Origin of the sequence: Roseovarius atlanticus, assembly GCF_001441615.1 — a bacterium.
In the GTDB taxonomy this organism is placed as follows: domain Bacteria; phylum Pseudomonadota; class Alphaproteobacteria; order Rhodobacterales; family Rhodobacteraceae; genus Roseovarius; species Roseovarius atlanticus.
Map to the genome: position 1 here is coordinate 445708 of NZ_LAXJ01000002.1, position 55359 is coordinate 501066.

The 55359-nt window shown below is 66.0% G+C and carries 57 protein-coding genes (2 of these 57 cut by a window edge); 17 read left to right on the forward strand and 40 right to left on the reverse strand.

The annotated features are described in order from the left end of the window. The 6 genes from XM53_RS02480 to XM53_RS02505 all read right to left on the reverse strand — a co-directional run. On the reverse strand, positions 1–2 hold a 2-nt sliver of the coding sequence (locus XM53_RS02480; RefSeq protein WP_057789903.1) for a crotonase/enoyl-CoA hydratase family protein. 787 nt of this gene lie to the left of the window's left edge; only 2 of the gene's 789 nt are visible here; the start codon is cut by the window's left edge — 2 of its three bases fall inside, at positions 1–2; the stop codon falls past the left edge of the window. 62 nt (positions 3–64) lie between these two features. After that, a complete protein-coding gene (locus XM53_RS02485) occupies positions 65–919 on the reverse strand; it encodes a hydroxymethylglutaryl-CoA lyase (RefSeq protein WP_057789905.1) in 855 nt (284 codons plus the stop codon). After that, positions 912–1595 (reverse strand): glutathione S-transferase family protein, encoded by a 684-nt coding sequence (locus XM53_RS02490; protein ID WP_057789907.1) that lies wholly within the window; start codon positions 1593–1595, stop codon positions 912–914. The genes XM53_RS02485 and XM53_RS02490 overlap by 8 nt, the downstream gene beginning before the upstream one ends. After that, positions 1592–2245 (reverse strand): glutathione S-transferase family protein, encoded by a 654-nt coding sequence (locus XM53_RS02495; RefSeq protein ID WP_057789909.1) that lies wholly within the window; start codon positions 2243–2245, stop codon positions 1592–1594. The genes XM53_RS02490 and XM53_RS02495 overlap by 4 nt, the downstream gene beginning before the upstream one ends. Further along, positions 2242–4191, reverse strand: a complete 1950-nt coding sequence (locus XM53_RS02500; protein WP_057789911.1) for an acetyl/propionyl/methylcrotonyl-CoA carboxylase subunit alpha — start codon at positions 4189–4191, stop codon at positions 2242–2244. The genes XM53_RS02495 and XM53_RS02500 overlap by 4 nt, the downstream gene beginning before the upstream one ends. Positions 4192–4296: 105 nt before the next feature. Beyond that, entirely contained in the window at positions 4297–5901 is a 1605-nt protein-coding gene (locus XM53_RS02505; RefSeq protein WP_057789912.1) for a carboxyl transferase domain-containing protein, read from the reverse strand. A 158-nt stretch (positions 5902–6059) separates the two neighbouring features. On the opposite strand from XM53_RS02505, the gene XM53_RS02510 reads away from it, so the two are divergent. Next, positions 6060–6671, forward strand: coding sequence for an OmpW/AlkL family protein (locus tag XM53_RS02510; protein WP_057789914.1), 612 nt, complete (start codon positions 6060–6062; stop codon positions 6669–6671). Between the two features lie 80 nt (positions 6672–6751). Here the strand turns inward: XM53_RS02510 and XM53_RS02515 are convergent, their stop codons facing one another. Genes XM53_RS02515 through XM53_RS02535 form a run of 5 tightly spaced genes read right to left on the reverse strand, consistent with a single transcriptional unit; the run spans position 6752 to position 10893 of the window. After that, positions 6752–7357, reverse strand: a complete 606-nt coding sequence (locus XM53_RS02515; RefSeq protein ID WP_057789916.1) for a hypothetical protein — start codon at positions 7355–7357, stop codon at positions 6752–6754. Positions 7358–7359: 2 nt separating this feature from the next. Continuing rightward, entirely contained in the window at positions 7360–7848 is a 489-nt protein-coding gene (locus tag XM53_RS02520) for a lysozyme inhibitor LprI family protein (protein WP_057789918.1), read from the reverse strand. Further along, positions 7845–9413 (reverse strand): AMP-binding protein, encoded by a 1569-nt coding sequence (locus XM53_RS02525; RefSeq protein ID WP_057789920.1) that lies wholly within the window; start codon positions 9411–9413, stop codon positions 7845–7847. Before XM53_RS02525 ends, XM53_RS02520 begins: the two co-directional genes overlap by 4 nt. Position 9414: 1 nt before the next feature. Beyond that, positions 9415–9726, reverse strand: a complete 312-nt coding sequence (locus tag XM53_RS02530) for a hypothetical protein (protein WP_057789922.1) — start codon at positions 9724–9726, stop codon at positions 9415–9417. Between the two features lie 3 nt (positions 9727–9729). After that, the gene (locus XM53_RS02535; RefSeq protein WP_057790323.1) at positions 9730–10893 is read right to left on the reverse strand and encodes an isovaleryl-CoA dehydrogenase; all 1164 of its coding nucleotides are present in this window, start codon (positions 10891–10893) and stop codon (positions 9730–9732) included. A gap of 145 nt (positions 10894–11038) precedes the next feature. Between XM53_RS02535 and XM53_RS02540 the strand changes: the two genes are divergently transcribed. Continuing rightward, the gene (locus XM53_RS02540; RefSeq protein WP_057789923.1) at positions 11039–11509 is read left to right on the forward strand and encodes a pyridoxamine 5'-phosphate oxidase family protein; all 471 of its coding nucleotides are present in this window, start codon (positions 11039–11041) and stop codon (positions 11507–11509) included. After that, positions 11509–11988 (forward strand): CreA family protein, encoded by a 480-nt coding sequence (locus XM53_RS02545; RefSeq protein ID WP_057789925.1) that lies wholly within the window; start codon positions 11509–11511, stop codon positions 11986–11988. The genes XM53_RS02540 and XM53_RS02545 overlap by 1 nt, the downstream gene beginning before the upstream one ends. Positions 11989–12215: 227 nt before the next feature. On the opposite strand, the gene XM53_RS02550 is transcribed toward XM53_RS02545, so the two are convergent. Beyond that, positions 12216–13415, reverse strand: coding sequence for a DegT/DnrJ/EryC1/StrS family aminotransferase (locus XM53_RS02550; RefSeq protein WP_057789927.1), 1200 nt, complete (start codon positions 13413–13415; stop codon positions 12216–12218). A gap of 85 nt (positions 13416–13500) precedes the next feature. Next, complete coding sequence (locus XM53_RS02555; protein WP_057790324.1) at positions 13501–14166, reverse strand: HAD-IA family hydrolase; 666 nt, start codon at positions 14164–14166, stop codon at positions 13501–13503. A gap of 158 nt (positions 14167–14324) precedes the next feature. On the opposite strand from XM53_RS02555, the gene glmU reads away from it, so the two are divergent. From glmU to XM53_RS02570, 3 genes are read left to right on the forward strand one after another with little or no spacing between them, the layout of a single operon-like run. Further along, on the forward strand, positions 14325–15680 hold the full coding sequence (glmU, locus tag XM53_RS02560) for a bifunctional UDP-N-acetylglucosamine diphosphorylase/glucosamine-1-phosphate N-acetyltransferase GlmU (RefSeq protein WP_057789929.1): 1356 nt from the start codon (positions 14325–14327) through the stop codon (positions 15678–15680). Continuing rightward, positions 15680–17503, forward strand: a complete 1824-nt coding sequence (gene glmS, locus XM53_RS02565) for a glutamine--fructose-6-phosphate transaminase (isomerizing) (RefSeq protein ID WP_057789930.1) — start codon at positions 15680–15682, stop codon at positions 17501–17503. The genes glmU and glmS overlap by 1 nt, the downstream gene beginning before the upstream one ends. Then, positions 17500–18174, forward strand: a complete 675-nt coding sequence (locus XM53_RS02570; protein WP_057789932.1) for a DNA alkylation repair protein — start codon at positions 17500–17502, stop codon at positions 18172–18174. The genes glmS and XM53_RS02570 overlap by 4 nt, the downstream gene beginning before the upstream one ends. A 2-nt stretch (positions 18175–18176) precedes the next feature. Here XM53_RS02570 and XM53_RS02575 read toward each other — a convergent pair whose 3' ends face one another. Then, positions 18177–18674 (reverse strand): hypothetical protein, encoded by a 498-nt coding sequence (locus tag XM53_RS02575; RefSeq protein WP_082630684.1) that lies wholly within the window; start codon positions 18672–18674, stop codon positions 18177–18179. Between the two features lie 86 nt (positions 18675–18760). Between XM53_RS02575 and moaA the strand changes: the two genes are divergently transcribed. From moaA to XM53_RS02600, 5 genes are all read left to right on the forward strand, one after another. Beyond that, on the forward strand, positions 18761–19768 hold the full coding sequence (gene moaA, locus XM53_RS02580; RefSeq protein ID WP_057790329.1) for a GTP 3',8-cyclase MoaA: 1008 nt from the start codon (positions 18761–18763) through the stop codon (positions 19766–19768). Then, entirely contained in the window at positions 19768–21054 is a 1287-nt protein-coding gene (locus XM53_RS02585; RefSeq protein WP_057789934.1) for a 3-deoxy-D-manno-octulosonic acid transferase, read from the forward strand. Before moaA ends, XM53_RS02585 begins: the two co-directional genes overlap by 1 nt. A gap of 35 nt (positions 21055–21089) precedes the next feature. After that, positions 21090–22130: a glycosyltransferase family 4 protein gene (locus XM53_RS02590; RefSeq protein ID WP_057789936.1), complete on the forward strand. Its 1041-nt coding sequence runs from the start codon at positions 21090–21092 to the stop codon at positions 22128–22130. Between the two features lie 79 nt (positions 22131–22209). Further along, positions 22210–22623 (forward strand): DUF4177 domain-containing protein, encoded by a 414-nt coding sequence (locus XM53_RS23525; protein ID WP_201455366.1) that lies wholly within the window; start codon positions 22210–22212, stop codon positions 22621–22623. A 106-nt stretch (positions 22624–22729) separates the two neighbouring features. After that, the gene (locus tag XM53_RS02600; RefSeq protein WP_057789938.1) at positions 22730–23353 is read left to right on the forward strand and encodes a J domain-containing protein; all 624 of its coding nucleotides are present in this window, start codon (positions 22730–22732) and stop codon (positions 23351–23353) included. 79 nt (positions 23354–23432) lie between these two features. On the opposite strand, the gene msrB is transcribed toward XM53_RS02600, so the two are convergent. From msrB to XM53_RS02620, 4 genes are all read right to left on the reverse strand, one after another. Continuing rightward, the gene (gene msrB / locus XM53_RS02605) at positions 23433–23903 is read right to left on the reverse strand and encodes a peptide-methionine (R)-S-oxide reductase MsrB (protein WP_057789940.1); all 471 of its coding nucleotides are present in this window, start codon (positions 23901–23903) and stop codon (positions 23433–23435) included. A gap of 75 nt (positions 23904–23978) precedes the next feature. Next, positions 23979–24533 carry a fasciclin domain-containing protein gene (locus XM53_RS02610; protein WP_057789941.1) on the reverse strand — a complete coding sequence of 185 codons (555 nt, stop codon included), beginning with the start codon at positions 24531–24533 and terminating at the stop codon, positions 23979–23981. 106 nt (positions 24534–24639) lie between these two features. Beyond that, on the reverse strand, positions 24640–25335 hold the full coding sequence (locus XM53_RS02615) for an anti-sigma factor (protein WP_057789943.1): 696 nt from the start codon (positions 25333–25335) through the stop codon (positions 24640–24642). After that, entirely contained in the window at positions 25332–25880 is a 549-nt protein-coding gene (locus XM53_RS02620) for a sigma-70 family RNA polymerase sigma factor (protein WP_057789945.1), read from the reverse strand. The genes XM53_RS02615 and XM53_RS02620 overlap by 4 nt, the downstream gene beginning before the upstream one ends. Positions 25881–26021: 141 nt before the next feature. On the opposite strand from XM53_RS02620, the gene cobS reads away from it, so the two are divergent. From cobS to XM53_RS02640, 4 genes are read left to right on the forward strand one after another with little or no spacing between them, the layout of a single operon-like run. Then, positions 26022–27008, forward strand: a complete 987-nt coding sequence (gene cobS, locus XM53_RS02625; RefSeq protein ID WP_057789947.1) for a cobaltochelatase subunit CobS — start codon at positions 26022–26024, stop codon at positions 27006–27008. 3 nt (positions 27009–27011) lie between these two features. Beyond that, the gene (locus XM53_RS02630; protein ID WP_144435425.1) at positions 27012–27440 is read left to right on the forward strand and encodes a hypothetical protein; all 429 of its coding nucleotides are present in this window, start codon (positions 27012–27014) and stop codon (positions 27438–27440) included. A 12-nt stretch (positions 27441–27452) separates the two neighbouring features. After that, the gene (locus tag XM53_RS02635; protein ID WP_057789951.1) at positions 27453–27716 is read left to right on the forward strand and encodes a hypothetical protein; all 264 of its coding nucleotides are present in this window, start codon (positions 27453–27455) and stop codon (positions 27714–27716) included. Positions 27717–27720: 4 nt separating this feature from the next. Beyond that, positions 27721–28956, forward strand: a complete 1236-nt coding sequence (locus XM53_RS02640; RefSeq protein ID WP_057789953.1) for a lytic murein transglycosylase — start codon at positions 27721–27723, stop codon at positions 28954–28956. Between the two features lie 73 nt (positions 28957–29029). Here XM53_RS02640 and XM53_RS02645 read toward each other — a convergent pair whose 3' ends face one another. Further along, positions 29030–30451 (reverse strand): hypothetical protein, encoded by a 1422-nt coding sequence (locus XM53_RS02645; RefSeq protein WP_057789955.1) that lies wholly within the window; start codon positions 30449–30451, stop codon positions 29030–29032. A gap of 166 nt (positions 30452–30617) precedes the next feature. Beyond that, entirely contained in the window at positions 30618–32327 is a 1710-nt protein-coding gene (locus XM53_RS02650) for a chloride channel protein (RefSeq protein ID WP_082630686.1), read from the reverse strand. Positions 32328–32417: 90 nt separating this feature from the next. On the opposite strand from XM53_RS02650, the gene XM53_RS02655 reads away from it, so the two are divergent. Then, entirely contained in the window at positions 32418–33794 is a 1377-nt protein-coding gene (locus XM53_RS02655) for an FAD-binding oxidoreductase (RefSeq protein WP_057789959.1), read from the forward strand. Positions 33795–33900: 106 nt separating this feature from the next. Here XM53_RS02655 and recN read toward each other — a convergent pair whose 3' ends face one another. From recN to XM53_RS02725, 14 genes are all read right to left on the reverse strand, one after another. Then, positions 33901–35547, reverse strand: a complete 1647-nt coding sequence (recN, locus tag XM53_RS02660) for a DNA repair protein RecN (protein WP_057789961.1) — start codon at positions 35545–35547, stop codon at positions 33901–33903. Positions 35548–35563: 16 nt separating this feature from the next. After that, positions 35564–36415: an outer membrane protein assembly factor BamD gene (locus XM53_RS02665; protein ID WP_057789964.1), complete on the reverse strand. Its 852-nt coding sequence runs from the start codon at positions 36413–36415 to the stop codon at positions 35564–35566. A gap of 163 nt (positions 36416–36578) precedes the next feature. Further along, a complete protein-coding gene (gene lpxC, locus XM53_RS02670; RefSeq protein WP_057790331.1) occupies positions 36579–37502 on the reverse strand; it encodes a UDP-3-O-acyl-N-acetylglucosamine deacetylase in 924 nt (307 codons plus the stop codon). A gap of 223 nt (positions 37503–37725) precedes the next feature. Continuing rightward, positions 37726–39366: a cell division protein FtsZ gene (gene ftsZ / locus XM53_RS02675; RefSeq protein WP_057789966.1), complete on the reverse strand. Its 1641-nt coding sequence runs from the start codon at positions 39364–39366 to the stop codon at positions 37726–37728. 179 nt (positions 39367–39545) lie between these two features. Continuing rightward, positions 39546–40880: a cell division protein FtsA gene (gene ftsA, locus XM53_RS02680; protein WP_057789968.1), complete on the reverse strand. Its 1335-nt coding sequence runs from the start codon at positions 40878–40880 to the stop codon at positions 39546–39548. A gap of 1 nt (position 40881) precedes the next feature. After that, positions 40882–41763, reverse strand: a complete 882-nt coding sequence (locus XM53_RS02685; RefSeq protein WP_057789969.1) for a cell division protein FtsQ/DivIB — start codon at positions 41761–41763, stop codon at positions 40882–40884. After that, the gene (locus XM53_RS02690; RefSeq protein WP_057789971.1) at positions 41751–42629 is read right to left on the reverse strand and encodes a D-alanine--D-alanine ligase; all 879 of its coding nucleotides are present in this window, start codon (positions 42627–42629) and stop codon (positions 41751–41753) included. Before XM53_RS02690 ends, XM53_RS02685 begins: the two co-directional genes overlap by 13 nt. Before the next feature lie 96 nt (positions 42630–42725). Then, on the reverse strand, positions 42726–43658 hold the full coding sequence (gene murB, locus XM53_RS02695) for a UDP-N-acetylmuramate dehydrogenase (protein ID WP_057789973.1): 933 nt from the start codon (positions 43656–43658) through the stop codon (positions 42726–42728). Between the two features lie 67 nt (positions 43659–43725). Then, positions 43726–43995, reverse strand: a complete 270-nt coding sequence (locus tag XM53_RS02700) for a DUF2484 family protein (RefSeq protein ID WP_057789975.1) — start codon at positions 43993–43995, stop codon at positions 43726–43728. Continuing rightward, positions 43992–44243 carry a DUF2484 family protein gene (locus tag XM53_RS02705; protein ID WP_057789977.1) on the reverse strand — a complete coding sequence of 84 codons (252 nt, stop codon included), beginning with the start codon at positions 44241–44243 and terminating at the stop codon, positions 43992–43994. The genes XM53_RS02700 and XM53_RS02705 overlap by 4 nt, the downstream gene beginning before the upstream one ends. Positions 44244–44340: 97 nt before the next feature. After that, positions 44341–45738: a UDP-N-acetylmuramate--L-alanine ligase gene (murC, locus tag XM53_RS02710; RefSeq protein WP_057789979.1), complete on the reverse strand. Its 1398-nt coding sequence runs from the start codon at positions 45736–45738 to the stop codon at positions 44341–44343. 29 nt (positions 45739–45767) lie between these two features. Then, positions 45768–46871, reverse strand: coding sequence for a UDP-N-acetylglucosamine--N-acetylmuramyl-(pentapeptide) pyrophosphoryl-undecaprenol N-acetylglucosamine transferase (locus tag XM53_RS02715; RefSeq protein WP_057789981.1), 1104 nt, complete (start codon positions 46869–46871; stop codon positions 45768–45770). Continuing rightward, positions 46868–48034, reverse strand: a complete 1167-nt coding sequence (gene ftsW / locus XM53_RS02720; RefSeq protein WP_057789983.1) for a putative lipid II flippase FtsW — start codon at positions 48032–48034, stop codon at positions 46868–46870. The genes XM53_RS02715 and ftsW overlap by 4 nt, the downstream gene beginning before the upstream one ends. A 109-nt stretch (positions 48035–48143) precedes the next feature. Further along, positions 48144–49088: a phytanoyl-CoA dioxygenase family protein gene (locus tag XM53_RS02725; protein WP_057789985.1), complete on the reverse strand. Its 945-nt coding sequence runs from the start codon at positions 49086–49088 to the stop codon at positions 48144–48146. A 127-nt stretch (positions 49089–49215) separates the two neighbouring features. Between XM53_RS02725 and XM53_RS02730 the strand changes: the two genes are divergently transcribed. Then, positions 49216–50397 (forward strand): BaiN/RdsA family NAD(P)/FAD-dependent oxidoreductase, encoded by a 1182-nt coding sequence (locus tag XM53_RS02730; protein ID WP_057789986.1) that lies wholly within the window; start codon positions 49216–49218, stop codon positions 50395–50397. A gap of 83 nt (positions 50398–50480) precedes the next feature. Here the strand turns inward: XM53_RS02730 and XM53_RS22370 are convergent, their stop codons facing one another. The 6 genes from XM53_RS22370 to mraY all read right to left on the reverse strand — a co-directional run. Next, positions 50481–50849, reverse strand: a complete 369-nt coding sequence (locus XM53_RS22370; RefSeq protein WP_082630688.1) for a glycine zipper domain-containing protein — start codon at positions 50847–50849, stop codon at positions 50481–50483. A 111-nt stretch (positions 50850–50960) separates the two neighbouring features. After that, a complete protein-coding gene (locus XM53_RS02735; RefSeq protein WP_057789988.1) occupies positions 50961–51755 on the reverse strand; it encodes a phytanoyl-CoA dioxygenase family protein in 795 nt (264 codons plus the stop codon). Between the two features lie 64 nt (positions 51756–51819). After that, positions 51820–53217, reverse strand: coding sequence for a UDP-N-acetylmuramoyl-L-alanine--D-glutamate ligase (gene murD / locus XM53_RS02740; RefSeq protein WP_057789990.1), 1398 nt, complete (start codon positions 53215–53217; stop codon positions 51820–51822). A 69-nt stretch (positions 53218–53286) separates the two neighbouring features. Beyond that, positions 53287–53949 carry an SDR family NAD(P)-dependent oxidoreductase gene (locus XM53_RS02745; RefSeq protein ID WP_057789992.1) on the reverse strand — a complete coding sequence of 221 codons (663 nt, stop codon included), beginning with the start codon at positions 53947–53949 and terminating at the stop codon, positions 53287–53289. Next, positions 53946–54353, reverse strand: coding sequence for an ACT domain-containing protein (locus XM53_RS02750; protein WP_057789994.1), 408 nt, complete (start codon positions 54351–54353; stop codon positions 53946–53948). Before XM53_RS02750 ends, XM53_RS02745 begins: the two co-directional genes overlap by 4 nt. Then, positions 54353–55359: the 3' portion of a phospho-N-acetylmuramoyl-pentapeptide-transferase gene (gene mraY / locus XM53_RS02755; RefSeq protein ID WP_057789996.1), read on the reverse strand. Its footprint extends 76 nt past the window's final position; only the last 1007 of its 1083 coding nucleotides appear in the window; its start codon lies off the right edge, out of view; the stop codon is at positions 54353–54355. Before mraY ends, XM53_RS02750 begins: the two co-directional genes overlap by 1 nt.

Consider the following 55359-nt stretch of genomic DNA (forward strand, 5'->3'; position numbering starts at 1 on the left):
ATCCGCTCTCTCCCCGCGCCAAAATTCTTCCAAGAATTTTGACAAGAATTTTCGAAAATTCTTGTCACCCGGCCCGCATCGCGCGCGCCATCTCCGCCGCCCGCGACAGAACCTCCCGGTCCAACCCCGTGGCATAGCCCAGCGCCACCAGCCGGTCATGCACCTTCTCGGTGGCCACGTTCCCCTTGGCGCCCGGCGCATAAGGACAGCCCCCCAAACCTCCGACGGCGGCGTCGAACACCCGCACCCCGTGCTGCAAAGACAACTCGATATTGTCCAGCGCCCGCCCGCCCGTGTCATGGTAGTGCCCGGCTAGCTTCTCCGCCGGAACACTCTGCATCACCGCCTTCAGCATGGCGTCGATGGTCTCGGGCGTGCCCTGCCCGACCGTGTCGCCCAAGCTGATCTCGTAGCATCCCATGTCGTAAAGCCGCCCCGCCACCTCGGCCACCCGCTCTGGCGCCACCGGCCCGTCATAAGGACAGTCCGTCACGCAGGACACATAGCCGCGCAAGGGCACGCCCACCTCCCGCGCCGCCTCCGCCACGGGAGCGAAGCGTTGCAAGCTCTCCTCGATGCTGGCGTTGATATTGGCCTTGGAAAACCCTTCCGAGGCCGACCCGAAAATCGCCACCTCGTGCGCTGCCGCCGCCATCGCGTCCTGAAACCCGCGCATATTGGGCGTCAGCGCCGCATAGCGCACCCCCGGCGCGCGAGTGATGCCCGCCAGCACCTCGGCCGAGCCGGCCATCTGCGGCACCCACTTTGGACTGACGAAGCTCGCCACCTCGATCCGGGAAAACCCCGCGCCGCTCAGGCAGTCGATCAGCGCCACCTTCTCGGCCACCGGAATCTCGCGCTTTTCGTTCTGCAACCCGTCGCGCGGGCCCACCTCGAATATCTCGACCCGTTCAGCCACGCGCGTCCTCCTCCGGCGCCGCATAGAACGCCTGTTCATAGATCCGCGCGCCATTCTCCTCCGGCAGCGCCGCCTGGTACGCCGCGCGCTCGCTCAGCCGCCCATACCACTTCGCCGTCTCTGGGAACCCCTCCAGCGTGGCGAAATGCTGCGCCATGTAAACCGCCTGCCCCACGGCGATATCGCAAGCCGAATAGCCGCCGGTCAGCAGGTAATCGCGGTTCTCCACCGGTGTGCTCAGCCGCGCCTCGATCGCGCCATAGCACTTGCGCAGCCGCGCCGCCTCCAGCCGCATCACCGTCGGGCTGCGCATGTGATCCTCGCGCAGCACGATATGCTGCTGGGTCAGGATCGCCACGTGCTGGCTGACGGTTTCCGCGAAATGCAACCACACCAGATACGCCATCCGGTCCATGTCGCCGGGCATCCGGCCCATCCCCCGCTCGGGGAAGGTCTCGCACAGGTATTCCATCATCGCGCCCGATTCGAACATCCGCTCGCCTTCGATCTCCAACGCGGGCACACGCCCCGCCGGCGACAGGCTCAGGAACTCGGGCTGCCGCAGGCTCTTGTCGAACGCGTGGGTCACCACGCGGAATTCCACGCCTTCCAGCTCGTTCAGCAGCCACAACACCCGCATCGAGCGGCTTTGCGGCACATGGTGCAGGACAATCACGCCATCGCCTCCTTGGTCAGCACCGGACGCGTCGCGTGCGCCGCGGGGCAGGTTCGCATCCAGCCGCACCACGCCGCCAGCGCGGGTCGTGCGGCGATCATCTCCTCCCCGTCCGGCACCATGCCAAAATAGTCCAGCATCGGCCACAGGTGACAGCTGGCCAGGTCCAAGACGCCGGGCCGCAGCACCATCCCTTCGGCGGCGATGCCCTCCAGCGCGTCCAGCACGCGCGGCGCGTTCGCCAAACCGTCCGCCAAAGCACCGGCATCGCCCGCCTCGCCTTCCAGCGCCGCGAAGACCCCGTTGGAAAACGCCTGCCGCACCAGCGGCCAATAGGCATAGCTGTCCGCGATCCCCATCACCTGCCGCATCCGCGCCACGCCCTCGGGTGCGCCCGGCACCATGCGCGGTTCCGGCGCGATGCCCTCCAGGTAATCGAGTATCGCCTGCGTTTCCCACAACCGGAAAGCCCCCGCCTCCAGCACCGGCACCCGTCCAAACGGGTGCAGCCGGGTCAGCGCCTCCGCACCCTCCCCGAACGGATCACATTCCACATAGTCATATTCCAACCCCTTCGCCGCCAGCACCATCCGCACGCTGCGCGTATAGACGCTGAAGCGATAGCCGGTCAGCCGCAGCCCCTCCGTCACGCCGCCGCCTCCGCATCCTCCTCCAGCCGGATCAGCGCCGCGCCGGCCTCCACCTGGCTGCCCGCCCCGGCCAGCACCTCGGCCACCACTCCGTCGCGCGGGGCCAGCAGGCTGTGCTCCATCTTCATCGCTTCCAACACGGCCAGCCGGTCGCCCTTGGCCACTTCCTGCCCGGCTTCGGCAAAGACCGCCTTGACCATGCCGGGCATCGGCGCCTCGATCACGCTGGCGTCGCCCGCGGCAAACTCGCCCCGCTCCAGCGGATCGAGGATGTCGAACCCGATCCCGTAACCCGCAAAGACCGTCACCAGGTCGCCCGTCACCGCCACCTCCGGCGCCAGCGCCCCGTCCAACTGCCAACGCCCGCCCACGCGGCGCGCCGTGACCAGCGCGTCTCCGACCTCCACGTCATGCGCCTCCGCCGACAGGCTTTGCACTTTTGCCTGCACCTCCTCGCCTTCGCGCCGCAGAACCACGCTCCGCCGCAAAGGCTGCCACAGGGCAAACCCCGTCTCCGGCCCGCCGCTCTCCAACAATCCAAGGCTCGCCAACGCCGCCAACGCCACCGTCGCGTCACTCACCTCCGGCGGCGCACTCAACGCCTCCAGGTCCCGCGCGATCAGCCCGGTATCCACCTCGCCGCGGCCGAACCCCTCATGCCGCGCCAGCGCGCCCAGAAAGGCCAGGTTCGTCACGGTCCCCGCCACCTGAGTCGCCTCCAGCGCCGCGCCCAGCCGTTGCAGCGCCACCGCCCGCGTCGGCCCGTGCGTGGTCAGCTTGGCGATCATCGGATCGTAATGCGGGGAAATCTCGTCGCCCGCCCGCACGCCGGTATCCGCCCGCGCTCCCTCGGGAAACACCAGATGCCGCAGCCGACCCGTCGCCGGCAGGAAGCCTTTCGGCACATCCTCTGCGTAAAGCCGCGCCTCAAAGGCATGGCCGTCGATTGACAACTCCTCCTGCCGTTTCGGCAACCCCTCGCCCGCGGCCACCCGCAACTGCCATTCAACAAGGTCCACCCCGGTGATCTCTTCCGTCACCGGATGCTCCACCTGCAACCGCGTGTTCATCTCCATGAACCAGAAGCCATCCGAGCGCAGCCCGCCCGAGCCGTCCACAATGAACTCCACCGTGCCCGCCCCGGCATATCCGATGGCCTCCGCCGCGCGCACGGCGGCCGCCCCCATGGCCTCGCGCACCTCCGGCGTCATACCCGGCGCCGGCGCTTCCTCGATCACCTTCTGGTGCCGCCGCTGCAACGAACAATCCCGCTCGAATAGATGCACGGCGCTCTGCCCATCGCCAAAGACCTGCACCTCGATATGCCGCGGCTGCTGGATATACTTCTCGATCAGAACCGCCTCGTTGCCAAAGGCCGTCTTCGCCTCGGCCTTGGCACTGTCCAGCGCCTCGGCAAAGCCCTTGGCGTCCTCGACCAGCCGCATCCCCTTGCCGCCGCCACCCGCCACGGCCTTGATCAGCACCGGATAGCCGATCTCCCCGGCCTTCTCGGCCAGGACCCCCGGATCCTGCTCCTCGCCATGATAGCCCGGCACCACCGGCACGCCCGCCTCGTGCATCAGCGCCTTGGCCGCATCCTTCAGCCCCATCGCCCGGATCGCCTTGGCCGACGGGCCTATAAAGGTCAGCCCCGCCGCCTCCACCGCCTCCACGAAATCCGGGTTCTCGCTCAGAAAGCCGTATCCCGGATGGATCGCCTGCGCGCCGCTCTCCAGCGCCGCGGCGATGATCTTCGCCCCGTCAAGGTAACTCTCCGCCGGCGCCGGCCCCCCGATATGCACAGCCGCATCCGCCAGCGCCACATGCCGCGCCGCCCGGTCGGCATCGGAATAGACCGCAACCGAGCGCACCCCCATGGCCCGCGCCGTCTCCATCACCCGACAGGCAATCTCGCCCCGGTTGGCAATCAGGATCGTGTCAAACATCTTCGGTCTCCAAACTCCGCGCCATCTCCTGCGTCGCCTCTTCTTCTGGCCAAAAATATTCCGGGGAGCGCGAGGGGCTGGCCCCTCGCCGGCACACCGGCCAGATCACATACGGAATACGCCAAACCGCGTCTCCTCCACCGGCGCATTCAGCGCCGCCCGCAACGACAGCGATAACACCGCCCGAGATTTCCGCGGATCGATGATCCCGTCATCCCAAAGCCGCGCACTGGCATAAAGCGGGTGGCTCTGCTCCTCGAACATATCCACCGTGGGCTGCTTGAACGCCGCTTCCTCGTCGGCGCTCCACGTCCCGCCCTTCCGCTCGATCGCGTCCCGCTTCACCGTGGCCAGCACGCCCGCCGCCTGCGCGCCGCCCATCACGCTGATCCGGCTGTTGGGCCAGGTCCACAGGAACCGCGGCTGGTACGCCCGTCCCGCCATGCCGTAATTCCCCGCGCCGAAAGAGCCGCCCACCAGCATCGTCACCTTGGGCACGCTCGTCGTCGCCACCGCCGTCACCATCTTGGCCCCGTGCCGCGCGATCCCCTCGTTTTCGTACCGGCGCCCCACCATGAACCCGGTGATGTTCTGCAGGAACACCAGCGGCACCTTGCGCTGGCTGCACAGTTCCACGAAATGCGCGCCCTTCTGCGCCGCCTCGGAAAACAGCACGCCATTATTGGCGACAATCCCCACCGGGCAGCCTTCCACATGGGCAAACCCGGTCACCAGCGTTTCCCCGAACCGCGCCTTGAACTCGTCGAAGCGGCTGCCATCCACCAGCCGCGCGATCACCTCGCGGATGTCATAGGGCGTGCGCAGATCCCCCGGCACCACGCCCAGGATCTCCTCCGGGTCATAGGCCGGCTCTTCCGGTGTCTCCATCCGTAGGGTGGGTGAAAACCCACCTCCCACCGACGCCACCGCCCGCCGCGCCAGCGCCAGCGCGTGCGCATCATCCTCGGCCAGGTAATCCGCCACGCCGCTCAGGCGCGTATGCACATCTCCCCCGCCCAGGTCCTCGGCCGTCACGTCCTCGCCCGTCGCCGCCTTCACCAGCGGCGGGCCGGCCAGAAAGATCGTCCCCTGGTCCCGCACGATGATCGTCACGTCGCTCATCGCGGGCACATACGCGCCCCCGGCGGTGCACGACCCCATGACGACAGCGATCTGCGCGATGCCTTTGGCGCTCAACCGCGCCTGGTTGTAGAAAATCCGCCCGAAATGATCCCGATCCGGGAACACCTCGTCCTGGTTGGGCAGGTTCGCCCCGCCCGAATCCACCAGGTAGATGCAGGGCAAACGGCACTCCTCGGCGATCTCCTGCGCTCGAAGGTGCTTTTTCACCGTCATCGGATAATACGTACCACCCTTCACCGTGGCGTCGTTGCACACCACCATGCAGTCGCGCCCCTGCACGCGCCCCACGCCCGCGATCACCCCTGCACAGGGCGCCGCCCCGTCGTAAAGCCCGTGCGCCGCCACCGCGCCTACCTCCAGAAACGGGCTGCCCGGGTCCAGCAGGTTCGCCACCCGCTCCCGGGGCGGCATCTTGCCCCGGCTCTTGTGGCGCTCCCGCGCGGCCGCGCCGCCGCCCTCGGCCGCGGCCCGCGCGGCCTCTTCCACCACCGCCAGCGCCGTCAGATGCGCCTCTCGGTTGGCCTGGAACTCCGCCGATCCGGTCAGAATTTTCGAGGCAATCTTCATGCGCCCGCTCCTTTCGAATTCCCCTTCGCCGCCGCAGCGCAGCAGGCAGGCGCCCCTTGGCGCCCCATCAACTTTCCGCCGCGATTTTGACTTGCATCAAGGCGGGTTAGAGATCCTGCGCGCATAATGGCGCCACACAAGACAGAAGTGGACAGACCATGAAACATCTCACCGCCCTCGCACTCGCAGCACTCACCGCCACCACCGCCCCGGCCCTCGCGCAGGAGCGCGGCGACGTGACTTTCGGCATCGGCCTCGCCGGCGTCATCCCCGAAAGCGGCAACGGCGTGCTCGCCGGCCCGACGCCCATCGACGTCGACAACGGCTACTCGCTGCAGCTCACCGGCGAATACTTCATCGCCGACAATCTCGGGATCGAGCTTCTGGCCGCATGGCCCTTCGCCCATGACATCGACTCCGGCGGCACCCGGATCGGCAAGGTCAAGCACCTGCCGCCGACGCTCTCGCTGCAATATCACTTCACCAATCAGTCCAAGATCACGCCCTTCATCGGTGCGGGGATCAACTATACCACCTTCACCGAAGACAAGGCCGTCGGCCCGCTCGCCGGCAACGACCTCGACCTCGACGACAGCTGGGGCCTCGCGCTCCATGCCGGCCTTGACTACAAGGTCTCGGACAAAGGCGCGCTGCGCACGGATGTGCGCTGGATCAACATCGAAAGCGACGTGAAGCTGAACGGCGTGAACATCGGCAAGGCCAAGATCAACCCGTGGGTCTTTGGCGTGTCCTACGTCCACACGTTCTGAACCGTCCCGGCGAACCGAAACCCAGGCGGGGCGGGCCTTCGGGCCGGCCCCGTTTTCATATGCGGCATGAAAGGCTGGCGTCATTCTTCCGGCCTCATCCTGGGGCGCACCGGGTCGGGCGCGGCGATCCAGCCCGCCTCGAACGCGGGCGGCACCATGTCCTGATGTCGCGCCACCTGCCACGCAATCACCGCCGCGCGCAGCCGCCCGTTGGCCTCGCGGGCCCGGCACCACATTTCCATCCGGGGGCTGTGCCCGGCACAATCCTGCCCCGCCGACATCCCGTGCGCCAGGTGGAAGAGCTGCTCGTAAAGCACCTCTGCAAAAGGCTTTTCCGCCTCCGCTTCTTCGCTTTCGTTCGGCTCCGGCAATTCGGTCAGCACCTTCGCGCGCCAGATATCCTGCTCCACCGCCAGCGCCTTCTGACAGCCCAGCGGTTCCTCGGACCGGTCGCAGATCACGATACCCACGGTGCCGCAAAACTCCACGCCGCTCACATTGGCCAGCGGATAGCCCGCCTTCTCCGCCGGGGTCGGCGCAAACGCGTCCACCGCCTGCTCATAGCGCAGGATCTCGCCGCGCAGGCAGGTCGCAAAATCCGGCAGCGTCTGCTCCTCGGCCAGTGCCGCGGCGGGCCACAGGGCCGCCTGCGCCAGCATCAGGGTCAGGTCGCGCCGCCACGCCATGGCTACAATCCTCCACGCATGTCGCGCAGTTCCAGCGACCGCTGCGCCGTCATCCGCATCAGGCAGGACGCCGCCGCGACCGACCGGATCGTGCCGCCCCGGTTGCGCTCATAGGCCAAGCTGCATTCGGCGTCGCGAAAGGCGATCCACGCCCGCTGCGCTGTCAAAAGTGCCTCGGACACAGGTGGTTGACCGGTATCGAACTGATCCACCTGCGCCCGCGTCGCCTTGTATTCCCGGTTGAGTAACGTGTCCCACACGGCCGTCTCGGCCTGAAGGCAGGCAACGATTCCGATGGTCGAGGACCCACCCGGCTGGGCCTGGCACTGGTTGGCCGCATCGCCCACGCAGCCCGGCACCCCCGCATCGCGAGGGGCACCGTTGAAACAGGCCTCGACCGTACCCTGGTTCACGCTCGCGTCCTGCGCCTGCGCCGCCCCCGAAAGGCTACCCATTGCGATCATTGCAATCGCCAAACCTTTGTTGATCATGCAACTTCCTCCGTTTCCGCCACGGCCCGCGCCTTCAATTCCTTGCGGATCACCTTGCCCGTCACCGTCATGGGCAAGGCCTCCAAGAACGTCACTTCCCGAGGATAAGAATACCCCGCAAGCCGTTCTTTCACATGGGTTTTCAGCGCCTCGGCCAAGACCTCATCCGCCGTCACGCCGGACCGCACCACCACATAGGCCTTCACGATCTCGGTGCGCAAAGCGTCGGGCTTGCCCACCACGCCCACCGTTGCCACCGCGTCGTGGGTCAGCAGGCAATCCTCGATCTCCGCCGGCCCGATCCGGTAGCCGGAACTGGTGATCACGTCGTCCTCGCGCCCGACGAAGCGCAGGAACTCCCCGTCCCACACGCCCCTGTCCCCGGTCAGCATCCAGTCGCCCCGGAACTTCTCGGCGGTCTGCTCGGGCCGGTTCCAGTATTCCAGCATCATGCTGGCCGATCCCCGCCGGACCGCCACATCGCCTTCCTCGTCCGTGGGCTGCCCGTCACGGTCCAGCACCGCCACCTCGTGCCCCGGCACCACCTTGCCGATGCAGCCGGGCTTGGGCGCGAACAGGCTCTGACAACTTGCGGCCACAAGGTTGCACTCGGTTTGCCCGTAGAACTCGTTGATCGTCAGCCCGAACGCCTTGCGCCCCCAGTCCAGCATCTCGGCCCCCAGCGGCTCGCCCCCGCTCGCGACCGTGCGCAAGCCCTCGATACGCTCGTCGGCGGCCTTCAGCATCCGCAAGGCCGTGGGCGGGAAAAAGATATTCCGAACAGCGCCCTGCCGGATGATCTTCACGCACTCCTCGACGTTGAATTTCGGCAAGCGCGCCGCCACAACAGGCACGCCCAAGGCAAGCCCCGGCATCAGGATGTTGAACAGCCCGCCGATCCAGGCCCAGTCTGCCGGCGTCCACAGGCAATCGCCCTCGTGCTGGCCCAGGAAATCATGCGGCATCTCGACGCCCGGCAGGTGCCCGGTCAGCACCCGGTGCCCGTGCAGCGCGCCCTTGGGACTGCCGGTCGTGCCGCTGGTATAGATCAGCACGGCGGGGTCGTCCGGTGCGGTCTCTGCGGTCTCGAACGCGCCTTGCTCCGGCAGGTCCGCATCCTCCGGCACGAAGGCTTCCACCTCCGGCAGAACCGAAAGCATATCAACACCTTCGGCGTCGGTGATCACGATCTTCGCGCCCGCGTCCCGCACCCGGCTGGTCAGCGCATCCTCCCGGAACAGCTTAAACAGCGGGATCGACACCGCCCCGATCTTCCAGATCGCGATATGCGCGGCGGCGCACCATCCCCCCTGGCTGCGCAGCACGCCCACCCGGTCGCCCCGCGCGACGCCTTTCGCCACCAGCACATGCGCCAGCCGGTCCGCCATGTCGCGCAGGTTGCCATAGCTCAGGTCGCGGTGCATCTCCGCCAGGTCCTTGATCGCCACGCGGTCCGGTTCTCGCGCCGCCCAGTCGTCACAGACCTGCGCCGCCATGTTCAGCCGCGCCGGCAGATCCCAGGAAAACCCGGCCTTCAACTCATCATATGGCTTTTCCGTCAGCATGTTACGCGCCCTTCTTCACCTCGCGCCGGTCGGTCACCTTCCCGAACCTGTCCACGAAATACTCCACCCGTGCCGCGGCCCCCTCGCAGGTCACCACCAGCCACAGCCCGCTCGATTGCGCCGGCGTGGCCTGGCAATCGCTGCGCGCCGCACCCGCCCCGGCCTCGGCCACGTACCTGTCCGCCACCGCCTCGATCACCGCCGTCTCGGTCGTGGTCACCGACCGTCCGCCCAGTAACAGCGCAATGACCGCGCCCAAGCAGACCAGCGCCAGCAGCGGGATGAAAAACCACGGAGCGCGCCCGAATCGCATGGCCTATGCCATCGCCCCCATCAACTCGCGCCCGATTAGCATCCGCCGGATCTCGGACGTGCCCGCCCCGATCTCCATCAGCTTGGCATCGCGGAAAATCCGCGCGACTGCCGCATCGTTCAGAAAGCCCGCACCGCCCATCGCCTGCACCGCCTGGTGCGCCTGCACCATCGCCTGCTCGGACGCATACAGGCAACAGGCCGCCGCGTCCTGCCGCGTCACCTCGCCCCGGTCACACGCCTTGGCCACCTCGTAGACATAGGCCCGGGCCGAATTCATCGCCGTGTACATGTCGGCGATCTTGCCCTGCATCAGCTGGAAATTCCCAATGGGTTGCCCGAACTGCTTGCGCTCGGCCATGTAGGGCATGATCTCATCCAGGCAGGCCGCCATGATCCCCAGGCCGATGCCGGCCAGCACCACGCGCTCGTAATCCAGCCCCGACATCAGGACCTTCACGCCCTTTCCTTCCTCGCCCAGCACGTTGTCGAACGGCACTTCCACGTCGTCAAAGATCAGCTCGGCCGTATTGCTGCCCCGCATCCCCAGCTTGTCGAAATGCGCGCTGGTCGAAAACCCGGTCATCGCCCTCTCGATCAGGAAGGCGGTGATTCCCTTGGCGCCCGCCTCGGGTTCGGTCTTGGCATAGACCACCAGCGTGTCGGCATCCGGGCCATTGGTGATCCAGTACTTGTTGCCGTTCAGGCGATAATGATCGTTGCGCTTTTCCGCGCGCAGGCTCATCGACACCACGTCGCTGCCCGCGCCCGCCTCGGACATGGCCAGCGCGCCGACGTGTTCGCCCGAGATCAGCCCCGGCAGGTACTTCGCCCGCTGTTCGTCGCTGCCGTTCAGCTTGATCTGGTTCACGCACAGGTTGGAATGCGCGCCATAGCTCAGCGACACGCTGGCCGAGGCCCGCGCCACTTCCTCCACCGCGACCACGTGCGCAAGGTACCCCATGCCCACCCCGCCATGCTCTTCGGGCACGGTGATTCCCAACAGGCCCAGCTCGCCCATCTCGGTCCACAGCTCGGAGGGAAATTCATTCGTGCGGTCGATCTCGGCGGCCAGCGGCTTGACGCGCTCCTGCGCCCAGCGATGCACCATCTCGCGCAGGGCATGAACGTCCTCACCCAGGTCGAACTTCATCACCGCGTCGAACATCTGCGCCTCTCCCGGCATTTATTGAACACTTGTTCATTTATAGACCGCACCCGCCGCGTCGTCAATCCCGCCGCACCGGCCCGGAACCGATTCCACGCACCACGTGTTGGCCCTCTGACACCCAGTTTAGCAAAGGAGACATCTGATGTCCGACGATCTGAAAGAAACCCTGTGGAAGCGCCTCGACGACCTTCAGGCCGGGATGCTCTCCTCGTCCAGCGCCCCGCCGCGCCCGATGGCCCCCACGATCACCGCCGATGACCACGCCATCTGGTTCGTGACCGCCAAGGGCACCGATATCGCCGATGCCGCCGCCAAGGCCGAGGCCTGCAAATTCATTGCCGCCTGCCCCAGCGCGCATCTCTACGCCGATATCGACGGCGCGCTGTCGGTCGAGACCAGCGAGGCCAAGCTTGACGAGATCTGGTCGCCCATGGCCGCCGTCTGGTTCGAGGATGGCCGCCAGGACGACGACATCGTCCTCGTGTGTATGCGTCCGAAAAAGGCCGCCGTCTGGGCCACCGACGGCAACGCCAAGTCGCTGTTCGAGTTCGCCCGCGCCTCGCTTTCGGGCGACACGCCCGACGTGGGCACCCACGGCACGGTCGCATTCTGATGCGCCGCGCGCTTTTCGGGGCCGCCTTGCTGGCGGTCCCCCTGATCTCGCCCGCCCGCGCCGAGCAGGTGGGCGAGATCGGCGTCGACTGGGCCGGCAACGACATCATCGTCGAGGCGATCGAGGATCCCAACGTTCAGGGCGTCACCTGCCACCTGGCCTATTTCGAGCGCGGCCTGATCGACCGGCTGGCGAATGGCAATTGGTTCGAGGACCCCTCCAACAGCGCCATCGAATGCCAGCAAACCGGCCCGATCACCATCGGTGACATCGACCGGTCCGAGGAGGGCGAGGACGTGTTTCGCGCCAGCCGTTCGATCATCTTCAAGACGCTGCGGGTGAAACGCATCTATGACGCCGACCGCCACACGCTGGTCTACATCTCGCACGGGCGCGAGCTGTCCCAAGGCTCGGCCAAGGTTTCCATCTCCACCGTCCCGGTTCCCACCGACAGCCGCCCCGATCCGGCGCCCGACTGAGCCCGCAGCCGCCGCCCGGCCCAGCACCCCCGGGTCCCACCTTCACTGTTCCAAAAATACTCAAGGCGCGACATCCGCCGTCGCGCCGACCGCCCGCCAGTCCGGGACGATCCGCGCGGTGCCTTCATCTGAACCGTCTGACACTGGCACCGACGCCATACAGTCCAAAATACCGACGCGATACCGACGCGGTTTTCAGGCCCCGAGTCGCCGTTAACTTTCTCGCCTCAGGACGCGGCGGCCTGCTGCACCGCGCCCACTTCCGCCCGGATGATCCGCGCGATCAGGGCGCAATCCTCCAGCGTAAAGGTCAGCGGCAGGCGCATGTCCAGAATGCCCTTCAGCACCCGGTCGCTCTCGGGCATCGGCACGCTCGGCGCATAGCGCCAGCTGTCATAGCGGCTGGTGAATCCCGCCGGCTCCGCCCCCCCGAACCACTTCAACTCGACGCCGCGTTTGGCGCACCGCGCCACTACCTCCGCGATGGCCCCGTCGCTCCAGTCCAGCAACAGGAACTGGATCGACGAGCCCACATAGGTCTCCGCCTCCGGGCGCTCCACGATCTTCAGGCCGGGCGTGCCGCGCAGGCCCTCCTCGACCACCCGGTAGCGCGCGTTCCACTTGGCACATTGCGCGTCCAACGCCTTGAGTTGCGGGCGTAAAATCGCCGCGCGCAGGTGGTCCATCCGGCCCGAGATATTGGGCGTCTCGTACTTGATCTTCTCGAATTCCGCCTCCGGCGGCACCGTCCCGTGCCGGCCATAGAGCATGTAGGAGCCCGACAGCATCGCGGCCTTCGCCATGACGCTCGGGTCGTCCGTCACCAAGAGGCCGCCTTCGCCCGAATTCATGTGCTTGTAGGTCTGCGTCGAATAGCACCCGATCAGCCCATGCCGCCCCGAAGGCACGCCGTTCCACGCCGCCCCCATCGTGTGGGCGCAATCCTCGACGATGGTCAGCCCGTGCTCGCACGCAATCTCTACCAGCCGGTCCATGTCGCACAGGTGCCCGCGCATGTGGCTCAGCATCAGGATGCGCGCCGCGCCCGCCTTGTTAACTAGGTCTTCAAGGTCGATGGTCAGGCTTTCCGTCACGCCGACGAACACCGGCACGGCCCCGACGCTGGCAATCGCCCCCGGCACCGGCGCGAGGGTGAAAGCATTCGTTAACACTTTTTCGCCAGGCTGCACCCCCAACGCTCGCAAGGCGGTGGCCATCGCATAGCCGCCAGAGGCGACGGCCAGCGCGTATGTCGCGCCCGTATAGGCCGCGAATTCCTGCTCCAGCAGGCCCACTTCGCCCACCTCGCTGGGCGACAGGTTATAGCGATGCAAGCGCCCGCTCTGCATCACCTCCATCGCGGCGCGAATCCCCTCCTCGGGGATCGGCTCCTGCTGGGTGAAACTGCGTGTGAATATCTCGCTCATGGGCTTTTATTGCGGCCCTGCGCGGCGCAGGTCAATCGCGAAGCGCCAGTCCAAAAGCGGCATTTCGCTTTCCCGAAACCGGCTTTCAGCCGAAAAGCCTCTGCACCACACCGGGCAGCTCGTCGAAATGGTCGATCGTCGCCTCCGGCTCAAGCGCCCGCACGTCCTCGTCGCCCGGCCCGAACGTCACCAGCACCGACGGCACCCCCGCCGCGCGCGACGTTTCGCGGTCCGTCACGGTGTCGCCCACCAGCAGGCAGCGGCTCGGGTCGCCCCCCACCCGCCGCACCACCTCGCGCAACGGTTCGGGGTCGGGCTTGCGCACCGCCAGCGTATCGGCCCCCACCAGCGCGCCGAACCGGTCCAACACGCCCAGCGAGCTCATCAGCTGCACCGCCAGCTTTTCCGGCTTGTTAGTGCAGATCGCCACCGGATGCCCGGCCAGCCGCAGGGTCTCCACCGCGTCCATCGCACCGGGATAGAACACCGTGTGCGTGTCGATCGCCTCACCGTAAGCCTTTAAAAGGATTGGATATTGCCGGTCGATCTCGTCAAAATCATCCGCCCGGCCCAGCCGCGTCATGCCAAGCGTCAGCATCGCCCGCCCGCCGCGCAGCGCCGTACCGGCATCCGCCACCGGATCCAGCAGATCGCCCTCGCCCATCCCCCGGAAACAGGCATTGGCGGCGGCGATCAGGTCGCCGCTGGTATCCGCCAGCGTCCCGTCCAGGTCGAAAACCACCGTGCCCAGCCGATCACTCATACGTCCAACCCTCTTGTCATCCTGCAACGATGGGCGTTTTTCCGCCCGCCCCTGTCACATCCCGCAATCATCTTTGATACGGCCCAGCCTTGCACGGCTTGCGCAACCGGATAAAACGGGCGCGTCAGGAAGGAAAGAGAAACCGCATGAGCATCAGCCTGATCGTTCTGGCCGCGGGCCAGGGCACCCGCATGAATTCGGACCTGCCCAAGGTGCTGCACCAGATCGCCGGCGCGCCGATGCTGGTCCATGCCCTGCGGGCCGGATCGGCCCTGTCCCCCGACCGCACCGTCGTCGTCACCGGCCACGGGTCTCAGGCGGTCCAGGCGGCGGCGCAGGACCACGATCCCGAAATCCTGACCGTCCACCAGGCCACGCAGGACGGCACCGGCCACGCCGTGGCACAGGCCGAAACCGCGCTCGCGGGCTATGACGGCGACGCCATAGTCCTTTACGGCGACACGCCCTTCATCTCCGAGGACACGCTGCACCGCATGGTCGCGGCTCGCGCGCAGCATGACGTCGTCGTGCTGGGCTTCGAGGCCGCCGATCCCGGCCGCTATGGCCGGCTGGTCATGTCCGGCGACACGCTTGAAAAGATTGTCGAATTCAGGGATGCCGATGCCGCCACCCGTGCCATCACCTTATGCAATTCCGGCGTCATCGCCGCCTCCGCGCCCGTCCTTTTCGACCTCATCCGCGCGGTCACCAACGACAACGCGGCGGGCGAATACTACCTGACCGACATCGTCGCCATCGCCCGCGACCGGGGCCTCTCGGCCACCGCCATCGCCTGCCCCGAGGCCGAGACCATGGGCATCAACTCCCGCGCCGAACTGGCCGTGGCCGAGGCCGCCTTCCAGGCCCGCGCCCGCGCCACGGCGCTTGAGGACGGCGTCACGCTCACCGCGCCCGAGACCGTGCATTTCGCCTACGACACCGTGCTGGGCCGCGACACTATCGTGGAACCGAACGTGGTCTTCGGCCCCGGCGTCACCGTCGAATCCGGCGCGCATATCAAGGCGTTTTCCCATCTCGAAGGCTGCCACGTCTCGCGCGGCGCCGTGGTCGGCCCCTATGCCCGTCTGCGCCCCGGCGCGGAACTGGCCGAGGACACCCGCATCGGCAATTTCGTCGAGATCAAGAACGCCCTCATCGGCGAAGGCGCCAAGGTCAACCATCTCAGCTATATCGGCGACGCGTCGGTGGGCGAGGCCAGCAATATCGGCGCGGGCACCATCACCTGCAACTATGACGGCGTGATGAAGCACCGCACCGAGATCGGCGCGCGGGTCTTTGTTGGCTCCAACACCATGCTGGTCGCGCCCGTCAAACTGGGCGACGAGTCGATGACCGGCTCCGGCTCGGTCATCACCAGCGACGTGCCCGCGGGCGCGCTCGCCATCGCCCGCAGCCCGCAGGCCAACAAACCGGGCATGGCGCGCAAATTGTTCGAAATCCTAAAGTCCAGACGGGCCAAGCAAGCGAAAGAGGCAGGATAATGTGTGGAATTGTAGGGGTCCTCGGCAAGCACGAAGCCGCGCCCATCCTCGTCGAGGCGCTCAAACGCCTCGAATATCGCGGCTATGACAGCGCCGGCATCGCCACCATCAACGACAAGCGGCTCGACCGCCGCCGCGCCGTCGGCAAGCTGGTCAACCTGTCGGACCTCTTGGTGCACGACCCCCTGCGCGGCAAGTCGGGCATCGGCCACACCCGCTGGGCCACCCACGGCGCGCCCAACACCGTCAACGCCCACCCGCACAAGGCCGGACCAGTGGCCGTGGTCCACAACGGCATCATCGAGAATTTCCGCGATCTGCGCAGCGAACTGGCCGCTGCCGGGCTGGCGCACGAGACCGACACCGATACCGAAACCGTCGCCATGCTGGTCCATCACCTGATGGAGCAGGGCCAAAGCCCCGTCGAGGCCGCCAAATCCGCCATCGCGCGGCTGGAAGGCGCCTATGCGCTGGGTTTCCTGTTCGACGGCGAGGACGACCTGATCGTCGCCGCCCGCAAGGGCAGCCCGCTGGCAATCGGCCACGGCGACGGCGAGATGTATGTGGGCTCCGACGCCATCGCGCTCGCCCCGCTCACCGACCGGATCACGTACCTCGAGGAGGGCGACATCGCCATCGTCACCCGCACCACGCTCGACATCATCGACGCGCACGGCAATCGCGCCAACCGCGCCGTCCGAACGATCGCCATCGACAGCACCCATGTCGACAAGGGCGGGCACAAGCACTTCATGGCCAAGGAAATAGCCGAGCAGCCCGCCGTGATCGGCGACACCCTGCGCCACTACCTGTCCGCGGCCGGGGGCGGCCTGACCCTGCCCCAGCCGGAAATGGATTTCACGCAATACGACCGCCTGACCCTGGTCGCCTGCGGCACGGCCTATTACGCCTGCCTCACTGCGAAATACTGGTTCGAGCAGCTGGCAGGCCTGCCCGTCGACGTCGATATCGCGTCCGAGTTCCGCTACCGCGAACCCCCCGTTCCCGCCAGGACCGCCGCCATCTTCGTCAGCCAGTCGGGCGAAACCGCCGACACGTTGGCCGCCCTTCGCTACTGCGAAGGCCGCGCGGCCAAGATCCTGTCGATCGTCAACGTCCCCGAAAGCTCCATCGCCCGCGAAAGCGACCTCGCCCTGCCGATCCATGCCGGGGTCGAGATCGGCGTCGCCTCCACCAAGGCCTTCACCTGCCAGCTGACCGTGCTCTTGCTGATGGCGCTCAAGGCCGCGTCCGATCGTGAAGCGATAGATCCCGCGCGCCTGTCGGACCTGCTGTCGCACCTGCGCGGCCTGCCCTCGACCATCAACAACACGCTGGAACTGAACGAGGACTTCCGCAAGGCCGCCTACCAGCTGTCGAGCGCCGAGAACGCGCTCTTCCTCGGGCGCGGCATGATGTACCCGCTGGCCCTCGAAGGCGCGCTGAAGCTCAAGGAAATCAGCTATATCCACGCCGAGGCCTATGCGTCCGGCGAGTTGAAGCACGGCCCCATCGCGCTCATCGACGAAAAGATGCCGGTCATCGTCATGGCCCCGCGCGACGCCCTCTTCGACAAGACCGTGTCCAACATGCAGGAAGTCATGGCCCGCGGCGGCAAGGTGATGCTGATCACCGACGCCCCCGGCGCCGCCGCCGCCTCCGAAGATACGTGGTTGACCCTGACGCTGCCACAAGTTGACCCGATCCTGTCGCCCATCCTCTACGCCATTCCCGCGCAGCTTCTGGCCTACCACACCGCCGTCGCCAAAGGCACCGACGTGGACCAGCCCCGCAACCTCGCCAAGTCCGTGACCGTGGAATGACGCTGGATGACGCCCTCGACCAACTGCGCACCCACGCCGAACCCGGCCGGGCGCAGGGTATGGCCGACTATCACAAGGTCCCGCGCGACTATCTCGGCGTGCCCAACCCGGCCATCAACGACCTGACCGCTGATTGGCGCCGCACCCTCACCGTCGAGGAGCGGGTGGCGCTGGCCGACGCGCTTTGGCGCACGAACATCTTCGAGGCCCGCCTCGCCGCCGCCAAGCTGCTGACCCAGGCCCGGATCACGCCTGACGATGCGATCTGGGCGCTGATCACCTCGTGGCTGCCCGATCTCGACAGTTGGGCCATCGCCGACCACGCCATGATGGCCGGACAAAAGCGGCTGATGGCCGATCTTTCCCGCATGGACGAGGTCGAGATCTGGACAAGGTTCGAAAGCCACTGGATCCGCCGCGCCGCCATGGTCGTGACCCTGCCGCTGGCCAAGCTCAATAACCTAAAACCGACTGAGGCCGCCGCCCGCGAACGCGCGTTGGGCTGGGCCGCCGGTTACGTCCAGGACACCGAGTGGTTCATCCAGAAATCCGTCGCCTGGTGGCTGCGCGACCTGTCGAAACATGACCCGGTCCGCGTGCGCGCTTTCATGGCCGAAAACGGCCGTCATATGAAGCCCTTCGCCCGCAAGGAAGCCGAGAAACTGCTGTAGAATCAGCCGCCTGTCGCGAAAACCCGCACTTCGGGCAAACCCGTCAGATCGGCCTCCAGAAGACGCATCGCTGCCAGCGACAGCTGGCTACCCGATCCCGGCTCCGCGTCCAGCGGGATAAGGTCCACCGCCACGGTCGTGCCCTTCGCAGGGTACTCCACCCGCCCCTTCCCAGGGGCCGAAACCAGCGGCGTCTTCATCCAGATACCCGGATCCGATGCCGCCCCCAGCGACGCGACGGTGATCCCGAGGTCGCGGTCGCCACCGCCGCTCTGGGCCGCTTCGACCGCCGCGGTCCGCTCTTCCTCGGTGGTGGTGTCGAACTCGTCGACCGTCCGCGCATTGGCCGGCGGGGCGATGCCCGCGGTCTGCACCTCCGCCTCGGCGTCAGCGCTTTCAGGCGCAGGCTCGGACGGCGGCGCCTGACGCTGCATGGTGGGCAACACATCACAGCCCGACAGGCCGGCGGCAAAGGCAACAAGGCATACAAATCGTTTCATATGCTCACCTTATGGCCCCCGCGCCCGGGCTTCAATTGCCAAGATGCCCCTTGCCGTTTATCGGCGGGTTGCATACGTTCTGCCCCATGACCGCACCACTTATAGACCCGTTCCAGCGCGCCATTTCCTATCTGCGCGTCTCCGTCACCGACCGCTGCGACTTTCGCTGCGTCTACTGCATGTCGGAGAACATGACCTTCCTGCCCAAGAAGGAATTGCTGACGCTGGAAGAACTGGACCGCATGTGTTCGACCTTCGTGCGCCTGGGCGTCGAAAAGCTGCGGATCACCGGCGGCGAACCGCTGGTGCGGCGCAACATCATGCATTTCTTCCACGGCATGAAGCGGCATCTGGACAGCGGCGACCTCAAGGAACTGACGCTCACCACCAACGGCTCGCAACTCGCCCGGTTCAGCCAAGATCTCTATGCTGCGGGCGTGCGCCGCGTGAACGTGTCGCTCGACACGCTCGATGAGACAAAATTCGCCGACATCACCCGTTGGGGCCGCCTGCCGCAGGTGCTCAAGGGGATTGATGCCGCCCAAGCCGCAGGCCTGCGCATCAAGATCAACGTCGTCGCCCTCAAGGGCTTCAACGAGGACGAACTCTTCGACATCGTCGAATGGTGCAAATCCCGCGACATGGACCTGACCTTCATCGAGGTCATGCCGATGGGCGATATCGGCAACGAGGACCGGCTGGACCAGTATTGGAAACTGTCCGACCTGCGCCGGACGCTGGCCGAAGAATACACCCTGACCGAACTGACCGAGCGCACCGGCGGCCCCGCCCGTTACGTGCGGCTGGAAGAAACCGGGCAGAAGATAGGCTTCATCACGCCGCTCACCCATAATTTCTGCGAAAGCTGCAACCGCGTGCGCCTGACCTGCACCGGCGAGCTTTACATGTGCCTCGGCCAGGAAGACATGGCCGACCTTCGCGCGCCCCTGCGCAACACGCCGAACGATGACGCCCCGCTCGAGGCCGCAATCCGCGAGGCCATCACCCGCAAGCCCAAGGGCCACGACTTCGACTATTCCCGTCAGACAGTGGACGGGCGCATGTCCCGCCACATGAGCCACACCGGCGGCTGATGCCCCGCAATCCGGCGCCCCTGCCCGTGCGTCTTTACGGCGTGGCGGCCAATCTGCTTGAGCGGCTGGCCTATAAACGCGTCTCGGAAAACCTCTCCCGCCAGGGTATTCCCGCAAACCGCCTGCCCGAGCGGCAGGGCCACTCCACCGCGCCGCGCCCGCATGGCGACCTTTTGTGGTTTCACGCCGCGTCCGTGGGCGAAAGCCTGTCGGTCCTGCGCCTGATCGAACATCTGGGCGATACGCATCCAGACCTGTCGTTCCTCATAACCTCCGGCACCGCCACCTCGGCCCAGATCGTCGGCAAGCGCCTCCCGCCGCGCACCACGCACCAGTTCGCGCCGCTGGATTCTCACCGCGTGGTCCTGCGCTTCCTCGATCACTGGTGCCCCTCGGCTGCAGTTTTCGTGGAAAGCGAGCTGTGGCCCCAGATGCTGCGCCTCACCCAAGCCGCGGGCGTCCCGCTGGCCCTGGTCAACGCGCGCATCTCCGACGCATCCGCCCGCAACTGGAAACGCTTCCCCCGCACCGCGCGATACCTCATGGACCATTTCCGCCTGATTCATTGCCAGGACGACCGCACCGCGCACCACCTTCGCGACCTCGGCCTCGCGCAGGCCGAACCGGGCCTCAACCTAAAATCCGTCGCCGGCCCCCTCCCCTTCGACCGGAACGAGCTTCACCGGATGCAGGGTCTCATCGCCGGGCGTCCCGTCTGGCTTGCCGCCTCCACGCATCCGGGCGAGGACGAGGTGGTGCTCAGGGCCCACCGCGCCATGACCGGCGGCAATGCCGATGCGCTGCTGATCCTGGTCCCGCGCCACCCAGAACGCGCCCACGATATCGAGCGCCGGATTGCCGAGCACCGGTTCGAGGGCGCCCGCCGCTCCACCGGCATGACCATCACCGGGCAGACCCGCGTCTACCTCGCCGACACTTTGGGCGAGATGGGCCTGTGGTACGCCCTCAGCCCGCTCACCTGCGTCTGCGGCAGTTTTTCCGACGTCGGCGGCCACAACCCGTTCGAGCCCGCCCATGCCGGCTCCGCCGTGCTGCACGGGCCACACTATGCCAACTTCGCCGAGGCCTATGCCCAGATGCAGGCCGCAAACGCCTGTGTCGAGGTCGCCGATGCCGACGATCTCAGCGCCAAGCTGACCACCTATCTCGACGACCCGGCCGCACTGGATGCGCTCCGCGACCGCACCCGCGCCTTCGCCGCCACCCAAGGGGGCGCGCTCGAAGACTTCGCCACCACCCTTTCCAAGGCGCTCGGCCTGCGCTAGCACCTAACCCCGAGCCTCAAGGAAAGCCGACCCGCGTGCCGGACCTCATCGTCACCAATTTCAACCGCAACTTCACCGGCGTCTCCTCGACCGCCGCCAGCGTGGTCCGATTCCAGGTCGACCAATACGACCTCGCGCTTGCAGGCCACCCCCTGCCCGGCTGCCCCGCACCAATTACCAAGGCCCAGGCCGCCACCCTGTCGAAAACCGCGCCACATAGCCGCCCCTTCACCATCTGGCACGTCCGCCGCAACCCCGAAATGCGCGCCGCCCTCTGGGTGCGCGACGTGCTGCGCCGGCCCATCCGCATCGTCTTCACCTCCGCCGCGATCCGGCGGCACTCGGCCTTTCCCCGCTGGCTGATCTCGCGCATGGATGCCGTCATCGCCACGACCGAGGCCGCCGCCGGCTTCGTCCCGCACGTGCGCGCCGTCGCCCCCCACGGCGTCGACACCGACCGCTTCACGCCCGCGCCGGACCGCGCCGCCGCCTGGGCCGCCACCGGCTATCCCGGCACCCATGGCGTGGCCACCATCGGCCGCATCCGCCCCGAGAAAGGCACCGACCGCTTCGTCGCCGCCATGCTGCGCCTTCTGCCGCAACAGCCGGGCCTGACCGCCCTCGTCATCGGACGCGCCGCCAAGTCCGACCAGCCCTTCCTCGACAAGCTCAAGGAACAGATCGCCGCCGCAGGCATGACCGACCGCATCCTTTTCCCCGGCGAGGTCGCGCCCGACGCCCTTCCCGCCCTCACCCGGTCGCTCTCTGCCGTGGTGCAGCTGCCCCGCTACGAAGGCTACGGCATGACCCCGCTCGAAGGTATGGCCTCGGGCGTACCCTTCGTGGCCACCGACACGGGCTATTACCGCAGCTTTTCCAGCCAGGGCGAAACCGGCCTTATCGTCCCCGACGACCCGGGCGATGCCGCCGATGCGCTCGCTTCCATCCTGTCGGACCCGGACCGCCACGCCGCCATGTCGCAATCAGCTCGCGATATCGCCTGCACCCATTTCAGCGTGTCACGAGAAGCCGAAACGATTGCCCAGGTCTACGAGGATCTTTGGTCCGGCGCGTGACCGCTTGCCGCTGCGCTTTGATGTTGCACCCGAGCCTCAGGACGTTACGATGTCCTGCCAATTTTGAGAGGTGCACCCCGTGATCCAGAAATACGAGTACAAGGTCATCCCCGCCCCCGCCAAGGGCCGCAAGGGTCCGGGCGTCAAGGGCGCAGAGGGCCGGTTCGCCCACGGGCTCGAGACGGTGATCAACGAACTGGCCATCGAGGGCTGGGAATACCTGCGCGCCGACATCCTGCCCAGCGAGGAACGCCAGGGCCTGACCTCGTCGCAGACGGTCTATCGCTCCATGCTGGTCTTCCGCCGCCCGCTGGAACTGGAAGGCGTCGACAGCCCGCCGCCCATGCCCTGGGACGACCACGAGGAGGAAGAACTGGAAACCGCCGCCGAGGCCGAGAAAATCGAGGAACCCCAAGACGATACACCGGAAGGCGGAGCCGACGACGCGGACGGCGACGACACGCCGCGCCCCGATCTGCCGCCCCGGGACTGACCCTTGAAAAGAAGTTCGGGACCGCGCGGTTTTTTCCCGATCTTTGCTCTTCAATTTGCCGCGCAATCACATAAACTCTTGGCCTCGAGTCGCAAAGGGAATGCCAATGGCTAAATCCGATCCGTTTGGTTTCGACATGTCCGTTTCGTCGGCGAAAAAGAAGAATCCGCGCGGTCGGCGGGGCATGTCCGGGGCATCCGAAACCTCGACCCGCATCTGCGACAAGGAGGGGTGCGACAAGCCGGGCGTCTACCGCGCGCCCAAGGCGCCGGATGTGCTCGACGATTACTACTGGTTCTGCCAGGAGCACGTGCGCGAGTACAACACCAAGTGGAACTTCTTCGACGGCACCACCGAGGCCGAGATGAACGCCCAGATGTCCTCGGACAAGGTGTGGGAGCGCAAGACCAAGGCGTTCAACGATCCCGAGGCGCGCGCCTGGGCCCGCCTGGGCATCGAGGATCCGCACCAGGTGCTGGGCGGCAATGCCACCCAGAACCCCGGCAAGAACCGTGGCGGCCAGCGCAAGCTTCCGCCCACCGAACGCCGCGCGATCGAAATTCTGGAAGCCAGCGAACACGCCTCAAAGGCCGAGATCCGCAAGGCCTACAAGGCGCTGATCAAGGTGCTGCACCCCGACATCAACGGCGGCGATCGCAGCCAGGAAGAACAGTTGCAACAGGTCGTCTGGGCCTGGGACCAGATCAAACAAAGCCGCAACTTCAAGTAGGCTTATGACATAAAGCGCACCGGGTCACTCGTACCGTTCCGGGCCCTGAAACCACCCGGTGCGCGATCGGACCCGGAATTCAGGCGGCGCGGAAGGTCAGGCTGACACCGTTCAGGCAATGGCGTTTGCCCGTGGGCTGCGGCCCATCATCGAAAATGTGCCCCAGATGGCTGCCGCAGCGGCGGCAATGGCATTCGGTCCGCGTCGCGAACAGCGAATGATCCGGCTTGGTGCCGATGGCATCGTCCATCGCCTTCCAGAAGCTGGGCCAGCCGGTCTTGCTGTCATACTTGGTCTCGGAAGAATAAAGCGGCAGGTCACAGCCGCGACAGTGATACGTCCCCGGCTTGTAAAGATCGTGCAGGGGGCTGCTATAGGCGCGCTCGGTGCCCTCCTCGCGCATCACCTCGTATTCCAGATCGGTCAGCATCTCGCGCCATTCCGCCTTTGTGCGTGTCACCTCGAAAGACCCCTGCGCGGCAACTCCCGGCAGCGCCGTCAGTACGGTGCCCCCTGACAGGGCGGACAGTATGAATGTGCGTCGTTGCATTTTCAGCCTCCTGCGTTTGTCATTCCAGGAAGAAACGGGGGGCGCTTGCCCCCCGTTCCGCAGCTATCGAGGATGTTACTGCTTGGCCGGCAGCATCACGGTGTCGATCACGTGGATCACGCCGTTGGACTGCTCGACATCGGCAATGGTCACGTTCGCCACGCGGCCACGCTCGTCTTCCAGCATGATCTTGTTGCCCTGGTAGGTGGCTTTCAGCATACAGCCGCCCACGGTCGGCACCATATGCGCGCCGCCGTCATCGTCGACCATGCCCTTGATCGCCGTCGACATCGCGTCGGCCGACACCACGTGACAGGTCAGGATCTCGGTCAGCTGTTTCTTGGCCGCCGGTTGCAGCAGCGCCTCGACCGCGCCTTCGCGCAGTTCGCCAAAGGCGGCGTTGGTCGGCGCGAACACCGTGAACGGACCTTCGCTCGACAGCGTGTCGACAAGGCCCGCTGCCTTGACGGCGGTCACCAGCGTCGTGTGATCGGCCGAGTTCACGGCATTTTCGACGATGTTCTTGTCGGCAAACATCTCCGCGCCACCGACCATCGGATTGTCGGCATAGGCAACGCTCGCAGTGGCTGCGATTGCCGCGGCGGCGGTCATGGATTTCAGGTTAAACATAATTCTACTCCCTAACTTAATACACACAAGCAAGGCTTTGTTGCCCAACTCATACGCAGCCACGGGAGACGCGCGCCGAAAGTTTCAGCTAATTTTCGAAAATGTCTCAGACGTCTTCAAGCGGACCGGTGGCCAGGATATCGCCGGTCGGCGCGCCCGTGGGCGAACCGCCTTCGGGTTCGTCCGAAATCGCCAGCGTCGCGCCTTGCAATACCGCGATCTGCTCTTGCGTCATCGGCAGGCGCAGCCGCTCGTTTTCCGGCAGCACGCCCAGCGACACCGGCGGATTGTCCCCGGCGATCAGCCACATCTCGATATCGCGCCCGGGCCGGTCCTGCATCCCGCGCCGCTCGACATACATCTCCTGGGTGGTCGCGTCATAGCCCGCCGCCAGAATGATGTCTTCCTCGCCGCTGGCCCGAAGATCAGCGTGATAAACCGGATTCTCGGGCGGCTGCACGCCCGTCCCGGGCACATCCACAACGAAGAACAGACCTGCGACCAGCGCCGCCGCCGCCAGCCCCGCAAGACCGAACCGCTCGAACAGGCCGCGCCGCGCGGGGCGCTCCCCTGCAAACAAGCGCCGATCCAAGGCTGCCTTCACGCGCGCCGGCGGGGCCTCTTCGGGAATGTCTTCGGCCAGAACGGCAAAATCCTCGGCCCATTGAGCGTAGAGCGCCCGCAATTCGGGCTCGGCGCCAAGACGCGCCTCGAAGGCAGCAGCCTCCGCAGCCGACAGCAGGCCAAGCGCGTATTCACCCGCCAGGACCACGTCGTCGTCTTTTTCCGGCACCTCGCTCATCGCGACAGGCACTCCCTCAGTTTCAGCAGGCTGCGGCGCAGCCAGGTTCGCATCGTGTTCAGCGGCACGTCAAACCGCGCCGCCAGGTCGGCATAGGTCTCTCCGTCAAGGTAAGCCCCCCGCACGGCGTCCGCGCGGTCGGCTTCAAGCTCGTCGAAGCACCCGTCCAACTTTTCCCGCTCCGAGGCCTGAACGGCCTGCGCCTCCGGCCCCGGTGCGGCATCGGGCATCGCTTCGGCCAGTCCCTCCGGCATCTGCTCGCCCGCCCCCTTGCGCTTGCGCAGCATGTCGATGGCTGCGTTCCGCGCGATCGTGATCAGCCATGTCATGGGGCTGAACCCGCCCGTGCTGTACCGGTCGGCGTTGCGCCAGATCTTCACATAGACCTCCTGCAACACCTCCTCGGCCTCGGCGCGGTTGTTCAACACACGCAGGATCACGCCGAATAGTTTCGCCGAGGTCGCGGAATAAAGTTCGGAAAACGCGGCCCTGTCCTTCAGGGCGCATCGACCGATCATGTGTTCGAGTGCGTCGAGGTCTTTCATGGAACGCGCATTCCTTTCGAAATCGAAACCTAGGGCAGGCGCAAGGCGAGGGCCAGTAATTCTTTCCCTTTCCCTTGCCCTTCCCGGCGATATGTTGCACGGAAGGGCGAACGAAAAGACGATGATTGAAGGACACGCCAGATGGCCGACGGGAACATGGATCACGACATGAAACCGACCGAGGAGCTTTCGGTCCGCGATGTTTTCGGGATCGACACCGACATGGTCATAAAGGGCTTCGCCGACAAGACCGAACGCGTGCCCGACATCGATTCGACCTACAAGTTCGACCCCGACACGACGCTGGCGATCCTCGCCGGGTTTTCCCACAATCGCCGTGTCATGATCCAGGGCTATCACGGCACCGGCAAGTCGACCCATATCGAACAGGTCGCCGCGCGCCTCAACTGGCCCGCCGTTCGCGTCAACCTCGACAGCCACATCAGCCGGATCGACCTGATCGGCAAGGACGCGATCAAGCTGCGCGAGGGCGTGCAGGTGACCGAGTTCCACGAAGGCATCCTGCCCTGGGCCCTGCGCAACCCCGTCGCCATCGTCTTCGACGAATACGACGCGGGCCGCGCCGACGTGATGTTCGTCATCCAGCGTGTGCTGGAACATGACGGCAAGCTGACCCTGCTGGACCAGAACGAGATCATCACGCCCCACCCCTGCTTCCGCCTCTTCGCCACGGCCAACACCGTGGGCCTGGGCGACACGACCGGGCTTTATCATGGCGTGCAGCAGATCAACCAGGCGCAGATGGACCGCTGGTCGCTCGTGGCCACGCTGAACTACCTCAGCCACGACGCCGAGACCGCCATCGTCATCGCCAAGACCCCCCAGATGAACACCGAAGCCGGGCGCAAGACGATCAGCCAGATGGTCACCGTCGCCGACCTCACCCGCACGGCCTTCATGAACGGCGACCTCTCGACGGTCATGAGCCCCCGGACGGTGATCAACTGGGCTCAGAACAGCCGCATCTTCCGCGACGTGGGCTATGCCTTCCGCCTGACCTTCCTGAACAAATGCGACGAGCTGGAGCGTCAGACCGTCGCCGAATTCTACCAGCGCTGCTTCGACGAGGAACTGCCCGAGAGTGCGGCAAGCGTCAGCCTGGGGTGATCCGTGAAAGGTTTCGCCGTGATCCTGGGCTTCTCCGCACTTGCGGCTTTATCCCCGGCACCGGGCAAGGCTTTGGATCAGGAACAGTCGTTCTTTCCCATTTCGGAAAGGCTCGTATCGGAACCCGATTTCGTGACAGCGCGCTGTCACGGCTTTCTGAACGCGGTTCGGATCTACCGCCAGATTTTGCGCTCCAACCCGGTGCATGGTCGCGACCGAGCGCGCGGCACGGAATTCGACTGGATCGACGACGCGGACTTTTACAGGCCGCTTACCGAGGCCGCTCAACGCCTCGACGACATGGAAAGTTATGAGCAAGCCTACCTGGACGCGTTCGGCAGCATCGAGGTGCCGTCGCTTGTATCGCACAAACCCCTGTACCAAAGTGACAAGGAGACGTGTCTGACCCGGTTTGGGTCCGATCCCTCCTGAGAGGTCTCAGTTATGCGATACGCGTTCGCGCTCTGCGTCACCTTCCTCGCCGCATGTCATCCCGACAATGTTCGCCTTCTTCATGCCGAAGATGCGGCTGTGGACACCTGCGCGTGCCCCGACCGCGCCTGCGCCCTGCGCTTCGCCACCCCGATCACCGAGGGTCGTGGCCTCTTGATGGAGGACTACGAGAACCTCTCCGACGACCAGATCGCCCGATACGAGGCAGCCGTCGAGCGCATCACCGACTGCCTCACCCGGTTCGAGGAAGGATGACCGCATGATCCGCCTATTGTCCCGCTGCGCCTTGCTTCTTGCCCTGCTCACGGCCCTGCCCGCCTCGGCGCAAGACCGCGCCGCCATCGAACAGCAGTTTCGCACGTGGCTCGAGCAGGACATCTGGCCCGCCGCAAGCGCCAATGGCGTCTCCCGCACGACCTTCGACAGCGCGATGGGTGGCGTGCGCCTCAACTGGGACCTGCCCGACCTCGTCCCGCCGGGGTCCGAGGCGACCACGCCCAAGCGCCAGACCCAGTCCGAGTTCGGCGCCCCGGGCCGCTATTTCCGCGGCGTCTCCGGCGACGCCGCCATCGGCCGCGATCTCGCCCGCCGCCACGCCGCTACCCTCGCCCGCATTGAACAGCAAACGGGCGTGCCGGGCCGTATCCTGCTGGGCATCTGGGGCCGCGAAAGCGCCTATGGCCGGGCCAAGATCCCGCACAACGTGTTCGAGGTCCTTGGCACCAAGGGCTTCATGGCCACCCGCGCCCCCTATTTCCGCGAGGAACTCATCGCCGCGCTGCAAATCGCCGAGGCCGGCCACGCGACCGGCCCCCTGCGCAGCTCCTGGGCCGGGGCGCTCGGCCAACCCCAATTCATGCCGTCCAATTTCCTGCAATACGCCGCCGACGGCGACGGTGACGGGCGCGCCGATATCTGGGGCTCGGTGCCCGACACGCTGGCCTCCATCGCCAACTACCTCGCCCGCCACGGCTGGGTTTCGGGCCGAGACTGGGGGTTCGAGGTTACCGTGCCGGCCTCCGTCTCCTGCTCACTCGAAGGCCCTGACCAGGGCCGCCCCATCGCCGAGTGGGAAGCGATGGGCATCACCCGTGTCTCAAACCGTCCCTTCCCCGACCACGAACGCAACGGCGAGGGTTTCCTGATGATGCCCGCCGGGCGCAACGGCCCGGCCTTCGTGGTCACGCCGAATTTCTACGTGCTCAAGGACTACAACATGTCCGACCTCTACGCGCTTTACGTGGGCCATGTCGGCGACCGCATCCAGTACGGCGTCGGCGATTTCTCCGCCCCCTGGGGCGCTGTCGGCAAGATGTACCGCTCCGACATCGCCGCAATGCAACGCGGCTTGGAAGGCATGGGCCATGACGTCGGCGGCGCCGACGGCCTGCCGGGTTTCAAGACCCGCCGCTCCATCGGCCGCTGGCAAGAGGCGACGGGCCGGCCCGCCACCTGCTTCCCCGAACCGGGCATGAAGGCACACCTGATCCGCTAGGCGCCCCAAGAATTTTCAAAAATTCTTGCCCGGGATTTTTCAAAAATTCCGCCCCGGCCTCGCGTGTCGCGTCTCAATCGAACTGATAGTCCTTGGCCTCGACATAATGCCACTTGACCTTCCAGTTCGTCCCCCGGTCGTATTCCGACGACACGTAGATGCTGGCGGTATCCTTGAGCAGCGGATCGCTCGTCGTCAGCTTCCATGACCCGTTGTTCGAATGCCAGACGCTGTCGACGGTGAAACCCACCAGCATGTATTTGGAACTGCCGCCCCAGTCGAACGTGTGGGTCCGGTGGCCGATATGCCATTTCTCGGAATAGCTCTGTTCGGTGGTCGAGATCTGTGTCGCGATCCCGGGCCAGGTGTCATAGCCGTAATGCCAGATATTGGTATCGCCCGAGTCGTGCTCCTTGTCCTTCTTCGGCACGCTGGACTTTGCCCCCTTCACGCTCATGTAAAGCGCGTAGCGAGCATAGATCTCGTCCAGTTCAGTCTTCAGCGAATTGAGATCGGTCGCGTATCCCGCGATCTTCGACGGGTCCGAAGCCAGTTCCTCACGCGCCGCGCGAATCTCGCCCGTCAGCGTGTCGAACGTATGGGCGTAGGCATTTGCGTAATCGCCCGGACAGGTCTTGAACCGGCTCTCCACCAGCCAGACCTGCTTGTAAAGCGCGGTGATCTCGCCAAACACCGCCGGGGCCACCGGCACGGTCCGGTCGAAATCCGGATCGAGCGAGGAATAGCTGGTCAGGTAGGCCCGCATCCGCGCCGCCTCAAGGTTGTCCTTGAACCACGCCAGCAATTCCTCGGGGTCGTCGGTCTTGGGCGCAACCGACCCTTTCTTGGTGCCAAAATGCACGACCGTCTGTTCGAATGTCGTCTTGCTGTTCGACACCGCCTGCTTGAAATTGGCGTAGCCCGACGCGGAAAAGAGGTTCCCCTTGGAACCAGAGAACTTGGACTTGAAATCATCCAGCCGCGACTCGGATTCCGCCGTGATCCGCAACACCACGCTCAGCAGGCTGCCGGCCTTGACCCCACTGATGAAATAGTCGCCATAAGTTTTCTTGAACGTCGCCTGGTCGCTGTCGAGCAAGCTCTTCGCCTTTGTCTTCAGCGCCGGGTCCTTGATCGTCGCATAGTCGGTATCGCTGATCTCGACCTGCGCGAGAACGGTCAGGGACGTGGCCGAATAGCTGACACTGTTGAGATACGACGCCTCGGCCGAGATCTCAACGGCGCCGGTGTTGTAGGACCCCGATGCGCCCACGTCGATCTCGCGCTCCATCTCCTCTTCGGTCGCGATGATCTTGATCGAAATCTTCCCCTCCCCGACCTTGGCCGGTGTCGTATCGGTCGAACTCAGCGCCGAACCGTCGAACACGTCTCCGGTCACGGCATCGACACCGCCTCCGATCTTGTAGGCGTCGGCCCAGGGGATGTCGGTGATGGTCGGCGGAAGGGTGGACTCGCCCTGAAGAAAGGTCAGCATGGTCGGTAATCCTTTGATTTGAAATACTGAAAAATGGCATCACACTACGGTGACGTAAAAGCACATGCCACATTCTATGCACGAAATTTGGATTCGCACAACGACCATTGGTTGAGCGCGCAGTCAGGCGCACCCCGTCCCGGAACAACGCCGCGGCTCTGCCGGGTCAGCTGTGCTCTTCCGCCGATACCGCCGTCAGCGCGCGGTTATAAGCCTTCAGCGCATCGACGTGAAAGAGCGCCCCCTGCAGTTCGGGCTTCGCATCCTCGCCCGTCAGGGTCACCACCGGGATGAACGCGACGCCCGTGCGCTCGAAGATCGGCATCGCCACGTCCAGCGTCGCGTTGGCGTCGATATAGACCCCGTCCTCGATCAGCTCCCAACAGGCGTCCTCGCTGGCGCTGCGCTCTGCGCCGGTGCCGCGCATTACCCGCCCGGCCCGGTACATCGTCAGCAGATACGCATGGGGCCCGGCCGCCAGCCTGACACCCCGCCGTTCCAGCTGGGTCAGGAAGAACGAGTGCCGCACCAGTTTCGACGCAAGCGCCGTGGACATCGACACCGCCACCATCACCGCCAGCCCGGTCTGCCAGTCGCCCGTCAACTCGAACACGATCAGCGTCGTCGATATCGGCGCACCCAGCACGGCGGCGGCCACCGCCCCCATCCCGGCCAGCGCGTAAAGCGTGGGCGCCCCCGACCACTCCGGCAACAGCGCCGTCGCCACCAGGCCAAAGGCCAACCCCGTCAGCGCGCCGACCATAAGCGAAGGCGAAAACACCCCGCCGCCCATCCGCCCGCCGATGGTGATCGCCACGGCAATGACCTTGAGAATGCAGAACACCACCGCCTCGGTCCACAAAAGCTTGCCGGTCAGCGCCTTCGATGTCGTCTCGTAGCCCACGCCGATGATATGCGGAAACCCGATCGCCAGCACGCCCAGCATCAGCCCCGCCACCCCGGGCCGCAGCCAGCGCGGCAACCCGGTGCGCGCCTGCACCCGGTCCGCGAACCCCTCGGCCACGAAGATCCCCCGCATCAGTGCAAAGGCCACCACCCCGCAGAGCAGCCCCAGGATCAGAAAGGCCGGCAGTTCCACGTAGAACTCCAGCATGCTGGCCGTGGGCAGCGCGAACTCTGTCACGTCGCCGAATTCCAGACGGTTGATCACCGTGCCCGCGACAGAGGCGATGACGATGGGCGCAAAGGCATGCAGCGCGAAGTGGCGCAGCACCACCTCCAGCGCAAAAAGGGCCCCCGCGATGGGCGCGTTGAACGACGCCGACACCGCCGCCGCCACGGCACAACCCAACAGGTCGCGGCCCGTGATCCCGTTGGCGTCGATCCGGTTGCTGACCCAGGTCGAGATCACGCCGGCCATGTGCACCACCGGCCCTTCCCGGCCCGAAGAGCCGCCCGTGCCCAGCGTGATCATCGACGCCAGCGCCGAGGCCACGCCCGCCCGGGTCTCGACCCGGCCCTCGTTCAGCGCCGCGCCTTCGATCACATCGGCCACCGACCGCGCGCGGCCATCGGGCGTGTAGCGGTGCAATATCGCGCCCACCACCAGCCCGCCGCCCACCGGGATCACCAGAACCCAGTACCACGGCAGGTTGGACACCCAGCTATGCATCAGCGACGGGTCCTCCGAGCCGTAGAGCAACAGCTGCAATGCATTGATTCCCTTGCGGAAGAACAGCGCCGCAAAGCCCGCCGCGATGCCGATGCAAAGCGCGATCAGCCAGAACTGGAACTGGCTCGGTCCCTTGCGGCGCAACACCCGCCAGGCGTCCCGGCTGACAACCCTTGCCCGCCGCGATCCGCGCCTGAGCGCGCGCCCCCTGCGTGGCGGATCCGCCGCACCGGTCCCCCTCATCCGCACCCCCCGGGCCTTGTGACGCAGGACGCTTCCCTGTCGGCACCGCTTGGCATAGTGTGCGGGTCCGAGAGATTGCAGGGGTTAGACATGGGTATTCGGGACGCCATTTCAGAGTTATCGCCCGTTTTAGGGCAACGGCTCAGCCTGTCCAAGTCCGATCTGCAAGAGCACGGTCGGAGCGAGACGCATTTCGCGGACGCGCCGCCCGACGCCGTCGCCTATCCCGAATCCACCGACGAGGTGCGCCGGATCGTGCAGGCCTGCGCCCGTCACGGCGTGCCGGTCATCGGCTGGGGCACCGGCACCTCGCTCGAAGGGCAGGCCCAGGCCTTCTCGGGCGGCATCTGCGTCGACTTCCAGCGCATGAACCGCATCCTCGAGGTATCGCAGGGCGACATGGACGTGCGCGTGCAACCCGGTGTGACGCGCGAGGCGCTGAACGAGGAGTTGCGCGCCACGGGCCTCTTCTTTCCGGTCGACCCCGGCGCCAACGCCTCGGTCGGCGGCATGACCTCGACCCGCGCCAGCGGCACCACTGCCGTGCGCTACGGCACCATGCGCGACAACGTGCTGGGGCTCGAAGTGGTCACCGCCAAGGGCGAGGTCATCCGCACCGGCACCCGCGCCCGCAAATCCTCGGCCGGCTATGACCTCACGGCGCTGTTCGTGGGGTCCGAAGGCACGCTGGGCCTGATCACCGAGATCACGCTGCGCCTGCGCGGCACGCCCGAAGCCATTTCTGCCGCCGTCTGCGCCTTCGACACCGTGGGCGACGCCGTCGAGGCAGTCATGGCCTCGGTGCAGATGGGCCTGCCGCTCGCGCGGATCGAGCTGATGGACACTCAAAGCGTCGAAGCGGTGAACGCCTATTCCGGCGCCGCCCTGCCCGCATGCCCGCATTTGCTGCTGGAATTCCACGGCTCGGACGCGGGCGTCGCGGAACAGGCGCAGATGTTCGGCGACCTGGCGCAGGAATTCGGCGGCAAGGGCTTCGACTGGGCCCGCAAGACCGAAGAGCGCACCGCGCTCTGGGCCATGCGCCACGCCGCCTACCATGCAATCGTCGCTCACCGCCCCGGCACCAAGGCGCTGGTCACCGATATCTGCGTGCCGATCTCGAACCTCGCCCACGCGCTCGAGGAGACCCGCCAGCACCTTGATGCGCAAGGTATCGAAGGCCCGATCCTGGGCCATGTCGGCGACGGCAACTTCCACGCCATCCTGCAATTCGACCCCGAGGATGCCGCCGACAAGGCCCGCGTGCTCGAGGCCTCGGAACACCTGGTCGAGCTGGCCCTGTCGCTGGGCGGCACCGCCACGGGTGAGCATGGGATCGGCGTGGGCAAGCTGGGCTACATGGAGCGCGAGCATGGCCCCGCTTGGGGCCTCATGGGCACGATCAAGCTGGCGCTCGATCCCGACAACATCATGAACCCCGGCAAGCTGGTGCCGCCCCGGAACTGACGGCGCGGCGCCTGTGCCGCCTCGAAGGGGGCGCTGCCCCCCACGTCGAAACCCCGGTTTCGACGCTCCCCCGCGGGATATTTTCGGCCAGAGGAAAAGGTGTGGGTCAGCCCGCCATCAGCGCTTCGGCGGCGGCGCGGGCCTCTTCGGTGATGGTCTCGCCCGACAGCATCCGCGCGATCTCGTCGGTGCGGGCGCCGGCGTCCAGCGCCGTGACCGTCGACAGGGTCTGCCCTTTGGTGATGCGCTTTTCAACGCGCCAATGATGCGCGCCCCGTGCGGCCACCTGAGGCGAATGCGTGACGACAAGTACCTGGTTCTCCGACGCCAGCCCCGCCAGCCGCCGGCCCACCGCATCGGCGGTGGCCCCCCCCACGCCCCGGTCTATCTCGTCGAAAATCAGCGTCAGCCCGCTTTGCCCCCCGGTCAGGCAGACCTTCAGCGCCAGCAGAAACCGGCTCAACTCCCCGCCCGAGGCGATCTTGCCCAATGGGCCCGCCGGCGCGCCGGGGTTGGTGGCCACGGTAAAGGTCACCGCGTCCTGCCCGGTCTCGCCCGGATCAGTTGGGCTCACTTGCGTGGCAAAGACCGCGCGGTCCATCTTCAGCGGGGCAAGTTCGGCCATCACCGCCTTGTCCAGCTTGCCCGCCGCCTTGGCACGCGCGTCGCTCAGCGCTCCGGCGGCCTCGGTATAGGCCGCATCCGCCTCCTCGACTGCCGCCTGCAACGCCTTGAGGTCCGCGTCCCCCTGATCCAGCCGTGCCAGCTGTTCGCGCACGCCCTCGGCAAACCCGGCCAGCTCGTCCGGCGCCACGCTGTGTTTGCGCGCCAGCGCCCGGATCGCGAACAACCGTTCCTCGGTTTCCTCCAGCTCCAGCGGGTTGAAGGTCAGCGCCTCAAGGCAGTCCTCGACCCCGCTTGCCGCCTCGTCCAGCTCGACCATCGCGCGCGACAGCGCCGCCAACGCCTCTTCCAGCCGGCCCTCGGCCTTGTCTGCCGCACCTTCCAGCCAGCGCAGCGCGTCCTGCGCCTGCCCTTCGGCCCCATCGCGCAGGGCGGCTTGCGCCTTGGCGATATCCTCGCGGATGCGCTCGGATTGCTGCATCAGGCGGCGGCGCGTGTCCAGCTCCGCCTCCTCGCCCGGCTGGGGCGACAACGCATCCAACTCCTCGACCGCGTGGCGCAGAAACTCCTCCTCGGCGCGCATCTCGGCCAGCTTGGTCTCGGCCTCGCGCAACGCCTTGCGCGCCGCACTACGCGCCTTCCAGGCGCTGCGCACCTTGTCGCGCTGTCCCGCCAGCCCGCCAAATTCGTCCAGCAGGTCGCGATGTCCTTTGGGGTCCAGCAACCCACGGTCATCATGCTGACCGTGCAACTCCACCAAAGTGTCCGACAGCGCCCGCAACACATCACCCGAACAGCGCCGGTCATTGACCCAGGCCGTCTTGCGCCCGTCGCCAGTGTTCACGCGCCGCAGCAGCAGCGTGTCCTCCACCGGCAGCCCCGCCTGTTCCAGAACGGCGCGCGCCGCGTGCCCCTCGGGCAGGTCGAACTCGGCCACCACCTCGCCCTGTTCGGCCCCCTGCCGCACCAGTTCGGCCCGGCCGCGCCAGCCCAGCACGAAGCCCAGCGAATCGAGCAGGATCGACTTGCCCGCCCCGGTCTCGCCGGTCAGCACGTTCAGACCGGGCTGAAACGCAAGCTCCAGCCGGTCGATGATCAGAATGTCACGAATCTCCAGCGCACGGAGCATTCAAGGCTCCCGGGCGTTACAACCAGCGTCCGAGGATCGTCTGCCGATAGACCTGCCGCAGCCAGCTGTCGCCCACCGCTTCCAGTGTCAGCCCCTGCCCGGTCAACAGCTTGTAGCTGTCCTCGTACCATTCGGTGCTTTTGAAGTTGTGGCCCAGGATCGCCCCCGCCGTCCGCGCCTCGTTCGTCAGACCCAGCGACAGATACGCCTCGACCAGCCGGTGCAGCGCCTCGGCGGTGTGCGTCGTGGTCTGGAAATCCTCGACCACCACGCGGAACCGGTTGATGGCCGAGGTGAAGTGATCGCGCCGCAGGTAATAGCGCCCGATCTCCATTTCCTTGGCCGCCAGATGGTCGAAGGCCAAGTCGAATTTCAGGATCGCCGAGCTGGTGTATTCACTGTCGGGATATTGCTCGATCACCTGCCGCAGCGATTGCAGCGCCTGGAAGGTCAGACCCTGGTCGCGGCCCACCTCGTCGATCTGGTCGTAATAGCTCAGCGCCAGCAGGTACTGCGCATAGGCCGCATCGCCATCGGCGGGATAGAAATCCAGATATCGCTGCGCGGCGGACCGGCTGTTCTCGTAATCCTCGTCTTTATGATAGGCGAAGGCCTGCATGATCACGGCCCGCTTGGCCCATTCCGAATAGGGGTACAACCGCTCGACCTCGGCAAACAGCTCCGCCGCCTGTTCGGGGTCACCGCTGGCCAGGTCATACTCGGCCCGGCCAAAGATCTGTTCCGCCGTGAACTGTTCGTAATTGACCTCGCCGCGCGCGATGCGCGAGTTGACGCCGCCACAGCCCACAAGGACTGTCGAGGCCACGAGGGCCGCTGCCAAACCGATCCCGATTCTGCCGCCTGTCATGCTCGCACGTACCCCCAAAAGCCTGTGCTAAACTTGTGTTCAGGCCTTAAGGCCGCGTGATTTTGCAGGATCATATCCGCAATACCAAAGGCGTCCTAGCACATAATTTTCCGGTGCAAAACGCCTTAGACCCGATTGTCGCTCACAAAGAATCCGCCTGTGGTCAGGCGACCTCAGGGATTTCGCCCCAATGCACGCCCGCGCCGGGCAGCCGGGCGGCGGTTTCCGCATCGCAGGTCACGGTCTCAAAGGCATCGGGGCGCGCGAAGAGCGCGCGCAGCAGGTCGTTGGTCACCGCGTGACCGGCACGCAGGCCGGTGTAATGACCCAGGATCGGCAGGCCGGCCAGCGCCAGGTCGCCAAGCGCATCCAGCATCTTGTGCCGCACCGGCTCATCCGGCTGACGCAAGCCGCCGGGGCTCAGGACGCGGTCGCCGTCAAAGACCACCGCGTTCTCGCCCGGGTTGCCGCCCAGGGCCAGGCCATTCGCCTGCATCGCATCGACGTCCGCCTTGCGGCAAAAAGTGCGCGCGGTCGACAATTCGCGCACGAAACTGCCGTTCGACATGTTCAAAAGCTTTTTCTGCCGCCCGATCGCGGCATCCTCGAACTCGATCACGAACTCCAGAAGCAGCGTGTCGTGCGGCACCAACCGGGCCGACGCGTCGCCTTTGGTCACCTCGACGGGTTTCAGAACCTTCAGCGCCCGCACCGGCGCGTGCTGACGGCGCAGGCCGGTGGACAGGATGCCATGCACGAACGGGGCCGAGCTGCCGTCAAGGATCGGCACTTCGGGGCCGTTCACCTCGATCACCGCGTTATGCACGCCACAGCCCGCTAGGGCTGCCATGATGTGCTCGACGGTCGAGACGCTGACACCGGCCGCGTTTTCCAGCAGGGTGCACAGCGGCGACTGGTTCACCATATCCCAGCGCGCCGGGATCTCGCAATTGCGCAGATCGCAGTCGATCCGGCGAAACACGATTCCGCGATTGGCGGGGGCCGGAAGGATGGTCAGGCGCGCCTCTGCACCCGAGTGCAGGCCGACGCCATCGAAGGAAACCGGGGTTTTGACCGTATTCTGCACGCGCATACCTCAGGCCGATTATCGGCTCATTTAATTCAACTGAGCCACATTTATTGCGCGTGCAGGCAATGCTCAATTCACTCTTTGCAACGCGCTGAAACATCGCCCCTGCAGGGCTTGGCGAATTCTTGCCGACGCAGCGAGAGCCCTGCACAACCCTTTGATGAAAAACAAAAAAGGGCCGCGCGCGGCGGCCCTTTTCGATGGTCATTTGTTGTCTTTATCAGTTCGCCTGACGGCGCAGGAAGGCGGGGATTTCGATCTGGTCGTCCTCTTCCTCGCGCTCGTCGCGCACCTCGGGCTGGGGCGCCGTGGCCTGCATCGGCGGCTGCTGGCGCACCGGGCGCTGCGGCTGCTGCGCGGCCCCTTCCGCGCCGTGGCCGGTCATCCGGTTGATCAGCGAGTTGATCCCGAAGCGCGGCTTTTCCGCGGCGTGCGCCGGGGCCGATGCGGGGGCTTGCTGCACCGGCTGGCGGGTCTCGCCGCCGCCACGGTGATGCACTGCGGCCTGAAGACGGGCCAGGGCATCCTGCGACGGGGTGCCCGGCGCCGGGGCCTTGGGTGCCACGAAGGTCTCCGCCTCGTCCGCCTCATCGACATAGGTTTCCGGTTCGGGACGCGGCGTATAGGCCGGCGGCGGCAGGTCGCGCTCGCCGCTCTCGGCTTCGAAGATGTCCTCCATCTGCTCTTCCGCCGCCGCGCGCTGTGCGTCGAAGGCATTGAACAGGCTGGGTTCTTCCGCCGCCTCGGTGCTGGCCGCCACGGCGGGCTCCGCCACCGGCTCGACCGTTTCCTCGTAGGTCTCGACCGCCTCGATCTCGACTTCTTCGGCCGGCTTCAGCGGCTCTGCCAGCTTGCGGCGCGGCACAGGGATTTCCTTGCTCTCGTCCGTGGCGTCGATGCCGGTGGCCACGACCGACACGCGCATGAAGCCTTCCATCGTCGGGTCCAGCGTGCTGCCCACGATGATGTTGGCGTCGGCGTCCACTTCCTCGCGGATGCGGTTCGCGGCCTCGTCCAGCTCGAACAGCGTCAGGTCGTGCCCGCCGGTGATGTTGATCAACACACCCTTCGCGCCGCGCAGGCTGATCTCGTCCAGAAGCGGGTTCGCGATGGCCTTCTCGGCGGCCTGGATGGCGCGCTCTTCGCCGTCGTCCTCGCCGGTGCCCATCATCGCCTTGCCCATCTCGTCCATCACCGCGCGCACGTCGGCAAAGTCGAGGTTGATCAGGCCCGGGCGCACCATCAGGTCCGTGACACCCTTCACACCCTGGTAAAGCACGTCATCTGCCATCGAGAACGCCTCGGTGAAGGTCGTCTTCTCGTTCGCAAGGCGGAACAGGTTCTGGTTCGGGATGATGATCAGCGTGTCGACCATCTTTTGCAGCGTGTCCACGCCTTCCTCGGCCTGGCGCATCCGCTTGGCGCCCTCGAACTGGAAAGGTTTCGTGACGACACCGACGGTTAGCACGCCAAGCTCACGCGCTGCCTGAGCGATGATCGGGGCCGCGCCGGTGCCCGTGCCACCGCCCATACCGGCGGTGATAAAGCACATATGCGCGCCGGCCAGCTGGTCGACGATCTGTTCGATATTCTCTTCCGCAGCGGCGGCGCCCACGGCGGCTTTCGCCCCGGCGCCCAGCCCTTCGGTGACTTTCACACCCAGCTGGATCCGGTTCGGCGCGTTGCTCTGTGACAGCGCCTGCGCATCGGTGTTGGCGACGACGAAATCGACGCCTTCCAGCTGTTTCTCGATCATGTTGTTGACGGCGTTGCCGCCTGCCCCGCCGACACCGAACACGGTGATGCGCGGCTTGAGTTCCTGGTCCTGTCCCTGACCTGGCATACTGAGGTTAAGTGTCATAGCTCCGCCTTCTTTGCCTGCTGTTGTGCCCGCCTTGCGCAGGCTTAATCCGCCTAAATTGCATTAACAGTACCGTCCCGTCGCCGTTACGTCACCCAAAAAACACGAAAATACCACAAAATATGGGCCTTTTTTCGCGCTTTCACGCGGGATTTCGCCGAAACCCCCAGATTTTGCGATCACCAGTTGTCCTTGAACCATTTTACCGCCCGCTTGAGGGACCGCGCCGGGTAGCGATCCACCGGAATCTCGAAGTCCCACCATTCGTCCTGGGGATTCGCCGCGAACAGGCACATGCCCACCGCGCTGGCAAACCCCGCCCCGGTCGCCGCCTGCGGCAGCCCGTGCACCCGCAGGGGCCGGCCCAGCCGCACCTGCTGTCCCAGGATGCGCGTCGCCAGACCGTCCAGCCCGGGGATCTGGCTGCCGCCGCCGGTCAGCACGATCTGCTGGCTCGGCAGGTGCTGGAACCCGGCGGCATCCAGCCGGGCGCGCACCTCTTCCAGGATCTCCTCGACCCGCGGGCGCATGATGCCGATCAGTTCCGCGCGACTTACCGTGCGCCGGTCATGTTCCCAGTCGCCGGTCTCGCCGCCGATCTCGATCATCTCGCGGTCGTCCATGCCGGTGGCCACGACGCCGCCGTAAAAGGTTTTGATCCGCTCCGCCGTGGCGTGCGGCACCTGCAAGCCCATCGAGATGTCGCCGGTGACGTGCTCGCCCCCGATCCGCACGGAATCGGCATAGATCATGTGTTTCTTCATGAAGATCGACACGCCCGCGCTGCCGCCGCCCATGTCGATGCAGGCCGCGCCCAGCTCCTGCTCGTCCTCCACCAGCGCCGAGATCCCCGACACGTAAGCCGAGCTTGCCAGCCCCGCCAGTTCCAGGTCGCAGCGCTTGACGCAATGCGCCAGGTTCTGGATCGCCGCGCCATCGACCGTCAGCATGTGCATATCGACCGCCAGGTCCTGCCCCAGCTGCCCGCGCGGATCGTCAAGCCCCGAGCGGTGGTCCAGCGCGAAATTCACCGGCTGGGCATGCAGCACCTCGCGCCCCTCGCCGAAATCGGGCACGTCGCAGGACGAAAGCACCCGGCTGATGTCCTGCTCGGACACGGTGCTGGCCTCCAGCGACACCTGCCCCGCCAGCCCATAGCTGCGCGGCTCGGCCCCCGAGAAACAGGCGATCACGTGATCGACGCGGATATTGGCCATCTTCTGCGCCGCCTGCAGGGCCGTGCGGATGGCCCGCTCGGTCTCGGCCATCGTCGTGATCTCGCCATAGCGTACACCGCGCGAACGGGTCGTTGCCGCCCCGATCACCCGGAACCCGGCCTGCCCCGCCAGCGCACCCACGCCCTCGGTCTCGCGCAGCCGGTCGCTGCCGTCGAAGCGCAGCACAAGGCAGGCGATCTTGGACGTGCCCACGTCCAGAACCGCCACGACACCGCGCTGCATCGCCGCCCGGCGCATGTTCCGCATCGCCCTTTGCGATTCATAAAGCTCGATCATCTTATTCTTCCGCCCCTACGGTCATTTTTGTCACGCGCCACCACTCGGACACCGCGTTTTCGTTCATTCTTATGGTCGGCCGGGACGCCAGGCGCATGTCCACCGCCGCAAGATCGCGCTCCAGCATGTCCTGCACCTCGGCCAGCACGATCACGCGCTCCAATGCGCGCACCGGGTCGGTCTCGGGCAACAGGATGCGCTGGCCTCGGTCCAGCACCACGTCCCAGCGCCGCTCGCCCATGCGCACCAGCCCGCGCAGCCGCGCCCGCAGCGGCGACGCCGCCTGCAGGATCGCCAGCGCCTCGGGCACCGCCTCGGTCGCGCCCTTGCCCGCGATCACCGGCAGGTCGGCGCGGTCGGCGCGCTGTGCGATATCGCCGATCACCACGCCCTCGATGTCCACAACGCCAAGGCCCTCGCGCGACCGCCAGACCGCCACCGGTTGGCGTTCTTCCACGTGTGCCACCAGCACCCCGCCCTGCCGCACCCGCACCGAGGCGCTCGCCACGGCGGGCAGGCCGGCGATCGAAATGCGCACCGCGTCCAGGTCGATGTCAAAGGAACTGGCCGGCAGGTCATGCGGGAAAATCTCGCGGATATCCTCCTCGACGGTGGCGCTGGCGCCCTCGACAGCCAGAAGGTTGACCATGAATTCGGGCCGCGTCTCGATCCGCTCGCGAATGTCGGCCACCGCCAGCACGATGGCCTCCTGCCGCGCAGGGTCGGAAAAATACGCCGTCGCCAGCCCGAAGGTCAGGCAAAACGGCACGCCCACCCGCAACAGCTTGCGAAAGAGCGGCGTCAGCATCAGCCGCTGATAGCGATAAGACCACCGCGACGGTGCCGGATCGGCCTTGGGCTCCAGTCGTTTCACCTGTTGCATGACGCATCCCTGATCAGCCAGTCGCACAATTGCGGAAAACTCATGCCCGCCGCCTGGGCCTGTTCCGGGCTCAGCGAGGTGGGCGTCATCCCGGGCTGGGTGTTGGTCTCCAGCAGGATCAGCCCGTCCAGCCCCTTCGCCTCGTCCCAGCGGAAATCGGTGCGGCTCAGTCCGCGGCACCCCAGCACCGCGTGGGCGCGCAGCGCATAGTCCTCGCAGGCGTCGGCAATCTCCTGGGGAATATCGGCCGGGATCACATGGCGCGACCCGCCGGCGGCGTATTTCGCGTGATAATCGTACCAGCCGTCGGTGATGATATCCGTCACCCCCAGCGCCTTGTCGCCGATCACGGATGTGGTCAGCTCGCGCCCCGGCGCGAACGCCTCGACCATGACCGTCTGCGGCATGTCCTGCGACAGCTGCGGCGGCGCGTTGGCGGCCTCGTGCACGATATAGACGCCGACGGACGAGCCTTCGTTGTTGGGCTTCACCACGTAGGGCGGCGGCATCACATGCGCCTTTCCCACCTCGTCCTTGTCGACAATCACGCTGTTGACCACCGGCAGTCCCGCCGCACGGTACGCCGCCTTGGTCCGCTGCTTGTCCAGCGCCAGCGCCGAGGCCAGAACGCCCGAATGCGTATAGGGGATCTGCATCCATTCCAGCAGGCCCTGCACGCAGCCATCCTCGCCCCAGCGGCCATGCAGGGCGTTGAACACCACGTCGGGTTTGAGATCGGCCAGAACCACGGCAAGGTCGCGGCCGGCATCGACCTCGACCACCTCATAGCCTGCCTCCCGGAGTGCTGCGGCGCATTCCTGTCCTGACGAGAGAGACACCTCGCGTTCGGCCGAGGGGCCACCCATTATCACCGCAACAGTCGGGGCGTTTCCGCTCGAAGAAACCACCTTACTGCCTCAATGTCCCGGGTCGTTATCGACCCTTGTTTTATTGTGTCCGCCTCAATCCGCGGAAGGGGCCGTTTCGCCGACCCTCATGATTTCCCAATGTAACTCTATTCCGCTGTCTTGGAAAACCTTTTTTCGCACCTCCTCGCCCAAACCTTCCAGGTCCGCCGCCGTGGCACCCCCGGTGTTGATCAGGAAGTTGGAATGCTTCTCACTCATCTGCGCCCCGCCCCGCGTGGCGCCGCGCATCCCGGCGTTGTCGATCACCTTCCATGCCTTCAGATCGTGCGTGTCGTCGGCCCGCCCGGTGCTGGAAAATCCGGCCGGATTGCGGAACGTGCTGCCCGCCGTCCGGTCCTTGGTGGGCTGCGTCTCGTCGCGCTTTTTCAGCTGCGCCTCCATTCGCGCCGCCAGCTCCTCGGGGTCGCCCGCAACGCCCTCGAACGTCGCCCGCGTGATCACCCATCCCTCTGGCAACTCGGTCTGGCGATATTGAAATTTCAGGTCATCGGCGGTCAGTGTGACCACCTCGCCCGCGCGGGTGACCGCCTCTGCCTCGACGAAATGATCGGCGACGTAGCTGCCATAGCACCCCGCGTTCATCCGCACCGCCCCGCCGATGGCGCCCGGGATGGTCCGCAGAAAGGTCAGGTCCACCCCCGCCTCGCCTGCGCGGCGGGCCACATGCGCGTCCAGCGCCGCGGCCCCGGCGGTGACGCGCGTGCCCTCGACCTCGATGGCATTGAACCCGCGCCCCAGCCGGATCACCACCGCGCGCAAGCCGCCGTCCCGCACGATCAGGTTGCTGCCCACCCCCATCGGAAAGACGGGCATGTCAGCTGGCAGGTCACGCAGGAACGCGGCCAGATCGTCCAGGTCCGCCGGCTGGAACAGCCAGTCCGCCGGCCCGCCCACACGCAGCCATGTCAGATCGGCCAGCACGCGCTTTTCGCTCAGACGGCCACGGGGTTGGGGAAGATCGCTCATGCGCGCTCTTCTGCCTTATCCCGGCCCGAACCGAAAGACAGCCACCGCCATTTCTTGCCAAAAATACTCAATCCCCGCCGCGGGCCACGTCCCCGCCCACGGCCCGCCGGGCCCAGCGACCCAGATAAATCACCGGCCAGCGCAACAGGCTCATGCCCGCCGCCAACACGAACAACCCCACCCACGGCCCGTTCTGCCAGGTGACATAGCCCAGGATCGGAATGCCCACCGCGATCAGCGCATAGGCCCGCCGCCAGTGGTTGTCGCGACTGGGCATCATCGCCAGCAGGTTTGCGGCAAGCGCCCAGATGCAGGCCAGAACAAGGGACAGGCTCATTTCGGTATCTCCGGTCTTTCGCCTCTGAGACGCCGCGCGAAATAGCGCAGCGGGTTGCGGAACATGGACACCAAGCCCAGCACGGCCAACGCGGCGGGCAAGACGCCAAAGTCCCGCCCGATCAGCCAGATCAGCACCGGCGACAGCAACAGCAAAGCGATCCCCGGCGCGTATTGATGGCGCATCGGCAGCATCGACACCAACGTCCCCGCGATCACCCAGAGACAGGCAAGAACCAGAAGCGTCATGCGTGGCCTCCGATGTCACGCGCCGTTTTCCGCGCGGAAAACGTACCGGAAAATGCGCATTTTCCGGCCCGGAATTTTCGTAAAATTCCGGCCACCCTCACGCCGTCAGCTTTTCCGGCAACCCGTTCGCCCAGGCGCTGATCGTACCGGCGCCCAAGCAGACCACCATGTCGCCCGGCTTCGCCTGTTCGCGCACCAGCCGCACCAGATCGTCCTCGCCCAGGATCGCCCGTGCGTGCCGGTGGCCATGGGCAATCAGCCCCGCCACCAGATCGTCGCGGCTGGCACCCTCGATCGGGTCCTCGCCGGCGGCATAGACCTCGGCGATGGCGACCACGTCGGCATCGTTGAAGCACGCACAGAAATCGTCGAACAGCGAATGCAGGCGGCTATAGCGATGCGGCTGATGCACCGCGATGATCCGGCCCTTGGTGGCCTGCCGCGCGGCCTTCAGCACCGCGGCGATCTCCACCGGGTGATGGCCGTAATCGTCGATAATGGTCACGCCATCCACCTCGCCCACGCGGGTGAACCGGCGGTTCACGCCGCCGAACGCCGCCAGCGCCTCGCGGATCTCGTCCAGCTTCATCCCCAGGCTGCGCGCCACGGCCACCGCCGACAGCGCGTTCGACACGTTGTGGTCCCCCGGCATCGGCAGGGTACAGCCCTCGATCACCGTGCCCTCGGCCTGAAGCGCGATGTCGAAATGCGCCACGCCGTTTTCATAGGTCAGGTTCATCGCCCGCACATCCGCCTGCGCGTTGAAGCCGAAGGTGATCACCCGCCGGTCGCTGATCCGGCCCACCAAAGTCTGCACGTCCGGGTCGTCGGTACAGCAGATCGCCAGACCGTAGAACGGTATGTTCGACACGAAATCCAGGAATCCCTTGTGCAGCGCCTCTTCGGTGCCCCAATGCTCCATGTGCTCGGGATCGATATTGGTCACGATGGCAATCGTCGCGGGCAGGCGGTTGAACGTGCCGTCGCTCTCGTCGGCCTCGACCACCATCCATTCCCCCTGCCCCACGCGCGCGTTCGAGCCATAAGCGTGGATCACCCCGCCATTGATCACCGTGGGATCGAACTTGCCATGATCCAGAAGCGCCGCGACCATCGTCGTCGTGGTGGTCTTGCCATGGGTGCCCGCCACCGCGACGTTCGATTTCAGCCGCATCAGTTCGGCCAGCATCTCGGCCCGGCGCACCACCGGCAGGCCGCGCCGCCGCGCCTCGTCCAGTTCGGCATTGCCCGGCTTGATCGCCGACGAGATCACCACGACCTGCGCGTCATCCAGATTCGCCGCCGCCTGGCCCTCGAAAATCGTCGCCCCGGCCTTTTCCAGCCGGTCGGTGATCTTCGACGTCTTCAGGTCCGATCCCTGCACGGTATAGCCATGGTTCAGCAGCACCTCGGCAATGCCCGACATGCCGATACCCCCGATGCCCACGAAATGAATGGGGCCCACGTCGCCCGGAAGTTTCAATGCCGCGTTCATCGGTTTGGCTCCTTCGAATGAAAGGTCCCTCATGGCTGTCTGCTCCGTGCCAGTTCTTCTGTTATATCTGCCAGCGCCTGCGCCGCGTCGGGCATCCCCACGCTCAGCGCCGCCTGTGACATCTGCAAGGCACCGTCGGGATTCGTCAGTACCGAGGCTATCTGCTCTGAAAGCGCCTCGACCTCAAGCCGAGATTCCGGGATCACGATCGCGCCCCCGGCCTTGGCCAGCCCTTTGGCATTCGCCGCCTGATGGTCTTCCGTCGCGGCGGCAAACGGGATCAGGATCGCAGGCCGCCCGATGACCGAGATATCGGCCACGCTGCTCGCCCCCGCCCGGCTGATCACCAGCTGCGCCTCGGACATGCGCGCGGGCACGTCGCGGAAAAACGGCTGCACGTCGGCGTCGATCCCGTTCTCGGCATACAGCGTCGCCACCCGCTCGCCATCCTCGTCGCGCGCCTGGTGGCTCACACGGATGTTGCGCAGCACGTCCATCGGCAGGTTGGCAATGGCGGGCGGCACCACGTCGCTCAAAATCCGCGCGCCCTGGCTGCCGCCGATCACTAGGATCGACATCGGGTAATCGCCCGGCGGAATGTACCCCGCCCCCGCGCGCTCATGCACCGCCAGCCGCACCGGGTTGCCCACATGCGTGCCCTCCACGCCCTCGGGCAGCGCCGTGGGCCACGTGCCGCACAGCACCTTGTCCACACGCTTGGCAAAGAGCTTGTTCACCCGCCCCAGCACGCCGTTCTGCTCATGGATCATCCGGGGCCGCCGCAGGATCATAGCCGCAGACAGCGCCGGGATCGTCGGATACCCGCCGAACCCCACCACCACGTCCGGCTTGTCGCGCATCATGCGAAAGGTCGCGCCCAGCACCCCGCCCAGGATGTGAAACGGCGCCACCAGCTTGTTGAAGATCCCGCCCCGCGCAAAGGTGGCGCTCGCCACCTGCTCGATCTCGACCGAATGCGGGAACCCTCCGGTATACCGCGCCCCGCGCGGATCGGTCGACAGCTTCACCCGCCAGCCCCGCCGCAGCATCGCCTCGGCCAGGCTCTGGGCAGGAAACATGTGCCCGCCCGTGCCACCTGCCGCGATGACCAGAAGAGGCTGCCGCGCGCTCATCTCGGACGCGCCCTCAGGATGTCGTTGATCTCGCCCTGCGGGCGGCTGCGGGTAAAGGCAAAGAGCATTCCCACCGCAATCCCCGTCGCGATCAGGGACGACCCGCCATAGCTGACGAAGGGCAGCGTCATGCCCTTGGCCGGCAACAACCGCACCGCGACGCCCATGTTGATCATCGCCTGCACGCCGAACATCGCCACCAGCCCCGTGCCCGCCAGCCGGATGAACGGGTCCCGCTCGCGCATCAGGCGGCTCAGCGACCGCACGACGATGCTGGCGTAAAGCACGATGATGGCCAGCACCAGGATCAGGCCGTACTCCTCGGCCGCGACCGCGATGATGAAATCCGTATGCGCGTCGGGCAGCGACCACTTGACCGATCCTTCGCCCACGCCAACGCCGAAAAACCCGCCTTCGCGGATCGCGTTGGTGGCAAAGCCAAGCTGCGTGTTGGGGTCCACGTCCGGGCTCAGGAAGCCATCAATCCGCCGCGCGAAGTGTTCCGAGTTGGAATAGGCCAGCGATCCCGCGAACACCACGACGCCCGCGATCAGCACCAGCAACAGGATCGGCGCGCCGGCCACGAAATACATCACGCCCCAACCGAACAGCACCAGGCAGGCCTGCCCGAAATCGGGCTGCATCGCCAGCAATGCCACGATGATCACCGCCAGGATGAAACTCAGCCGCATCCCCGGCGGGCCATTGATCTCCTTGCTGGCGGCCATCATCCAGGCCGCCACCACCACGAACCCGGGCTTGAGGAATTCCGAAGGTTGCAAGCTGGCAAAGCCAAGGCTGTACCAGCGCACGGCCCCCTTGCCGAAATCCGTGCCGAAAAACGGCAGCATCGCCAGCGCCGCGAACGCGACGACAAACCCCAGCACCGACAGCCGCCGCACCAGCAGCGGGCTCATCATCGACGTCAGCAGCATCGCCGCCAGCGCCATGAAACCGAAGGCCGCCTGCCGTTTCACGTAATGGAACTGCTCGAACCCGTTCTTTTCCGCCAGCGGCACCGAGGCCGCCAATCCCAGCAGCAACCCGATCCCGAAAAGGATCAGCACGCAGGAAATCGACCACTTGTCGAGAGTCCGCCACCATTTTGGGAGGATCGGTTCGCCGCCCTGCACGGGGGCCGCACCATACACCATTTCTGTCATTTGAATCCGCCGAACACTGCCTCTTGCCCCTCTTTTGCCGGGGGCGTTCGGTCCAGTATAACAGCAGTTTTGCCCGGTGGGAAGCGTTCTGCGCCCCACCGGGCAGTCTTCAGCCGGTCAGTTTGCCCGACACCGTGCGGATCGCCTGCGGCGCCGCGCGGTTAGCCAGGAAATCGGGCCGCGGCCCGCGCGCCGCATAGGGCCGGGTCAGCGCGTTCGACATCGCGTTATAGACGAAGAACGCGTTGGCCCGCGGATCGGGCGTGATGTTCCCGTTCGAGCCGTGCAGCGTGTTGCAGTCGAAAAAAATCACCGTGCCGGTCTCGCCTTGGGCCGAGGCAATGCCGCCCGCCTTTTGCGCCATCCGGTCGATCGTGCCGGGCTGCGGCACGCCCACCTTCTGCTCTTTCAGCGAGGTCTCGTGGTTGTCCTCTGGCGTCTCGCCCACGCAGCTGATGAACACGTCCTGCGAGCCCGGCACCAGCAGCAGCGGGCCATTATGCGGCCCGTTCGGCGTCAGCAGCACCGACGCCGACACCGCGCGCATCCGCGGCATCCCGTCCTCGGCGTGCCAGGTCTCGAAATCCGAATGCCAGTAGAACTCCTTGCCGGCGAACCCCGGCTTGTAGTTCAGCCGCGACTGGTGCAGGTAGACTTCGTCGCCCAAAAGGAACTCGGCCACGCCAGCCAGGCGGCGATCGCAGGCCAGACGGCGGAATGCCTTGGAATGCTCGTCGAGGCGAAAGACCGTGCGCACGGCGTCGCTGTCGGGCTCGCGAATGAGGTCGTTGTCGGGAATGTCCCCGCCGCCCTCGCGCAGCATGTCCGCGGTCTCGGTCAGCACCTTCAGCTCGTCCGCGTCGAACATGTCGCGCCGCACCAGATATCCGTTCTCGGCGTAATGCTCCGCCTCGTCCTTGCCGATCGGCGCGTCCTCGGACCACTCCGACCAAAGGACAGGATCCTTGCGTTCGCTCAGCCGCTCCTCGCCCGGTACACGGGTCGGATACTCGTCCTGAGCAGTCAGCATATCGTGTCGTGTCTGGATGTTCATGTGACTCCTCCGTTTGTCTTGGGTTGCGAGACGTCAACACCCCCCGAACGCGCGGCGTTCCAATGACAGGAACCGTACAAAGCCACGCCACCTTGACGCCCGCCCGCCGGTGGGGCACGGGAACCGCATGAACGTCACCACCCTGATCCTCGGCGCCGGTGCCGCCGGCATGATGTGCGCGGCCCATGCCGGCCCGGATACGCTCGTGGTGGATCATGCCAAGGCCCCGGGCGAGAAAATCCGCATCTCCGGCGGCGGACGCTGCAACTTCACCAACCTCCACACCGCGCCTGCGAACTTCCTCGGGCAAAACCCGCATTTCCACAAATCCGCGCTCAGCCGCTACACCCAGTGGGATTTCATCGACCTCGTTGCCCGCCACAGCATCACCTGGCACGAAAAGACGCTGGGCCAGCTTTTCTGCGACGGAAAATCGCCCCAGATCATCCAGATGCTGCGCGACGAGATGACGACGGCGGGCGCCGACCTCTGGCTGCAAACCAATGTGGGCGAAATCTCCCATGACGGCACGCACTTCACCGTCACGCTCGACCGCGAGGGCACGCGCCATTGCGTCACCGCGCGCAACCTCGTGCTGGCCACCGGCGGCAAGTCGATCCCGGCCATGGGCGCCACAGGCCTCGCCTACGACATCGCCCGCCAGTTCGGCCATGCCGTCACCGACACGCGCCCCGCCCTCGTGCCGCTCACCTTCTCCGACCAGCGTTTCGCCCCCATCTCCGGCGTCGCCGCCCCGGCCCGCGTCACCGCGAACGACACCAGCTTCACCGAGGCCGTCCTCTTCACCCATCGCGGCCTCTCCGGCCCCGCCATCCTGCAAGCCTCCTCCTACTGGCACGAAGGCGAGGCCATAACCCTCGACCTCGACCCCAACGCCAGCCTCTACGACACCCTCCGCACCCAGCGCCAGACCGAAGGCCGCCGCGCCCTGACCACCGAACTCGCCCGCCACCTGCCCGCCCGCCTGGTCGATCATCTCGCCCCCGCCCTCGCCCTCACCGGCAATCTCGCCGATCAATCCGACGCGCGGCTTTCGCAGATCACCGACGCCCTGCGCCAGTGGCAGCTCAAGCCCACCGGCTCCGAAGGCTACCGCACCGCCGAGGTCACGCTGGGCGGTATCGCCACCGACCGCATCTCGTCAAAGACCATGCAAAGCCGCGACGTGCCCGGCCTCTACATGATCGGCGAGGCCGTCGACGTCACCGGCTGGCTCGGTGGCTATAACTTCCAGTGGGCCTGGTCCTCCGGCTGGGCTGCCGGCACCGCGTTAAGAGAAAATGGCTAATCTGATTAAGCCTGTCGATTAACTGAAAAAGAACTAGGCGTAAAAATGTCTGAATTCCAAAGAGCAAGCCAGTTGTCATCGGTTTAGTCGCGATCCTGCCGACCCGCTGAATTTTTCGGGATGTGTTCTCCAATCACAGAACCAACCTCGGCTCCGATGGTAGCACCAACAGCCGCACCGGCAGCTCCACCCAACGAGCCCCCGACCACCCCTCCGACGATTGCGCCCAGTGCTTTGCCTTCAGACGAATAGTCTGTCTTTATCGCAAGGATGCGTGGATCGCTTAGCACCCGCTGATGAAGCACAAGATCAAGGTTCAATTCCTTACCTCGGGCTAGGTAATAACCAACTATTCTTTGCTTTCGTTCATCGTCGGCGGCCGCGTATTCATTGATCACGGCAGCGACGCTCGAGGCGACTGATTGAGAGACTAAAGCGAGATTCATTTCCATTAAGGTATCCTATCAATTCACGATATTTGATTGCATCGAATGTTACGTTCTAAACCTACCAAAACAAGTCAGCGCAAAAAGCCGGGCTAAGCTTCGCAGTGGTTTCTCATATTACAAAAGCAGCGGAAACTCCGGCCCCTCCAGCGGCGCGCCATGCGCCAGCGTCACTCCCTCGAAGGGCGGCGAGGTCTTGATTCCCTCGCGCCGCGCGAACGTGGCGTCATCCCCCACCAGCCGCAGCGAGAACGCCCGCCTTTGCGCCGTGGCCGAATTGTTCGCCGGCGCGCCATGCACCGTGCGGTAATCGAACGCCACCGCATCCCCCGGCTCCAGCGCCCAGCCGATGATGTCATAGGCGTCCCGGTCCCCGTCGATATCCGGCAGCGCCTCAAGCCCGTCATTCTCGTTCAGCGCCGTGCCGTCAAACCGCTGCGGCCGGAAATACTTGCCCCACAGATGCGAACCGGCCACGAATTCCAGCGTCCGCTCGCGCGGAACCGCATCCATCGGGATCCAGAGGCTGACCGTCTGCGTGGCGTCGAGGCAGTAATAGGGCAGATCCTGGTGCCACGGCGTCGGCATCCCCGTCTTCGGCGTCTTGACGATCACGTGCTCATGGAACAGCCGCACGGTCCTGCTGCCCATCAGCTCCGAACCGATCTGCGCGGCGGTCGAGTTCTCGATGAAATCGCGATATTGCGGAATGCGGTCCCAATTGCAGTAATCCGACAAAAACCGCCCGCCCTCCTCGGTGCGGTAATCCCGCGCGTTGGGCGCAGGATGCTCAAGGTTGTAATCCACCCCTGCGCGCAACACCTCCATCCAATCGTCGAACACAGCCCGCAGCACCGTCGCGCCCTTGGCGCGGAACTCCGCGACGGTTTCGGCCTTCAACAGATCCGCCATGCCCATACTCCCTGGAATACCGGGACTATGCTGGCACGGCGCACCGTCCTTGCCAAGCGCGCCGCTACAGCCGCGCCTTGACCTCGGCGATGAAATCCTCGCCCCGCCGCTCGAAGCTGTCATATTGATCGAAACTCGCCGCCGCCGGCGCCAGCAGCACGGTCTCGCCCGACTGCGCATCCTCCATCGCCCGCATCACCGCGTGGCTCATCGTGGTGCAGACCTCCACCTCGACGCCTTCCAACTGCACGGCGAACGCCGCCGCCTCGCGCCCGATCACGTAAGCCTTGGTCACATGGCCGAGCCCATCCTTCAGCCCTGCCAATCCGCCTTCCTTCTCCAATCCGCCACAAATCCACCGGATCCGCTCGAACGCCAACAGCGCCATCAGCGCCGCATCCACGTTCGTGGCCTTGCTGTCGTTGACGAACCGCACGCCGTCCTTCTCGGCCACCATCTGGCTGCGATGCGGCAAGCCTGCAAAGCTCTGCATCGCGGCCTCGATCGCCTTGGGGTTCAGCCCCAGCGTCCGGCACGCGGCAAAGGCGCAACAGGCGTTCTGGTGGTTATGCGCCCCCGGCAGGCCCTTGATCCGGCGCAGGTCGATCGACGCCACCTGCCGCCCCTTGCGGTATTCCGACAAGAACCCCTTGCGCGCAAAGACCTGCCATCCCGGCCCGGTCAGCTTGCGGTCCACCGACACCCGGATCACCCGGTCGTCCCCCGGCGCTTCCGCCAGTTGCCCCGCCAGGAACAGCCCCTCGGGCTCGTCCACGCCAATGATCGCCCGATCCGGCCCGCCTTCGGCGAACAGCCGCCGCTTGGCCGCAAAATAGCCGCCCAGCCCGCCATGCCTGTCCAGATGATCGGGGCTGAGGTTGGTGAACACCGCCACGTCCGGCGTCAGCGCGCGGGCCAGGTCCGTCTGGTAGCTCGACAATTCCAGAACGACGACGCCGCCCTCCCCCGGCGGGTCGATATCCAGCACGCCGCGCCCGATATTCCCGGCCAGCTGCGCGGCGCGCCCTGCCTCTCTCAGGATGTGGTGGATCAGCGCCGAGGTGGTCGATTTCCCGTTCGATCCGGTCACGGCAATGACCCGCGGCGTCGTATCCAGGTTGTCCCACTCGCTGGTCGCCAGCGACCGGAAGAACAGGCCGATATCGTTGTCCACCGGCACGCCCGCCTCTTGCGCGGCGGCCACGACCTTGTTCGGCTCGGGGTAAAGATGCGGAATGCCCGGGCTGACGATCAGGCTGGCCACATCGGCAAAATCCTCCGCCGAGCGAAACTGCCGGATGTCGAAGCCTTCCTCCGCCGCGCCTTCCCGCGCCGCCGGGTTGTCGTCCCAGCACAGCACATCCGCGCCGCCCGCCCGCAGCGCCCGCGCCGCCGACAGGCCCGACCGCCCCAGGCCCAGCACCGCCACGCAGTGCCCGTCCACTCCCTGTACCGGTATCACGCCGCACCTCTTCGCCGCTGCCCTCGCAAATCTCGCTACCCGATCCCGCGCGCCAACGCCAGTGCCGGGCTACCAGCCCAGCGGCGCGTGATCCCGGAAAAAGCCGCCCGTCGGTCCATCCTCGGGCAGCGTCGCCAGCCACAGCGCGGTCTCGGCGCCCTCCTCGGGGCTGCGCGCCGCCGCGTCACCCCCCATGCGCGTGCGCACCCAGCCCGGGCACAAGGCGTTGATCTTGACGCCCGTACCCGCCTCGCGCGACGCGGCCAGCGTCAGCGCGTTCAACCCGGCCTTGGCCACTCCATAGGCCCCCGGCCCCTCAAGGCCTTCCGAGAAACTGCCCCAGTCGGACGACATGTTGACCACCCGGCCATAACCCCGCGCATTCATGCCGGGCACCGCCCGCTGCATCAGCAGGTAAGGCCCGCGCAACATGACCGCCATGACCTCGTCGAACCGCGCCTCGGGCGACAGGATCGGCGCGTCATGCAGCACCCCGGCATTGTTGACCAGAACGTCAAACGCACTCATGTCGGGCAGCGCATCATCCGGCCCGGCGAGGTCACAGGCCACCACGTCGGCCCCGATCTCGCCCGCCACCGCGCGACTGGCCGCCACGTCGCGCACGCCTATGGTGACGTCCAGACCGGCCAAAACCAGACCCTCGGCAATGGCCCGCCCGATCCCGCGATTGCCGCCGGTGACCAGTGCACGCCGCGTCCCGCCGGCGGTCATTCCGCCTCCCGCGCCACATCCAGCAGGATCGACATCGCGGCCTCGGCCAGTTCCTCGGGCACGAACACATGATCGTGGTGATAGGCCGCCACGACATTGCACGGGATAAGCGCCTCGGCCAGCGCAGAGGCCACCGCCGCCGTCAGCCCCACGCCATCCAGCGCCGAATGTACCGACAAGGTGATCCGGCTCATCGGCATCTCCACCGCAAACCCCAGATCCCGCGCCGCCTCGTCCGGCAGGATCAGCGAGGTGCCCTCGTCCTCGGCAAACACCGCCAGCGCATGGGGCCGCGCCCGCTCCGCCAGGTCCCGGTCGTCTGTCGTGCAGAAATGCCAGGTCTCGGGGTCACGCAACGGCGCCATGCCCTTGATCATGTCCTTGGTGTCACGGACGCCCGCCATCACCGCACCTTCAGCGTCGCCAGCCCGATCATCGCGAGGATGATCGCGATGATCCAGAAGCGGATCACGATCTGCGGCTCGGCCCAGCCCTTTTTCTCGTAATGGTGGTGGATCGGCGCCATCAGGAACACCCGCTTGCCGGTCCGTTTGAAATAGAACACCTGGATGATGACCGACAGCGCCTCGACCACGAAGATGCCGCCGACGATGCCCAGCACGATCTCGTGCTTGGCCGCCACCGCGATGGCCCCCAGCGCGCCCCCCAGGGCTAGCGACCCGGTGTCACCCATGAAGACCGCCGCCGGCGGCGCGTTGTACCACAGAAAGCCAAGGCCACCCCCGGCCAGCCCCGCCACGAAGACCAGGATCTCGCCCGTTCCCGGCACGTAATGCACGTCCAGATACTCGGTAAAGTCCACGCGCCCCACCGCATAGGCGATGATCCCCAGCGTCACCGCGGCGATCATCACCGGCATGATCGCCAGCCCGTCAAGGCCGTCCGTCAGGTTCACCGCGTTGGCCGCCCCCACGATCACGAACATCGCGAAGGGGATAAAGAACAAGCCCAGATTGATCAGCGTGTCCTTGAACACCGGCAGCGCCAATTGATACTGCAACTCGTCCGGGTGATACATGCTGGCCCAATAGGCCGCGATCCCCGCAATCAGAAATCCCAATCCCAGCCGCACCTTGCCCGGAACCCCCTTGTGGTTCTGCTTGCTGACCTTGGCGTAATCGTCCCAGAACCCGATCACTCCGAACGCCATGGTCACGAACAGAACCAGCCACACGAACGGGTTGTCCAGCCGCGCCCAGAACAGCGTCGAGGTCAGCAGCGCCCCCACGATCAGCAAGCCTCCCATGGTGGGCGTGCCCGACTTGGCCAGGTGCCCCTCGGGCCCGTCGCTGCGGATGGGCTGGCCCTTGCCTTGGGTCCGGCGCAGCACGTTGATCAAAGGTCGCCCGAAGATGAACCCGAACACCAGCGCGGTCAGGAACGCCCCGC

What these genes read in the sequence shown, in the direction of transcription:
- XM53_RS02500 (WP_057789911.1), bottom strand. Translation starts at nt 4,191, where the DNA reads ATGTTTGACACGATCCTGATTGCCAACCGGGGCGAGATTGCCTGTCGG.
- XM53_RS02505 (WP_057789912.1), bottom strand. Translation starts at nt 5,901, where the DNA reads ATGAAGATTGCCTCGAAAATTCTGACCGGATCGGCGGAGTTCCAGGCC.
- XM53_RS02510 (WP_057789914.1), top strand. Translation starts at nt 6,060, where the DNA reads ATGAAACATCTCACCGCCCTCGCACTCGCAGCACTCACCGCCACCACC.
- XM53_RS02515 (WP_057789916.1), bottom strand. Translation starts at nt 7,357, where the DNA reads ATGGCGTGGCGGCGCGACCTGACCCTGATGCTGGCGCAGGCGGCCCTG.
- XM53_RS02520 (WP_057789918.1), bottom strand. Translation starts at nt 7,848, where the DNA reads ATGATCAACAAAGGTTTGGCGATTGCAATGATCGCAATGGGTAGCCTT.
- XM53_RS02525 (WP_057789920.1), bottom strand. Translation starts at nt 9,413, where the DNA reads ATGCTGACGGAAAAGCCATATGATGAGTTGAAGGCCGGGTTTTCCTGG.
- XM53_RS02530 (WP_057789922.1), bottom strand. Translation starts at nt 9,726, where the DNA reads ATGCGATTCGGGCGCGCTCCGTGGTTTTTCATCCCGCTGCTGGCGCTG.
- XM53_RS02535 (WP_057790323.1), bottom strand. Translation starts at nt 10,893, where the DNA reads ATGTTCGACGCGGTGATGAAGTTCGACCTGGGTGAGGACGTTCATGCC.
- XM53_RS02540 (WP_057789923.1), top strand. Translation starts at nt 11,039, where the DNA reads ATGTCCGACGATCTGAAAGAAACCCTGTGGAAGCGCCTCGACGACCTT.
- XM53_RS02545 (WP_057789925.1), top strand. Translation starts at nt 11,509, where the DNA reads ATGCGCCGCGCGCTTTTCGGGGCCGCCTTGCTGGCGGTCCCCCTGATC.
- XM53_RS02550 (WP_057789927.1), bottom strand. Translation starts at nt 13,415, where the DNA reads ATGAGCGAGATATTCACACGCAGTTTCACCCAGCAGGAGCCGATCCCC.
- glmU (WP_057789929.1), top strand. Translation starts at nt 14,325, where the DNA reads ATGAGCATCAGCCTGATCGTTCTGGCCGCGGGCCAGGGCACCCGCATG.
- glmS (WP_057789930.1), top strand. Translation starts at nt 15,680, where the DNA reads ATGTGTGGAATTGTAGGGGTCCTCGGCAAGCACGAAGCCGCGCCCATC.
- XM53_RS02570 (WP_057789932.1), top strand. Translation starts at nt 17,500, where the DNA reads ATGACGCTGGATGACGCCCTCGACCAACTGCGCACCCACGCCGAACCC.
- XM53_RS02575 (WP_082630684.1), bottom strand. Translation starts at nt 18,674, where the DNA reads ATGAAACGATTTGTATGCCTTGTTGCCTTTGCCGCCGGCCTGTCGGGC.
- moaA (WP_057790329.1), top strand. Translation starts at nt 18,761, where the DNA reads ATGACCGCACCACTTATAGACCCGTTCCAGCGCGCCATTTCCTATCTG.
- XM53_RS02585 (WP_057789934.1), top strand. Translation starts at nt 19,768, where the DNA reads ATGCCCCGCAATCCGGCGCCCCTGCCCGTGCGTCTTTACGGCGTGGCG.
- XM53_RS02600 (WP_057789938.1), top strand. Translation starts at nt 22,730, where the DNA reads ATGGCTAAATCCGATCCGTTTGGTTTCGACATGTCCGTTTCGTCGGCG.
- msrB (WP_057789940.1), bottom strand. Translation starts at nt 23,903, where the DNA reads ATGCAACGACGCACATTCATACTGTCCGCCCTGTCAGGGGGCACCGTA.
- XM53_RS02610 (WP_057789941.1), bottom strand. Translation starts at nt 24,533, where the DNA reads ATGTTTAACCTGAAATCCATGACCGCCGCCGCGGCAATCGCAGCCACT.
- XM53_RS02615 (WP_057789943.1), bottom strand. Translation starts at nt 25,335, where the DNA reads ATGAGCGAGGTGCCGGAAAAAGACGACGACGTGGTCCTGGCGGGTGAA.
- XM53_RS02620 (WP_057789945.1), bottom strand. Translation starts at nt 25,880, where the DNA reads ATGAAAGACCTCGACGCACTCGAACACATGATCGGTCGATGCGCCCTG.
- cobS (WP_057789947.1), top strand. Translation starts at nt 26,022, where the DNA reads ATGGCCGACGGGAACATGGATCACGACATGAAACCGACCGAGGAGCTT.
- XM53_RS02635 (WP_057789951.1), top strand. Translation starts at nt 27,453, where the DNA reads ATGCGATACGCGTTCGCGCTCTGCGTCACCTTCCTCGCCGCATGTCAT.
- XM53_RS02640 (WP_057789953.1), top strand. Translation starts at nt 27,721, where the DNA reads ATGATCCGCCTATTGTCCCGCTGCGCCTTGCTTCTTGCCCTGCTCACG.
- XM53_RS02645 (WP_057789955.1), bottom strand. Translation starts at nt 30,451, where the DNA reads ATGCTGACCTTTCTTCAGGGCGAGTCCACCCTTCCGCCGACCATCACC.
- XM53_RS02650 (WP_082630686.1), bottom strand. Translation starts at nt 32,327, where the DNA reads ATGAGGGGGACCGGTGCGGCGGATCCGCCACGCAGGGGGCGCGCGCTC.
- XM53_RS02655 (WP_057789959.1), top strand. Translation starts at nt 32,418, where the DNA reads ATGGGTATTCGGGACGCCATTTCAGAGTTATCGCCCGTTTTAGGGCAA.
- recN (WP_057789961.1), bottom strand. Translation starts at nt 35,547, where the DNA reads ATGCTCCGTGCGCTGGAGATTCGTGACATTCTGATCATCGACCGGCTG.
- XM53_RS02665 (WP_057789964.1), bottom strand. Translation starts at nt 36,415, where the DNA reads ATGACAGGCGGCAGAATCGGGATCGGTTTGGCAGCGGCCCTCGTGGCC.
- ftsZ (WP_057789966.1), bottom strand. Translation starts at nt 39,366, where the DNA reads ATGACACTTAACCTCAGTATGCCAGGTCAGGGACAGGACCAGGAACTC.
- ftsA (WP_057789968.1), bottom strand. Translation starts at nt 40,880, where the DNA reads ATGATCGAGCTTTATGAATCGCAAAGGGCGATGCGGAACATGCGCCGG.
- XM53_RS02685 (WP_057789969.1), bottom strand. Translation starts at nt 41,763, where the DNA reads ATGCAACAGGTGAAACGACTGGAGCCCAAGGCCGATCCGGCACCGTCG.
- XM53_RS02690 (WP_057789971.1), bottom strand. Translation starts at nt 42,629, where the DNA reads ATGGGTGGCCCCTCGGCCGAACGCGAGGTGTCTCTCTCGTCAGGACAG.
- murB (WP_057789973.1), bottom strand. Translation starts at nt 43,658, where the DNA reads ATGAGCGATCTTCCCCAACCCCGTGGCCGTCTGAGCGAAAAGCGCGTG.
- XM53_RS02700 (WP_057789975.1), bottom strand. Translation starts at nt 43,995, where the DNA reads ATGAGCCTGTCCCTTGTTCTGGCCTGCATCTGGGCGCTTGCCGCAAAC.
- XM53_RS02705 (WP_057789977.1), bottom strand. Translation starts at nt 44,243, where the DNA reads ATGACGCTTCTGGTTCTTGCCTGTCTCTGGGTGATCGCGGGGACGTTG.
- murC (WP_057789979.1), bottom strand. Translation starts at nt 45,738, where the DNA reads ATGAACGCGGCATTGAAACTTCCGGGCGACGTGGGCCCCATTCATTTC.
- XM53_RS02715 (WP_057789981.1), bottom strand. Translation starts at nt 46,871, where the DNA reads ATGAGCGCGCGGCAGCCTCTTCTGGTCATCGCGGCAGGTGGCACGGGC.
- ftsW (WP_057789983.1), bottom strand. Translation starts at nt 48,034, where the DNA reads ATGACAGAAATGGTGTATGGTGCGGCCCCCGTGCAGGGCGGCGAACCG.
- XM53_RS02725 (WP_057789985.1), bottom strand. Translation starts at nt 49,088, where the DNA reads ATGAACATCCAGACACGACACGATATGCTGACTGCTCAGGACGAGTAT.
- XM53_RS02730 (WP_057789986.1), top strand. Translation starts at nt 49,216, where the DNA reads ATGAACGTCACCACCCTGATCCTCGGCGCCGGTGCCGCCGGCATGATG.
- XM53_RS22370 (WP_082630688.1), bottom strand. Translation starts at nt 50,849, where the DNA reads ATGGAAATGAATCTCGCTTTAGTCTCTCAATCAGTCGCCTCGAGCGTC.
- XM53_RS02735 (WP_057789988.1), bottom strand. Translation starts at nt 51,755, where the DNA reads ATGGCGGATCTGTTGAAGGCCGAAACCGTCGCGGAGTTCCGCGCCAAG.
- XM53_RS02745 (WP_057789992.1), bottom strand. Translation starts at nt 53,949, where the DNA reads ATGACCGCCGGCGGGACGCGGCGTGCACTGGTCACCGGCGGCAATCGC.
- XM53_RS02750 (WP_057789994.1), bottom strand. Translation starts at nt 54,353, where the DNA reads ATGGCGGGCGTCCGTGACACCAAGGACATGATCAAGGGCATGGCGCCG.